Source organism: Pseudoalteromonas sp. NH0006-46 (assembly GCF_057547735.1).
Window position 1 is genome coordinate 230,687 of record NZ_BAAJML010000004.1, and the last position, 54,011, is coordinate 284,697.

At 41.9% G+C, this 54,011-nt stretch carries 73 protein-coding genes and 1 pseudogene (2 of these 74 running past the window's edge); 19 read left to right on the forward strand and 55 right to left on the reverse strand.

The window, feature by feature from the left end; all coding sequences use genetic code 11:
• The 38 genes from AC27I2_RS10685 to AC27I2_RS10870 form a co-directional block, all read right to left on the reverse strand.
• Nucleotides 1-404, reverse strand: the beginning of a protein-coding gene (locus tag AC27I2_RS10685) for a phage tail tip fiber protein (RefSeq protein ID WP_487204272.1). Its footprint begins 3,523 nt before the window's first position; the window shows 404 of its 3,927 coding nt (coding positions 1-404); its start codon is at nt 402-404; the stop codon falls past the left edge of the window.
• Nucleotides 404-2,014, reverse strand: coding sequence for a hypothetical protein (locus tag AC27I2_RS10690; protein WP_487204273.1), 1,611 nt, complete (start codon nt 2,012-2,014; stop codon nt 404-406). The genes AC27I2_RS10685 and AC27I2_RS10690 overlap by 1 nt, the downstream gene beginning before the upstream one ends.
• A 43-nt stretch (nt 2,015-2,057) precedes the next feature.
• Nucleotides 2,058-2,384 carry a hypothetical protein gene (locus AC27I2_RS10695; protein ID WP_487204274.1) on the reverse strand — a complete coding sequence of 109 codons (327 nt, stop codon included), beginning with the start codon at nt 2,382-2,384 and terminating at the stop codon, nt 2,058-2,060.
• A 9-nt stretch (nt 2,385-2,393) separates the two neighbouring features.
• Nucleotides 2,394-3,032 carry a hypothetical protein gene (locus tag AC27I2_RS10700; protein WP_487204275.1) on the reverse strand — a complete coding sequence of 213 codons (639 nt, stop codon included), beginning with the start codon at nt 3,030-3,032 and terminating at the stop codon, nt 2,394-2,396.
• The gene (locus AC27I2_RS10705; RefSeq protein ID WP_487204276.1) at nt 3,022-5,958 is read right to left on the reverse strand and encodes a hypothetical protein; all 2,937 of its coding nucleotides are present in this window, start codon (nt 5,956-5,958) and stop codon (nt 3,022-3,024) included. Before AC27I2_RS10705 ends, AC27I2_RS10700 begins: the two co-directional genes overlap by 11 nt.
• A 1-nt stretch (nt 5,959) precedes the next feature.
• On the reverse strand, nt 5,960-6,613 hold the full coding sequence (locus AC27I2_RS10710; protein ID WP_487204277.1) for a phage adaptor protein: 654 nt from the start codon (nt 6,611-6,613) through the stop codon (nt 5,960-5,962).
• A complete protein-coding gene (locus tag AC27I2_RS10715) occupies nt 6,613-7,173 on the reverse strand; it encodes a hypothetical protein (protein WP_487204278.1) in 561 nt (186 codons plus the stop codon). Before AC27I2_RS10715 ends, AC27I2_RS10710 begins: the two co-directional genes overlap by 1 nt.
• Before the next feature lie 2 nt (nt 7,174-7,175).
• The gene (locus AC27I2_RS10720) at nt 7,176-7,631 is read right to left on the reverse strand and encodes a hypothetical protein (RefSeq protein ID WP_487204279.1); all 456 of its coding nucleotides are present in this window, start codon (nt 7,629-7,631) and stop codon (nt 7,176-7,178) included.
• Nucleotides 7,632-7,695: 64 nt separating this feature from the next.
• Nucleotides 7,696-8,076, reverse strand: coding sequence for a hypothetical protein (locus tag AC27I2_RS10725; protein WP_487204280.1), 381 nt, complete (start codon nt 8,074-8,076; stop codon nt 7,696-7,698).
• A 60-nt stretch (nt 8,077-8,136) separates the two neighbouring features.
• Nucleotides 8,137-9,351, reverse strand: coding sequence for a N4-gp56 family major capsid protein (locus AC27I2_RS10730; RefSeq protein WP_487204281.1), 1,215 nt, complete (start codon nt 9,349-9,351; stop codon nt 8,137-8,139).
• A gap of 9 nt (nt 9,352-9,360) precedes the next feature.
• On the reverse strand, nt 9,361-10,374 hold the full coding sequence (locus tag AC27I2_RS10735; protein ID WP_487204282.1) for a hypothetical protein: 1,014 nt from the start codon (nt 10,372-10,374) through the stop codon (nt 9,361-9,363).
• Nucleotides 10,375-10,695: 321 nt separating this feature from the next.
• The gene (locus AC27I2_RS10740; RefSeq protein WP_487204283.1) at nt 10,696-11,088 is read right to left on the reverse strand and encodes a RyR domain-containing protein; all 393 of its coding nucleotides are present in this window, start codon (nt 11,086-11,088) and stop codon (nt 10,696-10,698) included.
• Nucleotides 11,081-11,383, reverse strand: a complete 303-nt coding sequence (locus tag AC27I2_RS10745; RefSeq protein ID WP_487204284.1) for a hypothetical protein — start codon at nt 11,381-11,383, stop codon at nt 11,081-11,083. Before AC27I2_RS10745 ends, AC27I2_RS10740 begins: the two co-directional genes overlap by 8 nt.
• Nucleotides 11,373-11,627 (reverse strand): hypothetical protein, encoded by a 255-nt coding sequence (locus AC27I2_RS10750; protein WP_487204285.1) that lies wholly within the window; start codon nt 11,625-11,627, stop codon nt 11,373-11,375. Before AC27I2_RS10750 ends, AC27I2_RS10745 begins: the two co-directional genes overlap by 11 nt.
• 11 nt (nt 11,628-11,638) lie before the next feature.
• The gene (locus AC27I2_RS10755; protein WP_487204286.1) at nt 11,639-13,213 is read right to left on the reverse strand and encodes an SGNH/GDSL hydrolase family protein; all 1,575 of its coding nucleotides are present in this window, start codon (nt 13,211-13,213) and stop codon (nt 11,639-11,641) included.
• 115 nt (nt 13,214-13,328) lie between these two features.
• Complete coding sequence (locus AC27I2_RS10760) at nt 13,329-15,425, reverse strand: portal protein (RefSeq protein ID WP_487204287.1); 2,097 nt, start codon at nt 15,423-15,425, stop codon at nt 13,329-13,331.
• Between the two features lie 3 nt (nt 15,426-15,428).
• Nucleotides 15,429-17,162: a terminase large subunit gene (locus AC27I2_RS10765; RefSeq protein WP_487204288.1), complete on the reverse strand. Its 1,734-nt coding sequence runs from the start codon at nt 17,160-17,162 to the stop codon at nt 15,429-15,431.
• Nucleotides 17,162-17,836 (reverse strand): hypothetical protein, encoded by a 675-nt coding sequence (locus AC27I2_RS10770; RefSeq protein ID WP_487204289.1) that lies wholly within the window; start codon nt 17,834-17,836, stop codon nt 17,162-17,164. Before AC27I2_RS10770 ends, AC27I2_RS10765 begins: the two co-directional genes overlap by 1 nt.
• The gene (locus AC27I2_RS10775) at nt 17,836-18,177 is read right to left on the reverse strand and encodes a phage holin family protein (protein ID WP_487204290.1); all 342 of its coding nucleotides are present in this window, start codon (nt 18,175-18,177) and stop codon (nt 17,836-17,838) included. The genes AC27I2_RS10770 and AC27I2_RS10775 overlap by 1 nt, the downstream gene beginning before the upstream one ends.
• Nucleotides 18,177-18,668, reverse strand: a complete 492-nt coding sequence (locus tag AC27I2_RS10780) for a hypothetical protein (RefSeq protein WP_487204291.1) — start codon at nt 18,666-18,668, stop codon at nt 18,177-18,179. The genes AC27I2_RS10775 and AC27I2_RS10780 overlap by 1 nt, the downstream gene beginning before the upstream one ends.
• Entirely contained in the window at nt 18,665-19,093 is a 429-nt protein-coding gene (locus tag AC27I2_RS10785; RefSeq protein WP_487204292.1) for a DUF5675 family protein, read from the reverse strand. The genes AC27I2_RS10780 and AC27I2_RS10785 overlap by 4 nt, the downstream gene beginning before the upstream one ends.
• 126 nt (nt 19,094-19,219) lie before the next feature.
• A complete protein-coding gene (locus AC27I2_RS10790; RefSeq protein ID WP_487204293.1) occupies nt 19,220-20,110 on the reverse strand; it encodes a hypothetical protein in 891 nt (296 codons plus the stop codon).
• Nucleotides 20,097-20,471, reverse strand: a complete 375-nt coding sequence (locus AC27I2_RS10795) for a LexA family protein (RefSeq protein WP_487204294.1) — start codon at nt 20,469-20,471, stop codon at nt 20,097-20,099. Before AC27I2_RS10795 ends, AC27I2_RS10790 begins: the two co-directional genes overlap by 14 nt.
• Nucleotides 20,472-20,875: 404 nt before the next feature.
• Nucleotides 20,876-21,160 (reverse strand): hypothetical protein, encoded by a 285-nt coding sequence (locus tag AC27I2_RS10800; RefSeq protein ID WP_487204295.1) that lies wholly within the window; start codon nt 21,158-21,160, stop codon nt 20,876-20,878.
• A gap of 1 nt (nt 21,161) precedes the next feature.
• Nucleotides 21,162-21,506: a hypothetical protein gene (locus tag AC27I2_RS10805; RefSeq protein ID WP_487204296.1), complete on the reverse strand. Its 345-nt coding sequence runs from the start codon at nt 21,504-21,506 to the stop codon at nt 21,162-21,164.
• 27 nt (nt 21,507-21,533) lie between these two features.
• Entirely contained in the window at nt 21,534-21,764 is a 231-nt protein-coding gene (locus tag AC27I2_RS10810) for a hypothetical protein (protein WP_487204297.1), read from the reverse strand.
• On the reverse strand, nt 21,761-22,321 hold the full coding sequence (locus tag AC27I2_RS10815) for a hypothetical protein (RefSeq protein WP_487204298.1): 561 nt from the start codon (nt 22,319-22,321) through the stop codon (nt 21,761-21,763). Before AC27I2_RS10815 ends, AC27I2_RS10810 begins: the two co-directional genes overlap by 4 nt.
• A 1-nt stretch (nt 22,322) precedes the next feature.
• Nucleotides 22,323-22,517 carry a hypothetical protein gene (locus AC27I2_RS10820; RefSeq protein WP_487204299.1) on the reverse strand — a complete coding sequence of 65 codons (195 nt, stop codon included), beginning with the start codon at nt 22,515-22,517 and terminating at the stop codon, nt 22,323-22,325.
• Nucleotides 22,514-22,894, reverse strand: a complete 381-nt coding sequence (locus AC27I2_RS10825) for a RusA family crossover junction endodeoxyribonuclease (protein WP_487204300.1) — start codon at nt 22,892-22,894, stop codon at nt 22,514-22,516. The genes AC27I2_RS10820 and AC27I2_RS10825 overlap by 4 nt, the downstream gene beginning before the upstream one ends.
• Nucleotides 22,891-23,193, reverse strand: a complete 303-nt coding sequence (locus tag AC27I2_RS10830) for a DUF1364 domain-containing protein (RefSeq protein WP_487204301.1) — start codon at nt 23,191-23,193, stop codon at nt 22,891-22,893. The genes AC27I2_RS10825 and AC27I2_RS10830 overlap by 4 nt, the downstream gene beginning before the upstream one ends.
• On the reverse strand, nt 23,180-23,632 hold the full coding sequence (locus AC27I2_RS10835) for a recombination protein NinB (RefSeq protein WP_487204302.1): 453 nt from the start codon (nt 23,630-23,632) through the stop codon (nt 23,180-23,182). Before AC27I2_RS10835 ends, AC27I2_RS10830 begins: the two co-directional genes overlap by 14 nt.
• Nucleotides 23,632-23,943 carry a hypothetical protein gene (locus AC27I2_RS10840; protein ID WP_487204303.1) on the reverse strand — a complete coding sequence of 104 codons (312 nt, stop codon included), beginning with the start codon at nt 23,941-23,943 and terminating at the stop codon, nt 23,632-23,634. The genes AC27I2_RS10835 and AC27I2_RS10840 overlap by 1 nt, the downstream gene beginning before the upstream one ends.
• A gap of 9 nt (nt 23,944-23,952) precedes the next feature.
• On the reverse strand, nt 23,953-24,384 hold the full coding sequence (locus AC27I2_RS10845; protein ID WP_487204304.1) for a hypothetical protein: 432 nt from the start codon (nt 24,382-24,384) through the stop codon (nt 23,953-23,955).
• A gap of 3 nt (nt 24,385-24,387) precedes the next feature.
• A complete protein-coding gene (locus AC27I2_RS10850; protein WP_256845180.1) occupies nt 24,388-24,957 on the reverse strand; it encodes a hypothetical protein in 570 nt (189 codons plus the stop codon).
• Nucleotides 24,957-25,859, reverse strand: a complete 903-nt coding sequence (locus tag AC27I2_RS10855) for a replication protein (RefSeq protein WP_487204305.1) — start codon at nt 25,857-25,859, stop codon at nt 24,957-24,959. Before AC27I2_RS10855 ends, AC27I2_RS10850 begins: the two co-directional genes overlap by 1 nt.
• Nucleotides 25,860-25,920: 61 nt before the next feature.
• Nucleotides 25,921-26,139 carry a TraR/DksA C4-type zinc finger protein gene (locus tag AC27I2_RS10860; protein ID WP_487204306.1) on the reverse strand — a complete coding sequence of 73 codons (219 nt, stop codon included), beginning with the start codon at nt 26,137-26,139 and terminating at the stop codon, nt 25,921-25,923.
• On the reverse strand, nt 26,139-26,669 hold the full coding sequence (locus tag AC27I2_RS10865) for a phage regulatory CII family protein (RefSeq protein ID WP_487204307.1): 531 nt from the start codon (nt 26,667-26,669) through the stop codon (nt 26,139-26,141). The genes AC27I2_RS10860 and AC27I2_RS10865 overlap by 1 nt, the downstream gene beginning before the upstream one ends.
• A gap of 11 nt (nt 26,670-26,680) precedes the next feature.
• Entirely contained in the window at nt 26,681-26,887 is a 207-nt protein-coding gene (locus tag AC27I2_RS10870; protein WP_487204308.1) for a Cro/CI family transcriptional regulator, read from the reverse strand.
• 113 nt (nt 26,888-27,000) lie between these two features.
• On the opposite strand from AC27I2_RS10870, the gene AC27I2_RS10875 reads away from it, so the two are divergent.
• The 17 genes and pseudogenes from AC27I2_RS10875 (at nt 27,001) to AC27I2_RS10955 (ending at nt 36,138) form a co-directional block, all read left to right on the forward strand.
• Nucleotides 27,001-27,645, forward strand: coding sequence for a LexA family protein (locus AC27I2_RS10875; protein WP_487204309.1), 645 nt, complete (start codon nt 27,001-27,003; stop codon nt 27,643-27,645).
• A 9-nt stretch (nt 27,646-27,654) separates the two neighbouring features.
• Nucleotides 27,655-27,963 (forward strand): putative periplasmic lipoprotein, encoded by a 309-nt coding sequence (locus AC27I2_RS10880; protein WP_487204310.1) that lies wholly within the window; start codon nt 27,655-27,657, stop codon nt 27,961-27,963.
• A gap of 148 nt (nt 27,964-28,111) precedes the next feature.
• Nucleotides 28,112-28,405, forward strand: a complete 294-nt coding sequence (locus AC27I2_RS10885; RefSeq protein ID WP_487204311.1) for a hypothetical protein — start codon at nt 28,112-28,114, stop codon at nt 28,403-28,405.
• 4 nt (nt 28,406-28,409) lie between these two features.
• On the forward strand, nt 28,410-29,348 hold the full coding sequence (locus tag AC27I2_RS10890) for a Rad52/Rad22 family DNA repair protein (RefSeq protein ID WP_487204312.1): 939 nt from the start codon (nt 28,410-28,412) through the stop codon (nt 29,346-29,348).
• Nucleotides 29,349-29,350: 2 nt separating this feature from the next.
• Nucleotides 29,351-30,577, forward strand: a complete 1,227-nt coding sequence (locus AC27I2_RS10895; RefSeq protein ID WP_487204313.1) for a hypothetical protein — start codon at nt 29,351-29,353, stop codon at nt 30,575-30,577.
• A gap of 57 nt (nt 30,578-30,634) precedes the next feature.
• Nucleotides 30,635-30,874 (forward strand): hypothetical protein, encoded by a 240-nt coding sequence (locus tag AC27I2_RS10900; protein WP_487204314.1) that lies wholly within the window; start codon nt 30,635-30,637, stop codon nt 30,872-30,874.
• 11 nt (nt 30,875-30,885) lie between these two features.
• Complete coding sequence (locus AC27I2_RS10905) at nt 30,886-31,644, forward strand: hypothetical protein (RefSeq protein ID WP_487204315.1); 759 nt, start codon at nt 30,886-30,888, stop codon at nt 31,642-31,644.
• A 2-nt stretch (nt 31,645-31,646) separates the two neighbouring features.
• Entirely contained in the window at nt 31,647-31,787 is a 141-nt protein-coding gene (locus tag AC27I2_RS10910) for a hypothetical protein (RefSeq protein ID WP_487204316.1), read from the forward strand.
• A gap of 8 nt (nt 31,788-31,795) precedes the next feature.
• Nucleotides 31,796-32,698: pseudogene (gene rdgC / locus AC27I2_RS10915) on the forward strand (recombination-associated protein RdgC); the annotation flags it as partial.
• Nucleotides 32,684-32,947 carry a DNA translocase FtsK gene (locus AC27I2_RS10920; protein WP_487204343.1) on the forward strand — a complete coding sequence of 88 codons (264 nt, stop codon included), beginning with the start codon at nt 32,684-32,686 and terminating at the stop codon, nt 32,945-32,947. The pseudogene rdgC and the gene AC27I2_RS10920, both read left to right, overlap by 15 nt.
• Before the next feature lie 10 nt (nt 32,948-32,957).
• Nucleotides 32,958-33,578 carry a single-stranded DNA-binding protein gene (gene ssb, locus AC27I2_RS10925; RefSeq protein ID WP_487204317.1) on the forward strand — a complete coding sequence of 207 codons (621 nt, stop codon included), beginning with the start codon at nt 32,958-32,960 and terminating at the stop codon, nt 33,576-33,578.
• 20 nt (nt 33,579-33,598) lie between these two features.
• Entirely contained in the window at nt 33,599-34,396 is a 798-nt protein-coding gene (locus AC27I2_RS10930) for an MT-A70 family methyltransferase (RefSeq protein ID WP_487204318.1), read from the forward strand.
• Nucleotides 34,396-34,635: a hypothetical protein gene (locus AC27I2_RS10935; RefSeq protein WP_273606841.1), complete on the forward strand. Its 240-nt coding sequence runs from the start codon at nt 34,396-34,398 to the stop codon at nt 34,633-34,635. The genes AC27I2_RS10930 and AC27I2_RS10935 overlap by 1 nt, the downstream gene beginning before the upstream one ends.
• The gene (locus AC27I2_RS10940) at nt 34,632-35,048 is read left to right on the forward strand and encodes a hypothetical protein (RefSeq protein ID WP_487204319.1); all 417 of its coding nucleotides are present in this window, start codon (nt 34,632-34,634) and stop codon (nt 35,046-35,048) included. Before AC27I2_RS10935 ends, AC27I2_RS10940 begins: the two co-directional genes overlap by 4 nt.
• Nucleotides 35,049-35,055: 7 nt before the next feature.
• Nucleotides 35,056-35,640 (forward strand): hypothetical protein, encoded by a 585-nt coding sequence (locus AC27I2_RS10945; protein WP_487204320.1) that lies wholly within the window; start codon nt 35,056-35,058, stop codon nt 35,638-35,640.
• A gap of 7 nt (nt 35,641-35,647) precedes the next feature.
• Nucleotides 35,648-35,938 (forward strand): hypothetical protein, encoded by a 291-nt coding sequence (locus AC27I2_RS10950; RefSeq protein WP_487204321.1) that lies wholly within the window; start codon nt 35,648-35,650, stop codon nt 35,936-35,938.
• Nucleotides 35,935-36,138, forward strand: a complete 204-nt coding sequence (locus AC27I2_RS10955; protein WP_138578838.1) for a helix-turn-helix transcriptional regulator — start codon at nt 35,935-35,937, stop codon at nt 36,136-36,138. Before AC27I2_RS10950 ends, AC27I2_RS10955 begins: the two co-directional genes overlap by 4 nt.
• Here the strand turns inward: AC27I2_RS10955 and AC27I2_RS10960 are convergent.
• The 11 genes from AC27I2_RS10960 to AC27I2_RS11010 all read right to left on the reverse strand — a co-directional run bounded on the left by AC27I2_RS10960 (nt 36,119) and on the right by AC27I2_RS11010 (nt 47,305).
• A complete protein-coding gene (locus AC27I2_RS10960; protein WP_273606837.1) occupies nt 36,119-37,318 on the reverse strand; it encodes a tyrosine-type recombinase/integrase in 1,200 nt (399 codons plus the stop codon). The two genes, AC27I2_RS10955 and AC27I2_RS10960, sit on opposite strands and share 20 nt — an antisense overlap.
• 395 nt (nt 37,319-37,713) lie before the next feature.
• Complete coding sequence (locus AC27I2_RS10965; RefSeq protein WP_487204322.1) at nt 37,714-38,421, reverse strand: RluA family pseudouridine synthase; 708 nt, start codon at nt 38,419-38,421, stop codon at nt 37,714-37,716.
• Nucleotides 38,422-38,426: 5 nt separating this feature from the next.
• Nucleotides 38,427-40,328 (reverse strand): MFS transporter, encoded by a 1,902-nt coding sequence (locus AC27I2_RS10970; RefSeq protein WP_487204323.1) that lies wholly within the window; start codon nt 40,326-40,328, stop codon nt 38,427-38,429.
• Nucleotides 40,329-40,668: 340 nt separating this feature from the next.
• Nucleotides 40,669-41,277, reverse strand: a complete 609-nt coding sequence (gene recR / locus AC27I2_RS10975; protein ID WP_487204324.1) for a recombination mediator RecR — start codon at nt 41,275-41,277, stop codon at nt 40,669-40,671.
• 6 nt (nt 41,278-41,283) lie between these two features.
• Nucleotides 41,284-41,610: a YbaB/EbfC family nucleoid-associated protein gene (locus tag AC27I2_RS10980; RefSeq protein ID WP_006792396.1), complete on the reverse strand. Its 327-nt coding sequence runs from the start codon at nt 41,608-41,610 to the stop codon at nt 41,284-41,286.
• Nucleotides 41,611-41,669: 59 nt separating this feature from the next.
• Entirely contained in the window at nt 41,670-44,198 is a 2,529-nt protein-coding gene (gene dnaX / locus AC27I2_RS10985; protein WP_487204325.1) for a DNA polymerase III subunit gamma/tau, read from the reverse strand.
• A 3-nt stretch (nt 44,199-44,201) separates the two neighbouring features.
• On the reverse strand, nt 44,202-44,747 hold the full coding sequence (apt, locus tag AC27I2_RS10990) for an adenine phosphoribosyltransferase (RefSeq protein ID WP_058404298.1): 546 nt from the start codon (nt 44,745-44,747) through the stop codon (nt 44,202-44,204).
• 168 nt (nt 44,748-44,915) lie between these two features.
• On the reverse strand, nt 44,916-45,038 hold the full coding sequence (locus tag AC27I2_RS10995; RefSeq protein WP_008132255.1) for a hypothetical protein: 123 nt from the start codon (nt 45,036-45,038) through the stop codon (nt 44,916-44,918).
• Nucleotides 45,039-45,109: 71 nt separating this feature from the next.
• Nucleotides 45,110-45,862, reverse strand: coding sequence for an HvfC family RiPP maturation protein (locus AC27I2_RS11000; protein ID WP_487204326.1), 753 nt, complete (start codon nt 45,860-45,862; stop codon nt 45,110-45,112).
• 33 nt (nt 45,863-45,895) lie between these two features.
• Nucleotides 45,896-46,753: an HvfB family MNIO-type RiPP peptide maturase gene (locus tag AC27I2_RS11005; RefSeq protein ID WP_487204327.1), complete on the reverse strand. Its 858-nt coding sequence runs from the start codon at nt 46,751-46,753 to the stop codon at nt 45,896-45,898.
• 66 nt (nt 46,754-46,819) lie between these two features.
• Nucleotides 46,820-47,305, reverse strand: coding sequence for an HvfA family oxazolone/thioamide-modified RiPP metallophore (locus tag AC27I2_RS11010; RefSeq protein ID WP_487204328.1), 486 nt, complete (start codon nt 47,303-47,305; stop codon nt 46,820-46,822).
• Between the two features lie 232 nt (nt 47,306-47,537).
• On the opposite strand from AC27I2_RS11010, the gene AC27I2_RS11015 reads away from it, so the two are divergent.
• Together AC27I2_RS11015 and AC27I2_RS11020 are read left to right on the forward strand one after the other, a co-directional pair.
• Entirely contained in the window at nt 47,538-48,518 is a 981-nt protein-coding gene (locus AC27I2_RS11015) for a tRNA-dihydrouridine synthase (protein ID WP_276754394.1), read from the forward strand.
• Nucleotides 48,519-48,579: 61 nt separating this feature from the next.
• On the forward strand, nt 48,580-48,921 hold the full coding sequence (locus tag AC27I2_RS11020) for a TraR/DksA C4-type zinc finger protein (protein ID WP_487204329.1): 342 nt from the start codon (nt 48,580-48,582) through the stop codon (nt 48,919-48,921).
• A gap of 302 nt (nt 48,922-49,223) precedes the next feature.
• Here the strand turns inward: AC27I2_RS11020 and AC27I2_RS11025 are convergent, their stop codons facing one another.
• The 6 genes from AC27I2_RS11025 to AC27I2_RS11050 all read right to left on the reverse strand — a co-directional run.
• Nucleotides 49,224-50,270: a hypothetical protein gene (locus AC27I2_RS11025; RefSeq protein WP_487204330.1), complete on the reverse strand. Its 1,047-nt coding sequence runs from the start codon at nt 50,268-50,270 to the stop codon at nt 49,224-49,226.
• Nucleotides 50,271-50,331: 61 nt separating this feature from the next.
• Nucleotides 50,332-51,591: a tetratricopeptide repeat protein gene (locus tag AC27I2_RS11030; RefSeq protein WP_006792386.1), complete on the reverse strand. Its 1,260-nt coding sequence runs from the start codon at nt 51,589-51,591 to the stop codon at nt 50,332-50,334.
• Nucleotides 51,592-51,602: 11 nt separating this feature from the next.
• On the reverse strand, nt 51,603-52,214 hold the full coding sequence (locus AC27I2_RS11035; protein WP_010557583.1) for an energy transducer TonB: 612 nt from the start codon (nt 52,212-52,214) through the stop codon (nt 51,603-51,605).
• Complete coding sequence (locus AC27I2_RS11040; RefSeq protein ID WP_006792384.1) at nt 52,214-52,618, reverse strand: ExbD/TolR family protein; 405 nt, start codon at nt 52,616-52,618, stop codon at nt 52,214-52,216. Before AC27I2_RS11040 ends, AC27I2_RS11035 begins: the two co-directional genes overlap by 1 nt.
• A gap of 14 nt (nt 52,619-52,632) precedes the next feature.
• On the reverse strand, nt 52,633-53,157 hold the full coding sequence (locus tag AC27I2_RS11045; RefSeq protein ID WP_004588135.1) for a MotA/TolQ/ExbB proton channel family protein: 525 nt from the start codon (nt 53,155-53,157) through the stop codon (nt 52,633-52,635).
• Nucleotides 53,157-54,011 carry the 3' portion of a MotA/TolQ/ExbB proton channel family protein gene (locus AC27I2_RS11050; protein WP_006792382.1) on the reverse strand. 510 nt of this gene lie beyond the right edge of the window, so 855 of the gene's 1,365 nt are visible here — the last part of the coding sequence; its start codon lies off the right edge, out of view; its stop codon occupies nt 53,157-53,159. Before AC27I2_RS11050 ends, AC27I2_RS11045 begins: the two co-directional genes overlap by 1 nt.

Genomic DNA, 54,011 nt, shown 5'->3' on the forward strand with positions numbered 1-54,011 from the left:
AATACGTCCGCAACTTCTGTCGCTATTAGCGTGGCACTGTTAAATGAGTCTGTTTCGCTGCGCCATATTTCAGCGTAAGCATGGCCTCTATAGGTGGGGTGATCCCAGCTAACGGCTATAAATGTAAAGCCACCTGTGGCCGATAGGTTGACAGGCGCGTGCGGTCTTTCCACGCCACCGGTAGTAATTGGCAAGCCGCCGTCATTCGTTCCACCGCTCGCGTTATTAATGAGCGCCTTGCGTTTCATATCGTCTAGATCAACAAGGTCGCTAATTAATAAAGCCCGATTATTGCCGCGTTGCCCTGTGAGTATTTCTATATTTTCTGTTATTGCGCTACTGGTGGGGTCTTGTCGGCCTTTTCTTACTATGCCAGGGAACGTGCCTTTTTTTAATTTTGCCATTAAGCCGCAACCTCTCGCATTGTCGTTGCAATTGAAACGCTGTGTATTACTCCCTGCCCGTAAACCTCAAATTTCCATGAGTCACCCCGCGTTGGCGGTAGCCGAAAAGCGTTGTTAGGTATCTGCCCCGGTTCTAAATGCAAAATCTCTACTTCACCGGCGTATATACGAACCCCAGAAAGCTCAACATTGACACCTTTTATCAAGCCACATGCAAAGCTTAGGTCACTTGCTGAAAAGCTTTTAGATTGCCATTCGTAGCTCATATAGGATGGACTAGACTCCCACTTACTCAAGTTAGCCCCTTGGCAAATATACAAAGTGTCATCAACAAGGCTGTTAAATCCACAATTTGCAGTCGCAGTAAAGTGCCTAAAATCACCGGTGTTTGGGTCGAATATAAACGCCTTGTCTAAATTGGCACCGTAAAATGCTAAATAGCGGCCTTCTTGGTGATACGCTTCGATTGTTTCTGGCTCGTACTCTTGCCATTGCTCACGCGTTATTACTTGGTTGGTTAGCATGGTTAACCCGCCACTGGTCAAGCCTATTAAACCGTCAGGGCTCGCGTATATCAACGTGCCATTTACGATCACCGCTGAGCGCGCACTTGTGCATGATTGATTAGACTCTAGTTTTTGGCCTGCCATCGCATCGGGGCTAATCCCACTGAATAAGTAAGGGTAGCCTTTTGTTAATACTGCTAACGTATTGCCAAGCGCAGAAACGGTTACAATTTCGTGCTCAGTTGTTAGCTGGTAACCACTAGGCCAAGCATACGGCAAGTACGCCTCACTAAAACAAACCGTACTATCTAAAAATCCCGCAAGTATGCCGTTCGCCATTGATGTTAAACCAATCATGTTTTCGTTTGGCATTTCATAATCGTATGTATCAAGCGATGAACCTAGCTCGTCCGTTGGAATATTATCTACAAACTGATTTTGTGATATTGGTATCTCTGCCACAAATAAGTAATCAGCTATGCCGCCGCCGGTTGCTGTGCGGTAAATTCTGCGGTGGGTGATATTTGAGGTATTGATGTTCGGTGGCGAAAAAGACAGCGTTACATATGTGCCTTCTTCATCGGGATACTCTATATCAATACGTTGTGATGCTTCACCTGGTGGCCCTTCTTCACCCTGCTCAGTGACAAAAGTGTGCGTGTAATAACGTGTTTCGTCATCATTGGGATCTATTTCATCAGTGGCCGCATCGGTAACAATTGCGATTATTGGAACTTCTGGTGCTTGAACACCAAGCCGATAAGCATTAGCAGGCATATTTGAGCCGCTAAAAATGGCATTGTTCGTGACTTTTGGGTAACCGTCACCGGTAAAGTAAACGCGTTGCCATGGGTCGTCAGCTATAGGGCTCGCTACTGCGTTAACCACTTTATCCCATGCAAACCAATGCTCGTTTAAATGCTGGTAAATGGTTTTTGCGTTTGGCAGTACAGATATTCCGGTTAGCGCGGGACGCTTTAGCGGGGAAAGGTTGCCATTATCAAAATGACAACCATACGCTTTAGAAGCTGATTCATTGGGGAGTAAACGAGGATCGACTTTAGGCCGTTCACCGGCAAAAGTTTTAACGGATATTGCAGGCATAGGATTCGCTTATTTTTTAATTTGAGTTATATGGAGAGGTTAATTAAACGTTTATTACTTTGCTTTCCCACTTGTGAGCACGTTTGCAATGATTATCGCCATCAAACGGCTTTGCTAGCATATCAATCACACGCATTTGATAGTAATAGCGCTTATCGTGGGATAGCCTAAAACTGCGTGCTGAGATTGACTCTAGCCTAGTGCCATGGCAAATGCTGCAAATGGCTATATCTATGCTATAGAGGCTGTTAAAGGCCCAAGTGCTACCGAATAGCGCAAACACTGATAAAACGATAAATGGACCAATAAATAAAAGGCCACATAAAATGTAGCCTATTAACGTTCTAACTGTTTTTAATGCCGTTGACATACCTGCCCCCTATTCAAATAACGCCTTGCGCGCCATGATGAAGTTTAAACCAAACTGTTTAAATTCCGCCTCATCCTCTAAAAGCAATACCTTTACGCCGCTTGACGTTTCAGCATTAAATTTAATTGGGAAAAATTGATCGACTTCATCAAACTCAGTAGCAAGCTCTAAAGCACTTTTGAGCGCAGATAATCCGTTTTGATTAGCCTCATTTAACGTTACACATACACCTTTATGCTCTATTCCCTTGAGCTTGGTTATGTGGTGGCTATATGGCGCAAGTACGTCCTCAACGTTTTTTACGGCTGGCTGTTCGGGCTCTACTGGTAATGGCTTTGGCTCATGCTCTATTAGTTCGCCTTCTTCATTTTCAACTGGTTCAGGTAGGTTTGCGTTGTATTGCTCAGCTTCATACTTATCAACCAAGTAAGTGTAATAGCTTTGCGCCCAATCCCACTGTTCACCCAAGCTTGTTAGTTCAGCGAATTTATTGATCACCTCCACCGGTTTATTGAGCGCAATTAAACGCTCAATATCTTGTGTGGTTTTAGTATCAGGCCGTGGAAGTAGCTGCGGTAAACCTTGCTCATTCAAAGCGGGTTCTTGGTTTTCGTCTAGGACGATAAAATCTAAAAGATTATTTGTCATTTTTAATCCACCCTAATGGTTCGGCGGTTCGAGCTGTGCCATATAGAACCGTGTTACCGTTATCATCTATTCGTGTACCTTGACCATCAGTAATGTGTATCTTTCCATCATCACCCCAATCCGTACCATTATTTTTAAGCTCGGTGTAGGCATAGTTTATAAACGCCTGTCCGTTATTTTCCGAGTCATATCGCAATGCTTTAAACCCGCTAACCGTGGTATCGCCATCAATAACAACAGGGTCATGTGTAGGCCCGTAAGCCGCTCTCGTAGCGCCTATTAAGGAATTTCTATCAAGCGTGAAGATATTGACATTCATAACCTGAACACCACCATTGCTGTACGAGGATACTCCTGAAACTGCCCCTATAAGAGACTCTTTTAGTAAGGCTCCGCGGCCCAGCGCATAGGCATCTGAGCTAACAATCAACTCATGTATCCCAGCATACCCATTTGGTATTTCTTTGTTATCCGAGAGGACTGTAGCTTTAGCTCTTGCGGTGAATTGATATATAGAAACCCCACCATCAGAAAACACTGATTGGTGGGCAACGCTGTTTTGTGTTGTGTTTAAATTGAAAGCAGACTCGGTGTTTAGCCAACTACCATCGTTACTTGGACTATAAATGCAAACATCCTCAGAGCTATTGATAACTTTTCTTGTTATTTCAAAGCGACCACCCAACCCATTAGGTATGTTAGGATTCCAAGTACCAAGCCAACCGTTAGCAAGATCTTCATTCTGTAGAATATCTACGGGATGCCCTATGACTTCACTATGTTGGTAATTTCCGGCCGCTCGAATATTAAGTTTTTTATGAACTATAAAAAAATTGCTAGTTTGATCGCCGCTTGAGTAAATTCTAAAACTAACCGTTCCATAATATTTTAGGAGCACTCGATTGCTATAAACAATTCGAACTTCACAAAAAACAAATTCACCGGTTGAGTGAAGGATACTGACGAAATCTCCGACCTTAAAAGTATCTAGAACCGAGTTAACTTCCGAGGTTATCCATAATTCCTTATTGTTCGGCAGGTTATCATGGTGGTAAAGCCCCCAGCCGTCCTCTTTGCCCTGACTAGTGCATTGGTAAGGTATGCTGTAGAGCAAAGACTCCAACCCTCTATAAAGACCTCCTTTAATTTCTAAGTCAACCTTAGCAACATCCTCTTTAGTCAAGCCCCAAGCGGAATAGCGCATATCGCGGCACACGCCGCCTTGTCCTCCTGCATAAATAGCATCGTATAAACGGCCATCAGTTCGTCCGCTAGAAACATTGGCGATATTGCCGAATGGTTTGTTAGATAAGTGCCCTCCATCACTTTCTTTGATAAAGCAATCTTCTACGGAAGAAACTAGATTAGGGTACGCATCCCAACGAAGCCCACCAAAAGACTCTTGTCCTGGTCTAACAAAGAGGCCTGCTCCCATAGGGTTAAAGCTTGGATGATACGCCCCTTTATTTAATCTATTTACGGTGCCACAAACGAGGAAGTACGAATAACCATCAGCGCTCACATCATTTCTTCTAGAAGTAAACAAACCGAGCTTTGGATTTAGATTGTACTCACTAGCCGTATTTGAGTAATAGTTACTACCGTCACCTGTTTCGGGCGGACTATCTAGAATACCTTGCGGAGCGCTCCTTTGATTGGTTCCGACAGGCTGTTGTCTTAACGTTAAATTGGCATCTTTATTGGCGTCGACGGCATCCCAATCACCATTGCCAATACCTAAGAAACTCCTACCTCTAAGGCTGACCTGATAGAAATAACCTGTATCGTCATCAAAGAAAATATTATTTTCGGGGTCACTTGCAATGGCTATGCGTTGACTTTCCGTAGCCGTTAACCAGTTAACACCGCGACCTCGACTACTATAATCACCAATGTACCATGAGAAATAGGTGCTTGGTTTTTCTGTTTCTAGAGAAGTAGTTACACCGTTAATGCTTGTCGCTTGGGATTGAATCAAACCTTTAGAATAAACAAAGGGGTCATCGTTATTAATCTCACGCAGGAAAGACTCAAAGCCCCACATATCAACACGATTGGTTACCACTTTATTTGTCTCGGTCTCACTTGCAAAAGCTATTCCTGCCGAGGCATGAGAAGTAGACACGCCGGATTCCGTATCATATGTTCGAGTACCATCCTCGGCAGGTGGTAGTTTTATTCTTGAGTAATTCTCATCACCTAACGATGTTAGATTAGTGGTGCAACCTGTAATAATTACTATCGGGAAATCCGTTATACTGGAGCCCTCTTTATTATTAGAAGTTCCGATTTGCAAGGTGTTTACTATTCCTTGGTGCGTGTATAATCCATCATTAACGGCCTCGTATAATGCGCCATCAGTTCTATGCTTACCAAAATGTACAAAGCCACTTGCAGCAAATTTTTCGTTATTAGCAGCTCTATTAGCCTCAAAATCAACTTTGCGCATGGCCCATGGATACGGATTTATAGCATCTAGCTCAGCGAGCTTATTATCATGATCACGCACCATTTGTGACGGAGTTTTTAGCGACTGCTTCAAACCGTGACTGTCGGTTAATTCTTCGGTTTCGTTATCTGAGTTGAGCCAAGTGCGCAATTCATCTAAAAATAATTGCTTTTGGTTGAATTGAACAGATATCTGTCCGGCTATACGTGTGAGTATCGTGCCGGAAGTGTTGCGCAAAATTGCGTATGCTTTATCTGTGTCTGTGCTGCCCTCAAAGCCACGGTCTAATGTAATGCTTCTGTCGCTATTAACTGCGATTACTTCGTACCAGGTCTTTGCATCTAGTGTGAAAGCATCACCAATAGCGATAGCAATTACATCACTTTGCCAGTTTGTGCCAACACCAACGATTGATTGGCTGCCGCCAACTACGTTTACTTTACCTACGCGATACCACGCGCCTGCGCTTGCTGCCATGTTACTGCCCCTTCTCTTGCGCCATCATTGCAACGTCTGCTTGGCTTTTCTCGCCTAACTGACTTTTAAATGCGTTCATGTGCATTTGGCTCTTGTTTGGATTGGCCGCATATTCCGCGTCTTTCATGTACGAGCGGTATAAAATCCATTCAATAATTGCGTTAACGTAAATATCATCGAGCGCGATAACTTCGCCCGACTCATTATCTGCCATACTAATAGCCGGCGGCGCTTTCGAATAAACCAGCGTAAGCTTTACGTTTTCTATAACACCCGGGTAAACATAAAACGTTTTAGGGTTGCGCTCGTCATAAATATAAAGCTCAACTTCATTTGCCTCTTTACCTGCGTACCATGTGTCGTAGTTATCATCTAGCACTTGTCGGTTATATGGTCCGCGTATTGCTTTGCCTGATTCATTTCGCGTAACATCAATAAGCTTTAACGCATCAATAGGTAATAACTGCTTAGTACCTTCTACACACGTAAAATCATCGGTATCAACGGTAAAAGAGTCTGGTCGGCGCAATACAATTGCACGCTGCGCGTCATTAAGGTAGTTGAGCAATTCTTCTTTGGTCCAACGTGTAAAGTTAGGATCATTCAGCAGCTTGTTTACGCGCATTAATATTTCATTTGAGGAAACGATAGCCATTAGTAAAATACTCTTGGTTGTGAGGGTCTTTGCTCGTCCAGCGCGTTAACGGCAACTTGAAAAGCATCGCGGTAGCCATCTGTAAAACGGCGCTTGTAATAATCAGACTTTGCTAAATCAGTCCATTCGGTATTCGGCATCATTAATAAATTTGCCGCCGCTCCATCGGCAAGGGCATCAGCCCAGCGGTTAACAATAGTGTTATCCGCTTCAAAGTCTTTAGGTAGTAAAAATTGCGGGGCGATATGATAAAACACACGTACTTTTGGCGTGGTATTTATCACCGTCACCGTTCCATTTGATGACACGGTGTAATCATTTGAGCTTGTGAGCTCGTATCCATTCACATCTAAAACAAAATCAACGCCAACAAATACATGATCACTATCAATGTTAAGCTCCCCGCTTTGCCCTTGCTCAATTTCTTGAGTGCGAGTTAAAAAGCGAGATTCATAACAAAATTTCTGGTAGGCGCGACCTAGCTGGTCTTTCGCCATCTGATCAAGAACGCCCCCGCAGCGTTCGCGAACCAACGGGATCAAGCTAGATAATTGCGCCATGATTATTCGCCTTGCTCTGTATCTTCGCCAGCAACAGAAGTGCGGAACGCGTCACGTACTTTTTTGCAGTATTCAGGCACAGGCTTTTTAGCGCCTTCAATAACTAAATCGTGCGCTTCGACAAAAGTATCAAGTTGCTTTGAGCTGTACTTACCTAAGTCGATTTCTTCGCCATCAACGGTAATTAACATGCTTGCATCAAGCGCCGCTTGCTTCTCAGCTTCTTCGCGCTCAATGCGCTCTTTTTCGGCTTGTTCCTCAAGGAACTTTTGACGCTCAAGATGGCCTTTAGCTTCCGATTCAAGCGCCCATACTTGAGGAAAATCTAAAAAGCGTTGTACTAGCTCGTTTGGTACTGGCGTTGGCTCTCCTTGCTTAAAGCGCGTGCGGGTATTACAAACGGTATCTTTTTTAAAAGGTTTTTTACCGATGTAAACGATGTTTGTTGTATTGCTCATGGTTTATCCCCAATAAAAAGCCCCGCAATAAGCAGGGCTTGATTTAAACGTGTACCGAAAAGGCTTAGTAACCTTTGTAGCGGTACTCTAATTGAAGTACAACTTCGCCTGTGGCAGAAGAAGATCCCGTATTTTCAATAACTAAATCGCTTGGGCCTTCATCACCAATATAAACAGGCTTAATGAATGCGCCACTATTACCAGCAGATTCAGTGTTGAACTCAGCTAGATCAGTCGTGTCGCCGCCATGACTTACAACTTGAGCTGTTAGCTTAGTGCCAGCGCCTAGCGCTTCATTCACAATGCGTACGCCTGTGATCTGAGTGCCAATAGGTAATGAGTTTGCCACTACTTGAGTCGCCTCAGTAGCTAACGCAGCAAGTGAAATGGTTACCAGGTGTAGCGATAGGTTACCGGCGGCACCTTTATAAAATGTTTCTTTCATAATTTTATCCAATTACTAAAATTTAAAATAAAAAAGCCGGATTGCTCCGGCTAAAAGGGCTTATTGTAGAGATACAGCGGTATCAATTACCATTGTGCCGTAATCGTTTACGCGACCTGATTTGTCAGAAAAGCGCACTTTCTTACAACCATTCATCCACACGATAGCGGTTTCGTTTGCGTTACCGTGGTCGGTTTTCTCAGTAGTCATAGAGAAGTGCGAGCCTGAATCAGACTTACCGTAAGCATTCGCAAGCGCTTGGCCACCAAGTAAGATAGCGCGGTCAATGGTAGTGCCGGCTGTTACTTGTTTTGTTGTTGCTAACTTGTCGTTGTTAGATACCGTTACAGTATCGCCAGCATAGAAACGTACAGGCTTGCGGTATTGACGAACAAGAATGTTGCGCCACATGATAATGTCACCTTTGAATACAGGGTGATTAAAGCCTTGGCCGCGTTTAATAGCACGTGATTGAAGCTCTTGTAACTTCTTATCAGTCGCAGAAGCCCACAGGTCACGCCATTGGCGCGGAGTAACAAACAGCAAGAAGAACGGCGACTCGTTAGCCATTTGGTCAGCTTCAAAGCTAATGTGCTTCATTGGGTTGGCTTGCTCTTCCAAAATAAGCGCTAAGTCGTCCAGCTTTTCAAGCGTCATAATATCCGCAGCATCAATCGCTTCAAAGCTTGTCGCATCACCACCAAACTGGTGACGGTCATACGTTGGCGCCATTACATCGTTAACCATGATTTCTTTAAATTCTTCATGATCTTCAAGTGGGATAATAATATCGTCTGGCGCAAAAGAACCACGCGCACCGGCTAGGTGGTACATAGCAACTTCATCTTTAAGATCGTTGTAGTAGTTACCTAACAGCGTTTTAGCAGTGCTAAGCAGGTTGTGCTTAGTACGCTTTTGCGACATTTTACCGCCGCTATCAACCATCTTACGGCCTTGGTCAATGCGCAATTCAAATACTGTTTTGCTCAAGCTCTCGCCTCGGCCTTCCAGTTTTTTATCGCCCATTGTTGGTAAACCGCTTAGGTTGTGGAATAAATCCATTTCAACCGAATCACCGGCTTGACTTTGCAAGTCGTTGATCATAACCACCGGCGCGCCCTTTTCAGTTTGCTTTTTGCCGTGGGCCATATCTGCTTTAGCCGCTTTAGGTGCTGCGCCTGTTAGCATGTTCACGAACGTATTTTGACGGCGTGTATGTGTAAACAAGGCAGCGCCAAACGCTTTAGCCGCTTGTGCTTTTGTAATTGTGCTCATTTTAATTTCCTAAAGAAAATCTGACGCGCTCTCAAGCATCGCTTCAATTTGCGCCTCGGTCATACTGTCCATTTCTGCTGTGATAGTCGCAGCATCTTTGTCCAGTAAGCTTGCGTTGGCGCTCAGATCGCTGGCTTGTGTGCCTACGTCAGTGGGTGTGTTTGGGATTGGTGCAGAGTTTGCGTTGCTTGGCTTAGGCTTGTGCTGTTCACCAAAGGCGCTTTGCACGCGCTTTTCAACTTCTTTAAATCGCTCTGCTACAGATTTATTTGCAAACGATGGGTCTTTTGCGAGCTTGTCATCAATAACCTTTGCCATATCCCACTTATCAACGTCATTTTCCATCCACTGCTTTAAGTGCTGTGAATTTGCAAACGCGTCTTGCACTTCATTTTGTGGTGCCGGTTGTTGTGGTTCTGGCTGGTTTTTGCTGCCGTATTGCTGAATTTGGTTAGCAAGTTCACTAACTAATTCACCAAGCTCAGGGTATTCGTCCTTTATGCGCTCCATTAGCTCAGGATCTTTAAGCATTTCACCTGGTAGCTTGCGTGGATCTATTCCAGCCTCTTTTAACTGGCTGCTGTGTAGCTCTGCCACACGCTTAGATTCTGCAAACTGGCTTTCAAGTTCTGCTTTTTCTCTGGCTAGTCTTTCGCGTTCGGCTTCGGCTGCTGCTGCGCGCTCTCGCGTTTGCACAAGTACGTCATACGGTAAACTGTGTTGACCGTTCTTGCTGCTTACGTCCGTTGCTTTTACGTAATACTCGCCATCGATTTCAACAAAACCTTCTGGTGCTTCACCTTCTTTGGTTGACGACTCCACTTCTACGTCTGTTTTATCCGGTGTTTCGCTTACTTCCTGCTTTGGCTCTGCCGCTGGTGTTTCTTGTTTGATTTCTACTACAGGCTCTTTTTCGCCATCTTCGCTACCAAATAGTGTTTCACCTTCAATATCAAGACCGGCTAGTGCTGCCTCGATTTCTTCGTCAGTGCCATTTGCTAATATCTCGTCTAGTTTGTCCACTTTATTACCCCATCGACCATTTAACGTATGGTTACGAAAATTAAAATTTAGGCGTATCGCTGCCCTTGCGAGTTGTGCATCGCACAAAAAAGCCGCCTTGATTTCTCAAAGCGGCTTCATTTCTGCGTAGTACGTGTTTTCTTTATCTGTATGGTTTGCGGAGCTTTACATGGAAACCTCCCCAGCTAAGTGCTGTTAACTTTCGGCCATTTGACTTGTAAGATGCAGGCCGTACCACATCGTGTATTTTTTTATCTGCTTTAGCCGGCTCAAACGCTGGCATTATGTATTTTAAAAACCAGTGCTTGAGTAGGTTCATGCTTACCCCGCGTGAATGGCTTGTTTAACTACGCTATGGAATAGCGCATCTTTGACTTGCTGTTTCTCTGGCAAGTGATGAAATGGCTTTAAGTGTTCATGCGTTTTGCTTTTGATTGAGCGTTTAGGCCCATACTTCCAGCCGGCAACAATCATTTTTGCCACCCATGCGTCATGCCATGCTTTAGCGTCAGCATCGATGTTGATAATTAAAAACGCCACATGCTCAATAACACCGTCTTTTTCTGGTTGCTCTAGCTCATGCCAGTGCTTTAATGGTTCGCGAATTACCGATGTGTAAGCCTGGTTAACTTCGTGGCACATTCTTGCAATAGCTTTTATTTGCTCCATATGCTCTGCTGGTATGTGGTCTAGGCTCTCTAGTTCTTTACTCACTTTCAACCACCTCAATACCAAGTACAGCTACCGTTGAGCCTTTAACAGTGGCCTTAATACCTGCCGCTGTTGAGTTTGTTTCATAGCGCCAGCCTTTATGGTAAATAGCTAAGCCACCGTCATTAGAAGTTGGCTCGCCGTCCGTTTCATGGATAAACACATCAACTTCGCTTTTGTTTTGAATTTTAAGCACTGTGCCTACTGGTAGCTGCGGTAAGTTTGGCTGTTCGTTAAGTAGCGCTAAAACATCGTTTGTTGTTTTAGGCTGAATTGTAATGTTTGGTCTAAACGGCATTTTGCTCGTCCTCTTTTGATTTTAAACTGGTTAGCTTATTACTTAATTCAATTGCATCGTTATATTTACCAACAACAACCACACCACCAAGCTTAGCAATGCTGATATTAAGCTTCTTATTATCACTTGTTAGCTGCTCGTTTAATTCTGCAATACCATTGTATTTGCTAACAATAACAACACCGCCAACCGATACAGCGACAGCAATTGCAGCAAGTAACGCTGCCTTGTTTAGTGAAAGCATAAACCCCTCTTTTAAATTGTGTTTATTCTCAGACCACCCATAACTGAGTCATTATTTGTATTTTCTTCACTGGCAACAATCAGTGCTTCGCCATAACTGTTCGTAACAAAGCTTGATGTTATTAGATTGCTTTCTGGCGGGGTAGCTTGGCAGTTAAGAATAAATGGCTCGTTATCTTCATTAGTGAATTGTATGTTTGTGTCTCTTGTTGTCGATGAGTCGTTCTCGCCACCGGCATTAAAGGATATTTCATACCATTTATTTGGCTCTAAACCCTCAATAACAACGCACAACATGCCCGCACCAATATCAACGCTAAGTGATGATTGTAATAATGCATTATTTAGCAAACTGGCAGTATCGTTAGTTGGGTCTGATACGTTACCTGCACCGTCTCTAAGTGTGCCGTTGACATAAGAATAAAGCTTAATACCATCTAATACCGCACCATTCACATCAATGATACTGTCTAAATAAACCGGTTCGGTTCCCGCTGTGGGTGGTCTATTTCTAGCAACCCAGTTTATATTTGCTGAGCTTGCTGAAATCTCGGTATTTCTACCAAAGCCTGCAACAAAGTCTAAGCTACCAGTCGCATTAGGATATGTAACATTAAAGTTTCTTTGAGGTAGTGGGGCTAATGGTTGGCCACTTGCTATACTTAATATGCTATCAACAGCATATTTTATAACCATTAACTTACCCATATCGCTAGAGTGTACTCGGTCGGTTTCTTGATAAGGGTCAACCCACTCGCCGTAATGGTTACGTGTTAAATTATACATGTCGATGATAGGCCAGTCGTTAGCATCTAATAACTCAGGCGTTCTTGCTTTCATAATTGGTACAATCCAATCACGAGTGTAAGTATATGAACCTAGCTCATGGGTCTTTTGTTCTTCTGGTGTTGGCTTTAACGTATTTGAGTTGTAATCTCTAAAGGTAAGCGCGGCTTGCATTATCTTTAACCCTCGGGTCTCGGCGGAATCATAAATATAATTCAAGCTAGTAATTGATTCTTCTTGCCGTTCGCCCCCTTGTTCTAAAAACCTCGAACCTGGATCAATATCCCCACCGCCAATATGAAGGTAGATTCTTGTTTTATCTTCATTGGCATATTTATCAAATAAAGCATCGCACCTATTAGCTAAGTCTAAAGAACTTTCGCCGCTCACAGCTTCATTGATAATCTCAACGTCTTTGTTGTACTTATTTTTTATGTACGCCGTTATAAAGCTAACGGTTGACGTACTTGTTGAGTGGTTAGTTATTGACGCACCAACCATAACAATCTTGTCAACTTCAAAAATCTCAGTTGGGGAACCACCTTCCAATAATTCAACAACCCCATAACCATCAAAAGCCATAAAGTTGTTTTCATTGTCACCTTTTACAAAGTTATCGCCATGAATTAATACACCTTGGCCAACCGCGCCAACGGCACCTAAATTAAGTTCAATTTCACTGCCACTTAAAGAACTGGTGCCCGCGAACAACTCATTTCGGTCTAAATCTGTTACACGCACAAACATTTCACTAAGGGCCGCTGGCACCTGTTTCATATTAAATTTAACTATATTTGCCATTTCTAACCCCAAGTAAACTGTTTACGCCAAACATACTGGCCGGCTGGTATTTTTATTCTGTAGTTAATAAGGAACCCCGATTGCTCCAAAACTGGTGACATTAAACCGCTCATAATTACACCTGTATCGCGTCTAGCTGCTGTTGAATGTTTGCTTGTACGTTTGATTTCATTGCAGCTATTTCGGCATTACTTCTGCGCACTTCACTTAAAATCTTTTCAGTTTCAGCTATCAACTTGTCGTCTTTAACTTCTTCTGTTTCAGTTTTCTTTTGAAGCTCGATAATTTTAGCTCTAAGCTGCTCTCGTTCGAGCGTTAGCTTTTCGAGCTTGCCTTGAATCTCTTGCATTTGCAGCTGCTCCATAGCCTGTGCTTTTTCAGCTTGGGCCTGTGCTTGTGCAAGTTCTTCTTCGCTCATATCTTCTTGAGGTTTAGGAATATTTAACGCCTGGCGTAGAGTTGCTAAAAATTCCTCTTTGTTTGGTAGGTCCATTAGTTCAACAAACATAGGCATAGTTGCTGCTTGTGCTTCTGGCGGTATCTGTGCCATTACATTGCTTAATAGCGTTGCTTGTTGCTGGCGATACGTTGGCGTAGCTTTAACTGGCGCTAAAGCTATATGCCCCTTCCAGCGTGCTACATCGTTATCACGCTTGCCTTGCTCATTAGGCTGGTTAAGCATAATCTGCTTGCGCTTGGCCTTGTCGTTACGATTAATAGTTACCTGCACGTTGTTTTGAGGTTTTAACGATTCGATAATGTAAGCAAGTAGTAAGTCACCCACTCTGTTACGTGAGAAATGAAAGTTATCGTTTAATTCAGCAAGTGTTGTTGTGCCTTGCTCAACCAAGTTAGATATTGCGACACCGCTTGTTGCGTTACTATCTTGGCCTAGCATTGAGTTATAAACACCGGCTGTATCTTGGATTAACTTCATATCGTTTTGCATGAGGTTAAATTGCTGCGCTGCTATGCCTACATCGTTTTGAATGCTTAACGCGTCAGAGGCTTTTAGCTTGTTTTTACGCTCGGGGTTTAGTGGTATATAACCGTCCGGCTTTTCAACTTCCTCTTTTAATCGTGAGTTGCTTAGCTGTGTAGCATCTTCATCAGCAACAATTCTGCGTGCTTTTAAAAGGTAATTAAGGCGTATAACACGCGCATTAATACCGTCTTGCGCTGGCACCATGCGACTAATAAGACCGTAAGGCTCGCCACTTGCATCTTTTTGGTAGCCAATGAAAGGCACTAAGTTATACATGCCGCCTGGCGCTTCACTGGGCCTATCGATAATACGATGAGGGCCAACAAACCACGCTTCACGAACATTAGGGAAAGAAGCGTACTCAAGCTGTACTTTGCCGCTTTGCACTGCCGCTTGGTGTATTGGATTTGTTTTATCGTATTCAATAATGCGCCCATCACTCATTTTAATAACGTGTGCACGCTTCCATACTTTGTAGTAAACAACTTGAAGCAAAACACGATTGCGAGTTTGGTCTAGCCATTCGCTCATGCCACGGTTCCAGCTTTGGCTATCATGCCATGCTGCGTGTAACGCATGATCATCCATGTGTTCTTTATCAACTGTATTGTAAAAATCTTCCCACAAGTTGACTGAGTTTTTTAAAATTTCTTTGTGATCAGGAAAGGTTGCAAGCGCTTCGTCTAGGTCCATCCATTTTTTACGTAGCATCCAGCGCGCATCGCTGCGATCTGCTTCTTGTGCGTTCCAATCCCACCAAACTTCGCGGCGGTGAATAAATTTAACACGGTAAGGCGCAGCAAAAGGAATAGGATTTTTAGTCACTTCAACCCAGCCAATACCAGCTTTTAATTGGCTAGCATACGCATCTGAACAAGCACGATCAGCATGTGCTAAACGCCACGCATCCTTAAACTTTTCATTTAGTCCGCTTGCTAGTTCATCGCCGTTTTCATCATCGGCAACAATCATTAAATCAGAGCGTGAGCGTGCTTCTAAGCCAAGTACGCCATCAATAGTAGGGCCAATCATATTGTGTACTATTTCTGGCTGGCCGCGATCTCGTAAAACCTTTCTGATTTCTTCACTTAATTGGTCGCCATCATAATAAGCACACGCTTTAGTTGCAGGCGTGCGCCAATCTGGTTGACTGTCTATGTCACCTAGTAGCGTTAACAGCTTATCTAGCGTAAAGCCGTCTTTATTTGATTTTACGTGATCAGCCATCTGTTATCTTGCCATCCAATGATTAGGGTTGTGTGGGGCGGGTGTATTATCTTTAATTAGTCGCTTAGGCATTCTGACTCGCATTTCTTGTGCAATTGCATAGCTCATTACTTGATCATCAAAGCCGCCTGGTTGTGCGCCCATTCGACCTTTTTTGTCGTAAACAAACGTATTGAGTTCGTTAACTGTACCGCGCCAAACAATGCCGTCTTTATCGTGAGTAAGCAGTTCATCAAGGCCACTCGTTAAAATTGGCTTTGATTGTGCGCTGGTGTGCCAACCGACTTTTTTTGTTTCTTCGTCCGTATCTTCACGATCAATGTGTTCTTCCGTGTAAATCCGGCTAGTTGGGTAAATATCAACTAACTCTTGAAGTGTTGCATGACCGTGATTGTTTCGCTCAACGCCGATATAGGCCTTGTTATACATAAGTCCGACATGCTTATTTATGTGTGCAAACCGCTTAGGGTCTATATGACCGAACCAATGTGCTACTTGTCGCCCGTCCGACTTGGCAACAACGTCTAATGAGCTGCGATCTCCATGCTCAAGTCCTTCTGCAACATCACTGCCGATCGCATAATCTTCGTTTTCGTCTGGCAATTCCCAAACAAGTAAATAACCAAGTGTTGATTGAGCCAGCTTATCGCCACCTTTAGCGCTTAAATCAACTTTACCGTTCATTTTTTTACGCTTGCCGGTGTATGGCTCAAGATCATAAACAAGTAATGGCTTAACGCATCGCCCTTCGGCACGCATTAAATCATCACTATCAAATACTTTACGGCCTGATGTTAAGAATGCTTCCATCGGTGTAGATGGATATTCTTGCTTCATTTTGCCTTTTTGGTTGCGTTCCTTGCCTATATACCAGCTAATTTGCTCGTCTGTGAGCTTAACGCCGTTTGCTTCCTCAACGGCTTTGAAGTATTTGGCCTTTTCCTTTGATAGTTTTAAACCACCTGGCGGCACTGCTGCTACGTACTTGGGATCTTCAAACCAAGGATAAAAATGAAATTTGAAGTCTTGATAGCCTAAATCAATGCCGGATGCTAATAGCTCCATTGCATCGACTGACATATCAAAGAAATTGCCGCTTGCGCCTTCTGCTGTTGACTCTATAAAAATATAAGAGCCTTCATGTACCGCATTCAGTGAGCCCGATTGAACCTCGTCTGCTCGTAATGGGTAGTTAGCGCATATTTTGCCGTATTCAGATACATGCAAAACTTGCAGTGTTCCCGAACGGAAAGAAACAGCAACTCGTATCCATGAGTCATTGTTAAACTTAATGCCAGTGCCGGTTTTACTCTTTACTGAGCGCTTACCTGTTTTTAACCAACTTGGTAACCGCTCATAGGGATACAATATCTTTGAGGAAAATATTGCGCCGGCTTCTTCTTTACCTTGAGCTATTACCCCGCACTGCCTATTGTCGTTAAACATGGCATGATCAAGGATAAAAACCTGTATTGCTGTACTGAACCCCAATTGACGCGCTTTTAAGATGATGTTTAAAAACCACATCGTCATAAACAACACGGTTTGCGCTATGCGGCAACGAAACAAAACCTCACGGCCTTTCTCGTCCGCAATGATGTATAAGTTGTTTATTCGCCACCACCAACAATCAAGGTATGGCTCGCAACGCTCTAAAAGCTCAACTTCGTCTAGTTCAAAGCGTTCTTCTGGTGTTAACCACGTGCTTTTAGGGTATTTAGCTAGCTTTGGCTGCATTACTGACTAACTACGGTATCTAAACCGCCTGTGCGTTTATCAATGAAATCATCAAGCTTGCTAGTGCCGCCAGCTTCTTTGCGTGCTTTAGCTGCTTCATGTTCTGCTATTTCTGCTTGATGCTTACCGCGCTTAGTGGCATTAACAAGCGCTTGTGTTTGTTGCTTAATGCGTGTTGTTTCAGCAATCAACTTGCCGCGTGCTAGTGAATCTGTTTCAAGGCTTGATAGCGTTTTAGTTATCGACTCAGCACGTATAATGTTTCTATCAAGCGATACTTCTGCTTTAAACAGCGACTCGTAAAGCCGTGTTCTTGCCTCATTATCCGTGTCGGGATCGTCTAATAGCTTTTGAATACCTTGAATCGCATCCATAACCATGTGAATGCGAGCCCGACAAAGATCAAGTTCATCTTCAAGCGTTGTAGCTTCAACAAGTTCGTTAACGTCACCTTTAAAATACTTTGAATAACCGCCGTGTCTAAAGTTTGGCGCTCTTGTGAGCTTTTGGCCTTCATCCTTTACAACTTTACGCGGCGCTGCTCTTGATGTTCTTATATGCTTTCGCGCAGTGCTGTAGTTTAATTTGTTGTTGTCGCAGAAATCGCGCAGTGAAATCTTGGTTTCGCTATGCTGCTTTTGAAATAGCGCGTTTAAATCTGACCATTTTGACACTACTTATCACCGCTGCCGCCCTTCAAGCCAATGCGATTTTGAAAGTATCGCTCTAGCAAAAAGATAGACCTTCCGCCCATATGACCAGATATACCTGCCGTAGCTGCCGTGATAGTCACTGACATACCCATTTCTTGACAAATAAGCACTGTGATAATTCCAGCAAACCCACTAATCGCCCACTCGCCTATGAGCTCAACAACGCTAAACGGTGTCTTTTCGCTTTTTCTGCGGTTGATATAGTTCACAGTTCCACCCCAAATCGCGAGCAAAATAAACCACACATAACCAAGTCCTAGATCAATTAAGTGCTTTAGTATTGGTCCTGACTCTGGCGGCATTACGCTTTCCCTAATTTTGTTTTTATGATGCGCTCAATAAGTGGCGTTACGTTTTTCATTGCTCTTTCACCAAATAGGAATGCGAGCACTAAAAAGTTAATAATCCATAGCGCACTCTCTTGTGTGTCTGTTAATCCAGTCCAAGCACCACTAAACACCTTGAAGTTAATGTATAGAGTCGAATAGCCCCATACAGGACGCTGGCAACCACGCAAAAACAGCATAATTGGACCAAGTAAAGGAATAGTTTTTAAGTCTTTTGCTGTTCCTTCCAACTCTGCGATGCGTCTATTAAACTCGGCCTGTGCTTCGTTGCTTAACTCTTGCGCTTTTAGCGCTCTTTCATCCACGGCTGTTTGAATGCGAAAATCTAGCTCTGCTCTCTCTTGCTCACTCATGCTTGGCGGGTAGTAATCTTTAACAGCTTCAACAACTGACGAGCCAAAGCCGCCACTAAAGAAGTCTATTGCTTTTGTGAATAGGTTACTCATGCGTTTACTATCTCCAGCTTTGCCGGTTTACCATCAAGCAGCGTCATTAACTCATTGAATGCGCCGCCACTATTTAAAACAGCCCAATCACCACCCACAACGCCAAGCGATTTACCTGGCGCAATACAGCCGGCCAATTCAGTTGCTTTGTTCGCGATGTGAATAAGAATATGTGTTCGTTGTGATGGTCCATAGATAGTTACGCCCAAGCTTCGTTGCTGTAGCGCGTAGCACGTTCCATGTGTAGGACTTTCGTGAGGTTCTAGGTCGTAGGTTCCACAAGGCACACAAGAAACAGACTGTTTGTTGTTACTCCACTCGCGCTCGACTGTAAAGCAGACAAACTCGCCTTTTCCATCATATAGCTCACCAAAAGTGCCAAATATACCTACTGGAGTTGGAAAGCGTTTAAGTGTAAGTTTCATAGTTGGCCTTTTGTTTCGCGCATAAAAAAGCCCGACCATAAGATCGGGCAAAGCAAGTAGCATAGAGCAAAAAAAATCCGCTCAGTCATAAACTAAGCGGATTTCTTCAATATGGGAAATACTATATCAGGTTTGGGGGGTTTGCAAGGTATTAACTTCTGCCTGATACTCAGCACTGTCTTTTATTGTCTGTAACAGCTTGCCTTGTATAGAAAACAACCTCTCCTCTGACTCAGTAAAATTGTCAACGCCTGGAAAATCAATTAATTTTAAGAATGCGTCAGTTATAGATTCAATCTCCTTGTCTAGTTCTTTGATATACCGAATTTTAAATAAGCCATTAATTTCAAAACCAAATTTCAGCTGGAGTTCATAAGTGACATCATCTTTAAATACATGAACCTCGCCAAATTCTTCATTAACGTTACTAGTCCTATATACCTCACTAGAAATGTAATCCATAAAGCAACAAAAGTAAAAATGGTAAAACGCTTCTATTTGCTGCATTGTTTCTTCATTGATAATTAAAGCTGGGTTTTTAGTGCTGCTGTTTTTGAACAGGAACCCGTAACATGTAACTGAATCAATATTTTTAAATAAAGGTTGTTCTACAACCAATAATTTCCGACAATATTTATCGAATTCTTCATGTGTTTTATAAAAAAAGTTTACCGAGTTGTTTGCCTCAGTAATCAAGTTACCTTTCGCTTTTTGTTTAGATGAGTGAAATCTCGCGACCATCACTCCAAAAACTATGCTTAGAGATAATAGAGATATCGGAAACGAAAAGTATTCGATAAAAGCAGTTATCCCTGGCTGAGTAAAATGAAAATCATACATTCCTTTTTCATAGAGTTGCCATGAAAATAAACCTATAAAAAGTAAGCAGGCAGCAACAGGAAACAGTATAGCGAGCCTAAAAGAATAGTTTTTATGCAGCCCAATTGATTCATCAATAGCAAAGAATTGTTTGTGCCTTGGTTTTATTTCATCTTTAGCAATGTTAAATTTTTTCATTCAGACGTCCTCGGTGCATACGCGCGGAGCTCGATACTACCCCTTCTAAAGTGAATTGGTCACCGTCTTTAAGCTTGTACGGTTCGTATTCATCGCTCGCAGATAATAATTGATTATTTCTAAGGTCTGCGATTTTACATACAAACTGACCGTTTAATACAGCCACAATTACATCACCTGACTTTACATCTAAACTTCTATCAATTAAAAGCACATCACCATCGAATATGCCAACACCTTCCATTGAGCGACCGCTAGCAACGCCATAGAAAGTAGCATCTTTATTTTTTTCTAGCAGTCCACCTAAGCCATTCGGCAGATCTTTAAAGTTAATAGCCTTGCTAACATTACTTTCCATCATTATTGCAACTCACCTCCATAAGCTTTTTAAGTGCCTTTTGCTTAAATGGCATTAAGAATACTTAAATCTCACTTGTTCCTATTTAAAAGTATTAGGTGGAGCTAAGCAATATAAAAAAGAACATTGAGTCGATAAACAGGACAAATCGTTATACTTTTCCTTCAATTGTTCCGCTAAAACAGAACATCAATTGAATATCAATAACTTACAGCTTCATTTGTTCCGCCATTTGTTCCGCGTTGTTCACCCTAAATTTATCAATAAACAATAAAAAACGCCCTTAATTAGATTAAGAGCGCTATTGTGTTCCGCCAATGTTCCGTTGCGTTCTTTAATGTTCTACTAAATACTTATCAATGAGCACTGGATATTTAATTATTATCGCTGTCATTATCTTATTTGGCTTAATCATCATTGGCTTCGCTCTCTGTATATTCTTTATATGCCTTGATTAGCTCGTCAATTTTAACTTTAAGCACATCGCCATCGCCTTCACTATCAATAACAGCGCTCATTAAAGCACAATTCATTTCAACATACACGGCCTCTCTAGCGCTTTTGCGGGTTTGCATATACGCTCTACAGAAGGCATCAAACTTAGCGCTTATCCTGGGCAGTGCTTGCATAGCATTGTATTCAGTTAGTATTGGAGCGATACCGTATTCATCTACAGGGTTTTGGCCTTCCATGCTACCGACCTCCCATAATATTGCCGTTCTTTGTAGTCGCATCGCCCTGGACACTTCCACACATAATGTTGCCGTTCTTGGTTTCCACATCACCTGCAACGTCATGGCATGAAATATTGCCGTTTTTAGTGGTTGCTGTGCCGGCTGTTCCGTTTACTGTTATATCAGCATCATCGGTCATTATGCTTTCAACGTTGCCTTCAATGACAATGTTTATAGCTCTTTCTTCGATAGTGTCTAAATCTTTTATATCGACACCACCAATAGTAATTTTGTTATTGCTTATGCACACACTGCCACGGCCTGAATGCGTAATTGTTTTGCCGTTTATTGTTATCTTGTTCATGCTTATCTCGCTCTTGCTTAAATGTGGTTACCTATGTGCGGTGTTTATATTCATGCTTTCTACAATCCATGTATCAACACCAAATATGCTGCGCTTAACAAACGTAACAGTGCTTTGTTCTAAGTAAGTGGTTTTACCTTTATCGCTTTTTGTGGGCTCAAATACGTTATGAAGCATTATTTGTATGCTGTTATACCTGAATGTTTCGGGGTCCGGTAGTCGCGTTGTTGCGTTTGCAAGCTCTGCTGCTGTTATCACGCTACGTCCCCCATCTTTTGATGAATATTTTTAAATATGTCGCTTTCCCATCCAGCTATAAGCCTTAGCAGCTCCTTTGTGATTTCATCGTGCGAACTGGTATAGCTTTTATGTCCGATACCGATAATTTTACATCGACTGCGATTAGATATTGGCTTTCGTCCTCGCCCATGGCAGTGATTGCATATCTCGGCATCTAAGTTAGTGGCCTTTTGCCCTGGTGCTAAACCACTGCCGTCACATTCACCACATACCGGCTGAACAAACTCATGCACTGCAGCCATAACCAAGCCGTTTAATGTCTCTGGCTTTATTTTGTATTGGCGTATTTTTACAAACAACGTTGCGTGCATAGTAAGCGAGCGCACTACTCGGTTAAGTCTTGTTTCTTCGCCTACAAAACGGAAATAGGCCCAATTTGTTTGGCACTGTGGCAAACCAGCCAAAGCATGTGCAGCTGTTCGCCAATCAATAACGTCTTGGCCACTACCACCAAACGTACCAGTGAGATTAAGCGTTTTAGTTGTAAGCTTTGCAAGTAGCTTTATAGGTTGCATATTATCTCACTCCCATACGTTTAAATATAGCGGTAACTTCGCTGTGAGCCTTAAAATCTGCGGGTTTAGCAAGTAATCCTTCGAGCGCCAAACACGGCCAAGATAAATCAAATGTTTCAACTGCCCCCTGCTTTAGCATCCACCCATATACATGCTGCTCTTTAGTCATTTTTAGTTTTAGTGACTTATCATTCACGGCTCTATTTCCTCAATGCTTAGCGTTACCTTGCCGCCTTTAACTATTCCGCAATGGATCATGCGATAGTCTTTTATTTGCGTATCATCTAAGTAAACGCCAGCTTTCTGTAGCGAATCGAATAAAGACTTGCACAAGTTATCAATATCTCGCCTGCGCTTATCCGGCACATATACATTGACAACCAGCTTTAAATCACCTTTTAACTTTTTATTCGCCTTTTGCTCGCGCACTAACCAAAACACATGCTCAGCAAACGCCTTACCTTTTTCGCTTACTCTCGTTACAACGCGGCTTTTGTTTGCTGTTACTCGCTTCACTGATGATTGCCAGTAGTGATTAACTGTTGGTGGGTATGGCAAAGTTAAATTAATCATTTAGCCACCTGTATTAATTCTTGCTCTAGTAATAGCTTTTGCGTTCTAACCATGCCCTCATACGCATAAATGCGGTTGTATCGCGGGTCGCCTATTGATGTTCTGTTGTCAATTACATCGTGACACGCTGAACATGCGTAAGTTGCGTGAATATCATCACACTTCTGGCCCATGCCCGAGCCTTTGCCAACATGAGCAAGTACAACTGTTTCTGGATTTCGGTTGCATACACCTGGTATGCGCACTTGGCATTGCTGGCCGCGTGCGCTATTTCTTATTTTTTTACTAATGAGCGACATTGTTTGACTCTCCATACATAGCCAAGTGATAAAGATCGTCCGGCTGTGGCAGTAAAAGCTCTAAATACTCAGCGCAGTATTGCTCTAACCAATTTAGATACTCGCAAAACTCTTTTGTGTTTAGCTTGCGGGTCCGCTTGCGCACGATTATTGGTTCCTCGTTGCCAGCTTGAATAACCTTCACCCCAAACTTCCTACGCACAAATACTTCGTGTACGTCCTCTGAACTATTTTCTTGCCCGTAGTGCTCGCGAAAATAATCAGCAATTATCTGGTTCCACAGCCAAAGCAAACGGTTTTGAGCTAAAGAGCGCTTAGCTTTGTGCTCTTTAAACTCGACAACAACGTTTTTGCCCTGCTTTAAAAGCGCCCTTACCGCTTGCCCAATTTGAGGCATGTAGTATTGGGCGTTAGTAGTGGTTACTACTTTCTTTGCCATTACGCGGCCTTATCTGCTTTTTTAGCTGGCTCGGCCTTTGCATCTTGAGCCTCCACCGCTTCTTTTTGCGCTTGAACTAAAATGTGAGCACCGATTGATATAAGCGCGTCACGTACTTGGCGGTCTAAGCAATTTTTCTCAGCTAATACAGCGGCGGACTTAGTTAAGCTGGCAAATGCTGCGTCATGGTTTACCGCTGCGCCGTCCTGAATTGCCTTTGATGCCTGCGCCTTTGAATTTGAGATAAAGCCATCACAAAAAACTTCGCCGGCTGGTGATAACTGAGTGAGTGTGCTTTTTTTGGTAGTCATAATTAGCTCCTAAGCTGTTTTTCTTGCGTTTTGGTATGTTTTTTCTAGCTGCTCGTTAAGCGAGTAACCTTGATTTGCCGGCACCTTCTTTGATGTGAAATTGCCGGGGCTTGCTTTAACGTCTTGCATACGATTAGCCGCTTGCCTGTTTTGGCTATGCGCCTTATTACGGTTAGCATGTTTGTTTTTAGCGGCCTCTTTTTGGTCCTTGATATACTGCGGTACGCTATCAATGCCGTGCTCTTTGGCCGCTCTTGCCATTGCGCGGTTAGCCTCTGCTGTTGCAAAGCCCATTTGCTTGGGTGTCGGCGTTTTAATTCCTTTCAGCGCTGCGGCTTTTGCTGCTTTTGCTGCGACTAACGCGTTTTGGTAATCACCCCCTAAAATTTCTTTTAGTGCGCGAATAAACTCTTTTTGATCTTGCTCGTATGATTTAGCCATGGCTTAACCTACGTACTTCAAGTAAGCCGGCGGCTCGTTAAACTCGATTTTGAGCGGTATAGGTTCTAGCTCGCCCTTGCCGTATTTATCAGCAAGATTTGTGTAGCGGTCTTTTGCCATTTTTTGCCATGCGTTATCCGCCAGTGTTGCGCGTGCTGCGGCTATTTGCTGGTTAAGCCAATAAACCAAGGGCTCAGACCATTCTTTATCTTTGCCGTAGTTTTTAATGCGCTGCTCGTTAATTTCTTGCATACAGCGTTCAAGCGTTGGCATACCGCGTGCCTGCAGGCATAAAATTTTGAACTCAATTGGATTAGGCGCGTGTCGTTCGGAGGCTGATCGTATGCGTGCTGCTTCAAGTGCCATGCGAACATGCTTTGCAATAATCCCCATTCCGTAAAGTTGGCTTGCATACTCGTTGGCAAATAACGTTAAGTTACCGCGCCAATTGAAATCGCTGTTTGGGTAGTAAGCTTTAAGCGCTGGCAATACTTCGCCGCCAATGATTTTTACAAGCACGCTATTGGCTTGTGGCTTGCTGTCATTGCTGAGTGTTGATAATTGATTATTCATTACAACACCTCGTCATCGTGCGGGGTTGGGATATGCGCAAGTGAGTCTTGCAAGTAAGCAAGCTGATCGCCTACGTTGTTTGATTGGCGTTGCGTCATACCTGAATACTGGCTCTGGTTTGCGTTAGCTATCCAAGAATATTTAAAGCCCTGCCAGTTTCTCGTTATGCACTCAGATAAACATTCATCAACGCTCAGTCCATTTTGAAAAGCGATTTGAAATTGCTTGCCAAAGTTGTTGATCACGGTTTGACTAATGCTCGCTTTTTTTGCTTTACGCATAGCGACCCAATCATCAAATATTTGCTGGTTTGGCAATGCAGGCCATGTAGAAAAATCTAAAGTCTCAAGCAAACTTTTTTTGTTTATTTTTTTTGTTCTTTCTTTTGTAATAGTTTCTTTCTTTTGTGTTACCCGTTTTTGGGTAAGTTTTTCCCCGTTTTCGGGTAAGTCGTTACCCGTTTTCGGGTAAGTTTTTACCCGTTTTTGGGTAAGTTTCTTTTTACCCGTTTTCGGGTAAGTTTTACCCCACTCAGAAACAATCGGATTTACGCCAATGTTTCTACCCTCAACACGTAAAACGCCTTTTTCTATCAGCGTACTTTTAATCTCGCTAATATGTGATTGTGAAATTCCAGTGAGCTCACTTAATTGAACGTTGTTGATCCAATCTGTTTTTTTGTGCCAGCGAAACGTCTTACCAATGATGGCATTTATTATTTGGAACTCTCGTCCGCTCAACTTCACCGGAGGATTAGCTAGCGTGTCAGTTAGTCTATGCGCGATTCTGTCATAGCCATCTTCAATATCGGCTTTCACAAAATCACCTGGTAATTGTTCATAGTGTTTCACCTCGTTGCATTGCGTTTCGGGAAACTTGTAAATCTCTGCTAAATTAGCCATAATATTCCTCGTTAATACTGAACCCGCTTTTGCCGACCAAGCATTTGAAGCGGGTTTTGTTTTATCTGCGGGTTGCGTAGTTTCTGCTATGCAACTCGCGCATTTCTGCGCAACCAATACACAAATTGGTTTTTATCGCCTTCTTACGTGCTTCGTTAATTTCATTACCGCATTCAATGCAATCGTCTGTAGGCTCAACGTCTTGTTGCTTTAAGTTTGCTATTAATCGCGATTCGGTATGCTCAATTTCTAATTGAGCTGCGTCTGCGTGACCTGCCATTATGAAGCCACCTTTAAGCTTGCTTTAGTTGTTGGTGGGTTTGTGGATGGGCCTGGGCGAACCATTTGCTCAAGCTCTGCTGTAATATGCAAAACAGCGACTATGGTTTCTAATGCACGCTTTTGAATACCATCAAATTCAGTTTGCGTGATAATCCCGTCCGCTCTGGCAAGTCTTACTGATTTGGCAAAATCACCGGCCGTTTCTTGCAAGTGCAAAACCTGATCAGCCAATTCATCGTCAGATAAGCCCACATCCGGTAAATCAATCACTGTTTTACCTTCGCTATAAGCCCAGGCATTTAAAATGCGGCTATCCTCAGTGATATGCTGAATGGCAATAGCCTCTTGCAGTGTTAATACATGCGAATCAATGTTCGTATTAAGCTTGTTGCTAAGTGTGGTTGGTGACTTAGCCATGGCGCGCGCTATATCGGATACATTAAAGTCGCTCGCAATACTGGCGGCGGCTTCAAGTGGGCAGCGAGCGCTTGGCTTTCCGTTTCTCGTACTTTTTTTAGATAAGAACATTTATAGTTTCCTTACGCTGCGGTTTGAGGTTGATTACCTTCATAAACAGAAGGATCAACTTTTAGTGCTCCACCTGTGATCAGTTGAAGCTGGTAAGCACGACCCATTGGTACAAAGCCATCATTTGACCAGTGCGTAATAGCACCGCGAGTTAAGCCTAGGGCTTTAGCTAACGCGGCTTTAGTTTTGTAATAATCAATAGCGGTTTGAGTTTTCATGCGCGCTCCTTTGTTTGTTATTTTTGTATAATAGATTATACGAAAGATTTGTTCAACACAAAGAAACGGATTTTAAATATAATGTATAGATTACTAAACACCATCGAGGCTTTATGAGCTTTTCAGAACGATTAATTTCAAGAATGAGTCACTTAGGCTTAAAAGGCAGTGACTTAGCAAGACAGTTAGGCACAGGTCGCGCCTCTGTTAGTCATTGGCGCACAGGCCAAGCGGTTCCTTCTAGTGAAAATCTTTTAAGGTTATCCAAGGCGCTAAGATGCAATGCTCGGTGGCTAGCATCAGGAGTTGGCAGTGTCGATGGTAATATTGAGTTAGAGCTTGGCCCCGATTTGCGTGGTAAAGCTCCGTTGCTTTCGTGGGTTCAAGCAGGCAAATGGAGAGAGATAGATTTGGAAAGCCTGCGACAAGAGTCGGAAGTAACATTCTACCAACACACAGCCAATGTAAGTGATGATTCATTTGCGCTGCGCGTTAAAGGTGACAGCATGACAAGCGGTCACGGTGGGAAGTCGATCCCCGAAGGTTCAGTAATAATTGTTGATCCAAACATCGCCGCCGAGCATGGTAAAGTAGTTGTTGCCAGGCTAGATGATTGCGATGAAGCAACACTTAAACAATTAGTTATTGATGGAGGAAGTAAATTTTTAAAACCATTTAACAATAGCTATCCTACTATCTCTATAAACGGCAATTGCACCATTATTGGCGTTGTAAAACAGGTTATTCAGGATTTTTAAGGATCTGCGATGAAAAAGACAACATTCTTAGCGCTTACTTGTTTGGCTATTACTGGTTGCGCTTCACACAAAGCGGTAGGCACTATTAAAGAAGTCAGCGCAAACAATGTAGAACACTGTGATTATATAGCCAATGTTACTGGCACTTCTGGCTGGGGCGGGCTCGCCGCTTCGTCCGGCATTGAAAACGCCAAGGAGCAGGCAAAACAACAAGCAATTAATTCAGGTGCTACACATATTGTATGGCTAAATATCAATGGCGGTTACTCCCCTAGCGTATCCGCAAACGCGTATAAGTGTGAAATAAATAAACCGTAGATAGCAGTACATAACACCCCTCCGCGCCTATCAAGGCGCTTTTTTTTGCCTTTTTTGTATAATTTATTAAACAATAGTATTGACCGCTTTGTATAAATGGTTATACTTATCGTCATTGTATAACGAATTAAACAAAAACGGTGTTTATATGAATAATAATTCTCAAACATTCCCAGCACTTTCGCTTGAGGCGAAAACGCTTATAGCGGCGCTTTCTGTAGAGTCATTTTGTTTTAGAAATCGCTCACACGTAAACGTAGTTACATGTGCTACGGACCCGTCAATAAGCATATTTGTTTACGTTGACGGTAAAGCGGAAAAATCATGCACCGTTCTTTTAACTGATCACGATGCGATAGAGCAACTTAGAAAAGTCCTCAATGAAGTACGCCGCTTTAAACGCATTGGCACGTTCAACTTACCAACTCGACTAGCGAGCTAGACCAATGAGCAACACTAAAACAGCAGCAGAGATCCAACGCTTATTAGCCGATCCATTTGAAGCGCACGATGTTGAATGGCGTGTGCAGCAAAGTGGCGTATCTGGTAAGAGCAATCCATGGGTAATGGTTATTCCTTACATCACTAACCGCGCTATTCAGCAGCGTTTAGACGATGTAGTCGGCATTGATGGATGGAAAAACGAATTTAAAGAAGCCGCCAGCGGCAAAGGTTACTTGTGCGGTTTAAGCATTCGCTTTGGCGATGGCTGGGTAACTAAATGGGATGGTTCAGAGTATTCGCAAATTGAAGCGTTAAAAGGTGCTTTATCTGGCGCAATGAAGCGTACAGCGGTGCAATTTGGCATTGGTCGCTACCTTTACTCACTTGATACCGAATTTGCAACATGCGTACCGGTTGAAAACCGATTCAAAGCGAACGGTGAGTTTATCAATATACCGCTTAATAAGAGCAATAAAAACGGCCCTAAGATGAGCGCTGAATGGTTCCCGCCTGAATTGCCTGATTGGGCGCTACCAAAAGCTAAGTTTGATAAATACCTAGATGCTATCGAGCAAGCAACCAGCTTATCAACACTGCGCGAGCATTTTGAGCAGGCTTATAAATTTGCAGTTGTCGTTAACCGCATTGATATACGCGATAAAGCGATTGAAATAAAAGATCGCAAAAAAGCAGAGCTTGAAGCTAAAGAGCAAGAAAGCAGCTTGAACGCTAATAAAAAGTTTCACGCCTGGCTAAACACTAACATCAAAGACCGCATCACTACAGCGGAAAACGAGTCAGTTTTAACAATGAACCACAAACACTTATTGCAAGAGCTAAAGGGTCATTGCAGAGCAAACAAGGTAGATAGCAGTAACTTTGTGGCTCAAGTCAACCAAGCGCATACAGAGGCGCTAAACAACCTAAGAAACGGAGTATAACCATGACTATCAATAAAGTTGAAAAAGAAGCGAACGGCGAATTAGTTGAGTTAGTTGAATCAACTCAGATCTTACCGTTTGTTTTTTCTGAAAACGTAACAGAAACCACGCTTAAAGATTTACGTAAGCAGTACCCACGTAAATTAAAGCTTGATATGCGCAATGATGATGACTTTAAAGAAGCGCGCAAAATCAGAACTGAGCGTAACAAAATTACAACAGCGATAGACGATAAGCGCAAGGCTTATTGCGCCGAAGTTAAAGTTTATTCCGACAAGCTGATCGGTGACATTGATAAAATTTACAACCCTTACATTGAAGCGTTTGAAACAGAAGATAAGCGCCGCAAAGAAGAAGCCGCACGCAAAGCTAAAGAGCGTGAAGCATTCTTAAACAAGCAGCGCCAAGAAATAGCGCAAATGCACGACTTTACTGAGCAATGTAAAAATCAAAGCTCACAATTCATTGCTGACACAATCGAAGCTGTAGACCTGGTAGATACTGAATCGTTCGACAAAGAGCTTATTCACGAAGCTATCGACACTAAGAAAAATATCCTTGAAGCGCTTAACAATATGTATCAAGCGGCTAAAGCAGCCGAAGCAGTTGAAGCAGAGCGCGAGCAATTACGCATTCAGCAAGAAGCAATTGCACAACAAGAGCGATTACAAAAGCAAGCGCAAGAGATTGGCGAACGCATTAACAACCTTCGCAATGATCCAATGAATTACTTTGATAAGTCTAGCGCAGCGGTAGCCGAGCGCATTGAGAAGTTAGAGCAGTTCACGCCTACCGCAGATAAGTTCGGTGATCGCTTAGATGAAGTTATCCAAGTGTTAGCTCAAGTTATCCAGCAGCTAAAAATGATGCACCAACAAAAACTACAGCTTGAGTCTGTAGCCGTTACTACAGATCCAGAGCCGCAAGTTCAAGTAAGCCAAGAGCCGGTTGAGCAAGGCCCAACGCTTGAGCAGCAAGAGCGTGACGCATTAGCAGAAGCCAACAAGCCGGTAAAAGATGAAGTCGAGCCTTTACTTGGTAATAACTTTAAATCGCCAGTGTTTGAAAGCACTAGCGCGCCTACAGGTTACACGCCGCTGGATATATGGCCGAGCACTCAGGACCGCGCCGACAATGACGAGCTAGACCGTATTTGTGACCAGCTAGACGTAGCTGAAAGCTATATCGAAGTGTTAGAGCAGCGCCTAAACAAAGCGCTAGCAGCATAAGTTTCCAACTCCAACCGAGTGAGCGCCTACGGGCGCAAGCTCTTTACAGAGGTTCACATGACAAATTTACGAGTACCGCAGCTAAGAATGGTTGAACACTTACGCTGTGATGATCTTTGCTTCGGTTTGGCGGTGGTTAAGGCCACAAAGTTTAAAGGCGAGGAAGGCTGGACGTTACCGGGGTGTAAGTTTACTCGCAACCGTATTGAAGCGTTCAACGTTTGCAAAAAAATGCACGCAATTATCGAAACAAATGGCGGATTACCAAAGCCACCAAAGCGCAATCAGGCAGCATAAAGGACAGAAAAATGACAGATAAAAAAGAAAATACATTCGAGCCAACAATCGACCCAAGCAGCACTACAGTTCAGGAAATGTTTGGCCGCATTCTAAATGAAAAAATCCAAGCTGGCGCGCTTGAAATAGCAATTAGCAAAAAGGTCGATTCGCTTATCGAAGATACTGCAGACAATGTTTTTCGTAGCTACAGCGATTTAGGTAAGGCACTGAAAGAAAAAATGACCAAGGCAATTATGCCGCAAATTGAAAGTTTAGACGACTTGCCAACTTATCACGACTTTGTTTTAAACCGCTTAAAAGCTGCGGCGCAAGGATTCTACGACTCACGCTTAACCGAGGTGCTAGATAAAGAGCTTGCAGAAATATTAGCCGAAGTGCCAGAAAAAATAACGCTTTCTTACATTGTTAATTCTCTGATTGAAGAAGCGCAAGAGGATAACGAGCCAGAAGGTAAGATAACGTTAATTATAGAAGAACATTCATATTCCAATCGTGGCCTTTGGCTATCAGTCTACTTAGATGAAGAAGCAGGCAAAGACAAGCATGACTGTGCCTTTGACTTGCACCTAAGTAAAGACAAGGAAACGGGCAAATACGAAATGTTGAGCATTAAAGTCGATAATAAAAAGCCTGGCGAGTCATTGGCTATGGGCCGCTTATATAGCATGGAAAAAATACTTTTCAATGTGTACGCAATGAAAGGTCAGATAGAGCTAGACCAAGGGCTTGATGCTGACGACTACGAAACAAGCTGGGATCACTACTAAACATGCACGATTACATGGCAATCAAAGGTAACAGCTCAAGCGCTATTGCAAAGCAGCAGCGCCGAGAATTTTTAAAGATGGTAGCGGTTAACAGCGTTCGCGTTTTAGTGGTTGCCATCATCGTTTTATTAACAACTAAGTAGGCATTGATATGTTTTTCACAAATTTAATAATTTACAAATTCAAGCAAGGCTCTGAATTTAACAGCGGAGATTTTAACAAAGCGCTAGAGCAAGACACCTTTCGTCATTGCGGACAGCAAGAGTTGTCAACGTTTGGGTGGACTAAAGCGCTTGGCAAGCATGGCGAGTCACTAGCGCATTTTTCTAACCGTAGAATTTTAGTTTGCGCCAAGCGTGAAGAAAAGATCCTACCAGCTTCCGTTGTTAACGAAATGGTGGCTGAAAAAGTAGAGCAAATTGAGCTTGAAGAAAATCGCCAAGTAAGAAAAAAAGAGCGTGACGAATTAAAAGAAGATGTATTGCACACGCTATTGCCACAGGCGTTTACTAAATCAAACTTGCAATACGCTTTCATTGATATGGATAGCGGCCTACTAGTGGTTAACAGTGCAAGCTTTAATAAAGCAGAAGAACTTGCCGCCCTACTACGTAAATCACTTGGCACATTGCCAATCACCCCAGCGTTTGCTAGCCACGATCTAGATGTATTTTTAACAGATTGGCTAACTAACTTTAGCACTCCCGCAGGTTTTTCTATTGGCTGTGACGCAGAAATGCAAAACGCAGATGATAGCGGCTCAAGTGTGAAGCTTAAAGGCCATGAGCTTGATGGTGATGAAGTTAAAACACACTTAGAGCAAGGTAAGCGAGTTACCAAGCTGGCGCTTAATTGGAGCGATAGAATTAAGTTTAACCTTCAAAATGATGGCGCTATTAAGCAAGTTAATTACTCAGACACCATCAAAGAAGAAAATGCCGACATACCTAATGAAGATATGCCCATCAAACTTGATGCTGACTTTTGTTTGGTCGCTGGGGAAATCGTCCAGCTAGTTACCGAGCTTGTTGATAGCGGTTTGAATAGTAGCGATCAAGACGATGGCAACGAGTCGCTACTTACCGAGCACAACGCCAAGCATAAAGACAGTAACGGCAATGACTGTTTTTACAACGATGCTGTTGATTTTGTTAAAGAGACTCAGCGCGCATCTGTAGCAGCCATTCAACGTAAATTGAGAATAGGTTACAACCGCGCAGCAAGAATAGTTGAGCAGCTTGAAGCTGACGGCATTGTAACCGCGCCAGGTCATAACGGCGCTAGAGCAGTTTTAATTAAATAAGGGGTCAATCATGGCTAGAGGCGTAAACAAAGTAATTTTAGTGGGCAACTTAGGCGAAGATCCTGATGTGCGTTACATGCCTAACGGCAATCCAGTAGCAAAAATTAGCCTTGCGACTAGCGAAAGCTACAAAGATAAAAACACAGGCCAAATGGTAGAAAAAACCGAATGGCACCGCGTTATTTTCTTCGGGAAATTAGCAGAAATTGCTGGTGAATACTGCCGCAAAGGCTCACAAATTTACGTTGAGGGTAAACTGCAAACTCGCAAGTGGACCGACCAACAAGGCCAAGAAAAATACACCACAGAGATTGTTGTTGATGGCTTTACAGGCCAAATGCAAATGCTTGGCCAAAAACTGCAAGGCCAAGCTAACAACACGCAAGGTGCGCAGCAGCAAGGTGGTTACGGTCAAAACAACCAAGGCCAGCAAAATAACCAGGGTAATAATAATTACGGCAATAGTAATAATAATTACCAGGGCAACAACCAAGGCCAGAACAGCCAGCAACAAGGTGGTTTTGCTCCAAAGCAGAAGCAAGGCGTTAGTAATAGTCAATACATGAGCGGTGGCGCATCTAACCCTATGGGGCCAGGTGATGACTTTGATGATGACGATATTCCGTTCTAAATGACAACAAGGGGAGTCCTATGTTTGAACAATTTGAAGGCAAAAAATTTAACCTTATTTATGCTGATCCAGCTTGGCAGTTTAGCAACAAAAAAACTGGCGGCAGCATGAAAAGTGGCGCAGCACACCACTACAAGTCAACCATGAGCGTAGACGAACTAAAAGCTATGCCTATTGATGATATTGCAGCGGACGATTGCATATTGGTTATGTGGTACGTGGGCTCAATGCCACAAGAAGCCCTAGACGTTGTGAAAGCATGGGGTTTCACACTTAAAAATATGAATGGTTTTGTTTGGAACAAGCTAACCATAAACAACAACCCGCTGTTCGGCATGGGATTTTGGACCCGCGCCGGTAGCGAGTCGGCCATTATCGCAGTCAAGGGTAAACCGAAAGTAGCAAGCCGCTCAGTGCGCGCAGTAGGTAACTATGACACCGAAAGCCTAGACGAAATACTAGGCCGAGGCGTGTTTTCTGGCGCCTACCCTATCGGCCAACACAGCGAAAAGCCAAATGAGTTTAGAGAGGCGTGTGTTGAATTGGCCGGTGATGTGCCACGCATCGAGCTATTTTCACGCAAGCGTGTTAAAGGCTGGGCTGTTTGGGGCAATGAAGTGGGCAAATTAAATAAAAAATCAAAAGCGCAGCCGGTTAAAAGAGCGTATGGCGCAAAAGTGCAAATCGTTTGTGAGTGCGGGTGCGGTCAAAGTAAAGAAGTCAGAAAAGCGGACGCTGATCGTGGGTGGGGTAAATACTTCAGTAAATCGTGTAAAGCAAAGCATGAAGCAGAATTAAAGAAGGCAAAAGCAGCCTAATGAAACCACGCACTAAACGCAGAGCGCATACCTGGTATGCGCTAAATCAAGAGTCAGGAGCAATTAATATGAGCGGCAAAATTGTTTACCAGTGCGCTGTAAATGGTGTTGTTGGTAAGGCGGGGAAAGCAATAGCACTTTGCGGAAAGCATAAGTTAAAAGGCGGTTGTGGCGCACATGGCAATACCAAGTGTGAACATAAAGTTAGAGTAGAGAAAGATGCAAAGGTGAAAACATGAACAACGCAAAAATAAAAGCCTTAGCGTTACAGCATGGCTTTAAATTAAAAGAGCAAAAAGGCGGTGAAATGGATTTAAACGAATACGTTTATTCATTCGCCTGGGCTCTACTTCAAAACGGTAAACCTAATGTGTCGCACAAAGGTTACTTAGCCGACCTATTAAAAGATGCGGCAAGTTGCATACCCGAACGTTGTGCAGGTTACCGCGTAGAGATTTACGCAAATGATGTGTGTGCAAATAACCCGCGCCTAAAGTGGCACTTCTACAACGGCGTTAATTCAGACACGTTCGAGTGCGAAGTACCCGACACACGCGAAGATTTAAACAAGCGCTTTAACAACGCCAAAGGCTGTATGAAGTCGGCATGTTATAGAGCTATGAACCCTGATTATGCCAAAAAGTTAGCGTAGGTGATTTATGTGTGACTGTAATATTCCAAGTGCATTCAGTGAAAAAATGCGCAAAGCAATAAAACCTCACAATTGCTGTGAGTGTTTGGATAAAATAAATATTGGTGAAAATTATCAGTATTGTAGCGGGATATGGGATGGCGAGCCAGATAGTTATAAAACCTGTATCTCATGCTTGAAATTAAGAGAAAACTACGAATCTGAAACAGGTGAATGTGCGGCGTTCGGGCATCTAAGAGAAAGCATAAGCAATGCTTTTTATCTCAATTACGGCGTTAAAGAGTTTATCAACGATTATCCCGAATATAGCGACGAACTTAAAAAACTATTTTCGATAAAAAATCAAAACACTGAAATCGACAAGAAAAGCTCTAAATATTGGGCTGTCCACGGTGGAAGTGACACTTGGTTTGCTGCAAAAAGCAAAGATGATGCAAATGAATTAGTGTCAATGTTTAACAGCATAGCTAAAGAATATGGAAACCCTGAGTCATCAAGAATTGTTGCAGTAGAAGAAAGTGAGCTAGCAAGTTACCACATGGAGCTTTCCACTAGGCTTACCGTTGGCGATGCTGAATATTTAAACCCATAGGTGATTTATGAGCAATTACAAATGCCGAAAATGCAATGCAAAGCTAAGAGCAAATGAGGCTTACGAATATCGCGGCGCTTTTTCCTGTGAAAAACACTTTGATGAAGTAATTGAAATGCGCGACTTCGAGCGCAACCAAATAATCAAAGAAGAACACAACAAAACCAAAGCATTTAAAGGCCTAGATCTAACTGATAGCACTATAGGAAAAGCAAACAAGGCGCTATTGAAACCACGCATTGAAATCGCAAGCAAAGAAAGCTCGCGTTTGAAAAATTATGAAAGAGGTGATTTATGAGTTTACCAACAAGCAGATACTTAGCAACAAAAGACGTAGCCGCACTATTTGGCGTAAGACCAAATACTATTTTGGAATGGGAAAAAGAGGGTAAATTCCCGCCGGCTACAATTGTTGGAAAGCCTAAGCGCTGGGATGCTCAAGTAGTTGATCAACATTGCGAAGCGCTTAGGGATCAAGCTAACCGCCTTTCAGCATGAGAACCCAGCGGTTAATCCACTCCGTTAAGCCTTCGAGCATTGGCGATTTATTGTATATCGCCAATACGCCTTTCATCTTATGCCCTAGCAACTTCTCAGTGAATTGCAATGGGCATCCCGCATCCGTTAAGTGCGTTGATATAGTCCGCCTAAAGTCGTGCATCCTAAACGGTCCAACACCTTCAATCGCTTCATAACACGATTTAGATATTTGGCTCACGCTTGAGCTGCTAGCAGGATGATCGCCGCCACGGTTAGGAAACATATAGCTATACGATGGCGATTGCGATTTTATATATTTTAAGTCCTCAATTAACTCGCTTGGTATTGGCCGAACGATAGAATGCAAAGCGCCCTTTGTATTTTCTCTTTGAGTTGTAAAAAGTTGGTTATCTAAATCAAAATCATCTTTTTTAGCTTTGCATAACTCACTTATACGACAACCAAACACCATGGCGCAGCGCAGTATCACTTTGTTTCTATCCGTCATGTTTATTTCATCTAAATTGGACCAAATTAACTGGCACTCTTTTAGTGTTAAATAATGCTCCCGGGAATCATAATCCGTTGCAAAATCGCTTGGCCTTAACGCTTCAAATTGCGTGTTGCTAATAAAGCCCTGGCGAATGCAAAACCTAAACACAGATCTGATCTCTATAATGGCATTAAAAGCAAAGCCTTTGCCTCTGCCCTTTTCGATAGATACATCACCCATCGACTTAAAAAACGCGGTAAAGTGCGTTTTATCCATTAGTGAAATATATTGATTACCCCACGTATCATTTATACATGACACCATACGGCTCTTTATGCCTGCAGGATTATCGCGCTTTTTTAGGCAATAATTTATATACCAATAATCAATGCAATCTCTGATCGTAGGATTTTCTATTACCTCCGACTCAACCGCGTTGACGGCCTCCATATTCCGAGGATCTAAGTTTTGATTTACCAGTGCCATTTGCGCCGCACATTCATTACGTGCTTGTGCAAGTGTCATTGCTGGATAGGTTCCTAATTTATATCGAACCTGCTTACCATTAATTCGATAGCGTATTTGAAATGAGATCTTGCCCTTTGGTGAGATCCTTAACGATAGGTTATCGCCGTCCGTTATTTCAGGCTTACCGGCATACTCTTTACCGTTCAAGCTCTTTAGTTTGGCTGCTGTAATGTTCATTGACTCTCCGACTCTGAGTACCAAATGTGACCAAAAATAGAGTCACAAATAAAATGGTACACAAGTTAGGACACAAAAGTCACCAATAACAGCATTAAAAGTCAGTGCATAACCGTAGATAGGAGTGTTAGCTATACATTTAAGTTATTGTTTTAGATGAAATAAAGGGGGTAAAAGAGGGATAAAAATAAATAGCGGTAGATGACTAGAGGCAATGAATCATTAAGTTTAATAATTGTTTTACTTCTGTTTGAAAGCCTAATGTTTCTTTTTGTGCTGCAGTCATTTATATATCTCCAATTAGCAAAGTGTCTGCGTTATGCACTTAATATGGGGGGAGCTAATAGAACTTCAAGGGAAAAAATTAAAAAATAAAATTGTAATGTTAATTCACACTAAAATGGGCTTGGGCAGTGTATATGGATTGCTTGATTTGTAGTGGGATGTTCAAAAAACAGATCGCTTGCATGCAACTGTAGACGTTTTGATAGCTTTTCACTTTGTGCATTCTTATACAGGTCGCACCCTAAAATAGGGTGGCCTATAAAATGACTATGTATGCGTAGCTGATGGGTACGCCCAGTTATAGGGGTAAAATGTACATACGTTCTATTGGGGTTAGCAAGGCGCTCTATAACCTTAAACTCGGTAACCGCTGGCTTTCCCTCTAATTTGCAAATTTTTACGCGCGGAAATAATTGTTTATCTTTAGCTATAGGGGCATCAATTTGCCCTTCACCAGCGCTAATACATCCCTCTAGCATTGCCACATAATGCTTTTCTACATTACGTAGTTGAAACTGTTTATTTAAGCGCTTTGACGCCAAATCGTTAAGACTTACAAGCATTATTCCCGAGGTACCAAAGTCTAACCTATGTACTAATTTAGCGTTTAAAAAGGCTGGCGTTACGCCTTTTTGCCCATTCACTAAGCGATAATGTACTGAATCCCAGTTTTCTGAATTTTTCCCTGATAAACTCAGCAACCCACTGGGCTTATTAATAACTAAAATATCGTCATCTTGATACAAAATACTAAACGTATCTATACATTTTGGCGCTATAAAATTGTCGATAATAAGGGTTGATTGGCTACTATTCATGCCTATTAATCGTTATTTTTAGAATGAAGTTGTTTTAAATCAAGTACACGTTCGCGCAGGTTATCAGCTGTTACTTTATTTGCTGAAACAGGCTCGCCAACTGACACCGATACTAACGACCACTTCAAGCGGGGTAATTGCCACTTAGTTTTACGGCTAAACATACTGCCCCATAACCCACCTAAATGCACAGGCACAACAGCAACAGGTGTTCGCTCAATTATTCGCTCTATGCCTCTTCTAAACATATCAATGCCGCCATCATCGGTTAGTTTACCCTCTGGAAAAATACCCACAAGCTCGCCGCGTTCAAGTGCCTCTGCAACATCGTCAAACGCCTTTTTAAAAGCTTCAGGGTTTGCTTTTTCGCTATCAATAGGTATTGCTTTAGCCATTTTAAATAACCAGTGCAACGCAGGAGAATAATAAATGGGCGCAAAAACCATAAAACGAATTGGTCTTGGTGACGCTGCTAAAATAAACATCCAATCAACAAAACTGACATGGTTTGCAACAATAACCGCTGCACCTTCCTCTGGTATATTTATTTCGCCTCTGGTTTTCACGCGATACATGCAAATAGCTAAAATATAGATAATAAAACGCAGGAAAAACTCAGGTACTTTGGTATAAATATACACTGAAATCAGTAAGTTCAACCCTGCAAGTAAAAGCAGTAGCTCCGAAATACTCCACTGTAAAATAGACAATGTCACAATACTTAAAATGGCACTGCACACCATAAACAGCGCGTTAAGTACATTATTAGCTGCAATAACCCGAGACCGACAGGCCTCTTCTGTTCTTTGCTGTATCAATGCATATAAGGGAACAGTGTAAAAGCCTGATGCTATTCCAATGCCTGCCATCCAAACAAAGTGCCAGCGCATATCGCCGGTATTTAATACTTGTTTTAAAGTTAATAATTCATCGCTTTGAATGCCATAACTTATAATGTCGGGCTCTTGGCTAAGTAAGTATAAAAATAGAGTAATTAAAATGGCGCCGAAAGGCACAATGCCTAATTCTATTCGCGAACGCGACAGCTTTTCACATAATAAAGAACCTACAGCGATACTTAACGAAAACACTACCAGCGCACTCGTAACCACCAATTCATTCCCACCCATAACGTGCTTAACATAGTTTGGCAATGTGGTTAACACTATGGCGCCAATTAGCCAAAACCAGCTTATTCCTAATACTGATTTACCCACAGACTCTGTTTGTGAATTAAGGGCTGAAAACACATTTTTTGTAGAAGCATATATATTGTAAGTAAACGCTAAATTAGGTTCATTGGCTGCACTCATAGGAATAAAGCGGCTACTTACATACCCCATTACAGCGAGCACAAGTACAGCAATACTAATAATTGCAGGGCCTACGTTTTGCGTAATGTAATAAGTGCCAAAAATTGTCCCTAGTAAAATAGCAACAAAGGTGCCCGATTCAACTAAGCCATTCGCTTTTGTTAACTCCTCTGGTCCAACGTGCTGAGGTAAAATAGAGTATTTTAAGGGGCCAAAGAACGTACTTTGAAACCCCATAAAAAATATGGTTGTGAGCATAAGCCATATGGACTGGGTATAAATTGATAGTGCACCCACAACCATAATCGGTATTTCGCACAGTTTTACACACCTGATTAATTTTGATTTCTCTGTTTTTTCAGCAAGCTGCCCTGCCATACCCGAAAATATAAAAAACGGTAAAATAAATAGCCCGGCAGCAATGTTAGAATAGAGCGCGCCATCGGCAAGCGTGGCGGCTTGAAAAACTAATAAAATAAGGACCGATTGTTTATATACATTGTCGTTAACGGCAGAGAAAAACTGAGTAATAAACAGAGGTAAAAACCGTTTACTATTGAGTAAACCGCTTTGATTTTTTGAATGTGTCTTCATCGTGATCCTTACTTTTTAACCTTAAGCCTAAGTATACTTTTTTTAAGTAAAGCTTTAATTACTTAACCGTAAAAGTAATACCAATTCGCTTAATTAAGTGATCTATTTTTAGGCTGGAAAAACGTGTTGATAGCGAGGTAAAAAATCGCTATTTAGTTGTTCTAAATGAGAATTCTTTAACGCCGGTAGCGACACGTTTAGCCCCGCAACTTGATTAGGTATTATTGCGGATTGGTATAACCGCATACTATTTCAACCAGCTTACCTTAAAAACCAAAAAGCCTACATAAATTAATTACGTAGGCTTTTAAATATTATTTCAAACAGTTGCTTAGGCGAGCTAGTCTTGCGTGACCACGCGGCGACCACTAAAAGCATGCATTAGGGTTCTACCATCAACTAAGTCAAGTTCACCACCAACCGGAATACCGTGCGCTATCCGCGAGGCGCCCACATTGTTTTTGTGACAAAGCTGGGCAATATAATGCGCAGTGGTCTCACCCTCAACACTAGGATTAGTTGCTAGTATTACTTCGTTGATGCCGCCTTGAGAAAGTTTTTGCTCTAAAACATCCAAGCCTATTTCTTTAGGGCCAATGCCATCAATCGGTGATAAATGCCCCATAAGCACAAAATATAAACCTAAGTACTGCCCGGTTTGCTCTATGGCAAGCACATCAGTAGGAGACTCAACGACACACAAAATACCGCTGTCTTGGCGTTTTGTGCTTAAACAAATATCACATTGTGGTTGCTCACAAAAGGTACGGCAAGACTGGCAGTGACCTATGGCTGTCATCGCTTTTGTTAATGCGTTACCCAATTGCGCACCGCCTTTACGATCACGTTCAAGCAAGTGAAATGCAATGCGTTGTGCAGACTTAGGACCAATACCTGGCTGGCAACGTAATGCTTCAATAAGCTGGTTTAAACTATCTGAAAGTTGCATTATTATTTAGAACGGCATTTTCATACCTGGTGGTAATTGCATACCGCCAGTTACTTTGCTCATACGCTCTTGTGTTTCTTCAGCCACACGGCGCACAGCATCATTACACGCTGCTGCAAGTAAGTCTTCAATCATGTCTTTATCGTCTTCCATTAGGCTTTCATCAAGCTCAACGCGACGAACATTGTGGTTACCAAGCATAGTTACTTTAACTAAGCCTGCACCCGCTTCACCAACAACTTCCATTGTTGCAATTTCGTCTTGGGCTTTTTGCATGCGCTCTTGCATTTGCTGCGCTTGCTTCATCATGTTACCCATTCCACCTTTAAACATAATTTTCTCTCTTTCTTTTAATCTTTAATTGTCATGAAGATAAGGGCGATTGTATAGAATTACAATGCCTGAATACTGTTTTCGTCAATTTCGGCACTAAATAGTTGTTGAAATTGTACTATATTTTCGTCGCTAGTGATCACATCAATTGCTTGCTGATGACGCCCTGCATCTATTTTTTGCTGAATTAAGTAAGGCGAATCGATAACTCCTTGAGCAAAGTTTATACTCAGCGATACATTGTGATCGTAAATACTCGATAGTGCGGCATCAAGTTTTTGACGAAGCATGGGAGTATCGAGATGTTTTTGCGACTCATCAACATCTATATGTAAATTACTTCCCTGCTTTGTAAAAATTGAATGCAGCGCAAATTGGCGCATTCGTCCGCCCAGCCCCATGCGTTTTATTAAATAAGCCCACTCATCTTGCTGATGAGCAAACTTTATTTCACTTATAGGACTTTGAAAATCGTCGGGGACTGGAATACTTTCCTCTTGCGGAGCTGGAGTTGGCACACTTTGAGGATTAATTTGTTCCAATAATTCAGGCGCTAAATTTTCAGTGATTGTTTGATGCTTAGCTTTAAAATCAACTTTCTGTGCGTTTGTAGCGACTACACTTGGGCGTTGTACTTGGCTCCCGCTAACAGGGAGCTCAGGCTTTTTTTCATGCTCGCCTATATTGTAGTTATCCCACGGCGGTGGGTTAGCAGATCCCGTTGGAGGCGCAGGGATTTGTTGTTCTGTATTATCAAAATGGCTTTGTCTATCTTTATTAGTGGCTTCGCTTTGCTGTGCAATTGGCGAACTAACCGGCCTATTACTTTGCTCCCTAGTGTCAATTTCTGGTTTTTTGGGAACTGGCGGCTGGGCTATGTTATGTCCCGATAACCGCCCTGAACCTGATATATTTCTGTCACGTAAGATTCGCGCAATGGCTGATTGTGCCTGAGACTCTTTATCATGCAGTGAAGATGAATCGGTAGATGATTGTTCGCTTTGCGATTCAACCTGTTGCGATGCGCTTTGAGGTGATTCGTTTACCTGCTGATCACTGTGAATGTGAGGATTAAAGCCTTGGTCTAGCGCGCTGCTCATTACGTCATCAAATTGTGCAGATAATGTTTGCTCCACATCACTGTGCTGCATGTAAGCTTCATTTTCGCTGTTACGCTGTGCTTGATCGTCGCTTAATTGCTCTTTAGGCGTGTTTTGGCTCGCTTCAGTTTGAGCCTTTTCAGTTTTAACCTGTACATGCTCTACTTGCTCAGAATCAACAGGCCTGTCGATGACACTCGGTGTCACTTCCGCTTGCTGATCGATAGTTACAAGCGATTTTTCGGCTGATTGCTGAATATTACTTGTGTCACTGTGTTCAGCAGGGTTATTGCTGTTTTCAGGTTTTTTTTTACTTAAAATATCACGCAGTGCATTAGCTCGGCTTTCAGTATCACTTACCGATGATTGAGGCGTATTTATCACGCTCTGCTGAGTGTCGTTTCCTGCAGGTTGAAATGCAAGCAACCTCAGTAAAATCATTTCAAAACCTAAACGTGGCTCAGGGGCCCATTGTAAATCTTTTTTACCATTTAACAGTAACTGGTAATAAACCTGAACTTGCTTTGCACTGGTGTGCTCTGCGACGTGTTTTATGTAATCAGCATTGGTTTCATCAAGCCCAGCGGCTTGAGGCACTAATTGGGTAAGCTGAATTAAATGCGTTAATGAAATTAAATCATCAAGTAACGCTATATAATTTGGATTTTTGCTCGCCACATTGGCTATTTCGCTCATCATCGCAGCGCCATCTTGGCTCAGCAATGCCGCTAATAAACTTTGGCTGTAGTGTGTATCCATTAAACCAAGCATTGCTTGAACCGCTTGGTTATTAATATCACCATTCGTTTGTGCTATAGCTTGATCGGTTAAGCTAAGTGCATCGCGCATACTGCCATCAGCAGCTTTGGCAATAATGCTAAGTGCATCGTTATCAAAGCTGAGTTGCTCTTGCGTTAATACGTGTTGGAGCTGTGTTTTAATTTCACTTTGCGACAAAGCGTTTAAATTAAACTGTAGACATCGCGATAAAATAGTGACGGGTAACTTTTGGGGATCGGTTGTTGCAAGTAAAAACTTCACATGCTCTGGCGGTTCTTCGAGCGTTTTTAAAAGTGCATTAAAACTATGCTTTGAAAGCATGTGAACTTCATCTATTAGGTATACTTTGTAACGCCCGCGCGTAGGTGCGTATTGAACATTATCAAGTATTTCACGCGTATCTTCTACTTTAGTACGAGAGGCAGCATCAATTTCTAGTAAGTCAATGTAGCGCCCTGCTTCAATATCTGTACAGCTGCTACATTGCCCACAAGGAGATGCCGAAATACCTTCGTCGCAATTTAAGCTTTTTGCAAAAATACGCGCAATAGTTGTTTTACCAACACCTCGGGTTCCAGTGAATAAATACGCGTGATGCAGTCTATTTTGTGTAAGCGCGTTTACAAGCGCTTGTTTAACATGAGACTGCCCAACCAATTCATGAAAGGTTTGTGGACGCCATTTTCTCGCTAGAACCTGATAACTCATCGATTATTCGCCTTCGAATTCAACCAACTTTAAGATTTTGATACCCATTTTCTCAATGCGTTGTTCGCCACCTAATTCAGGTAGTGATACAACAAATGCAGCATCAGTCGCTTCACCACCTAGTTTATTAACTAGTTTAGCGGTCGCTTCAATTGTTCCGCCTGTTGCTAAAAGATCATCAACAAGAAGCACTTTGTCACCGGGTACAATTGCATCAACATGAAGTTCTAGCGTGTCTTCACCGTATTCTAACAGGTAATCTTGGCGAATAACTTCACGCGGTAATTTGCCAGGCTTACGCACAGGAATAAAAGGAATACCTAAAGCATAGGATAAAGGCGCTCCAAAAATAAAGCCACGAGATTCTGTGCCAATAATTTTTGTAAAACCTTGGTCTTTATATTCGGTTATGAACGCATCAATAGTGGCTTTAAACGCTTCAGGATTTGCCATTAATGTAGTTACATCGCGAAACATAATGCCCGCTTTTGGATAATCAGCAATTGTAGTAATGCTGTTTTTAATAATTGCTGGTGTTACTTGAGTCATAAGTTTTACTGCTCAATGGTTGATATTACAAAGCAGGTGATTATAACCTTAAGTGAACTTTAATTGCGAGTTTGCTGTGACTTTAACAAAAAATTGAAGGATTATAGAGGATAGAGGAGCAAAGCATTAAGGCTGATGCTGACAACAGCCCTAAGCTATAAATACGTTTTAGGTTAAGCTAGTGATCCAACCTAAAATTGCATTTAAACAACCAATACCTGCAAATACCGCTAGAAAAGCAATAAAGTAAGTAGCGTTAAACGGATCTTTAAAGTCTTTATCATCTGACATGGTACAACCTTTTATTAAGCACGATAAATAAGGCTGCCATAATAGACGATGTAAAAACATCAATAAAGGCCTTAATCTTGATTTTTTGTCACGATTACACCACGTTCAATCAGCGCATTGATTGTTACAAGTGCCCCTTGTGTTATTTGCTCTTCGTTAAACTGAGGTGCCTGATTAATGACCTTTTGGCACAGGTTATCAAATGTAATGCCTTCAACGCTTTCAATGATAGAGAGTAATAAAGCCGTCATTGCATTGGTAGCTAAAAATTGTACTTCGTCTTCTTCATCTCTATAAACAACAAAATAGTTAGGTACAACCGATGGCGCTTTTGGCCGGACTTGAGCGCTAATAGTTTGCACTGGAAATTGGTAACTCAAATTTCTCGCTAAACTTGATAAAAATAATGGACTTTTAGTTAAAGCTGTTTGTTGTAGTTTTTTCTCGTTAGGGTCTTCGTTTGCTATTGAGACGTCAAGCTCTATCCATTCATAATGCGCAAGCTCTAACATAAAGGCAGGATCATAGTTTTTCATTTTATAATTACCGGATAAGTAATGAATAAACTCCCCTGCAATATCTAAAAAATAGGGTGATTGACAATCATATTCACTGAAAAACTGCCTGACCAGCTTTTTCCACTGTTTGTCACTGTAGAGGGTTTTTAAGACCGGATATCCAGAAGAAATGAATCCTTCAATATTATTAAAGAACAGGTCGCGATATATAGCCATACGTCTATCTTCAATATCAGTTGGCTTTTTATTTTTTTTTGGCTCACGAATGTGCGCCATAAATTCATTTTGTACATCTGTAAAGCTCATAGCTGAATACCCACTGCTTAATTAAAATTCGCTTTAAGCATGTTGTTTTGAACGCCCGTAATTCAAATGCTTTTGTTGTAATTGATAAATAATATCAAGCTCTTTAGTTAATACATGCATTGAAGGAATATTAAAGTCACGCTCGAGGAGAGTCGCAAATACACCATGAACGCTATACGCTTTATCGAGCAGCTCCCATACGGGATCAATCACATCAGCACCATGGGTATCGACAATTAAGTCATCAGCCTCATTATAATGCCCCGCGACATGCCCGTAAGCTATTCGCTTTGTAGGTAAGCCGGCTAAAAAAGTATTTGCGTCATAACCATGATTTATCGAGTTAACATATATATTATTTACATCAAGCAACAATTTGCAATCTGCTTGCTCTAAAATTTCATTAGTAAATTCAAGTTCAGTTAACTCTTGGCCTGGCGCACCGTAATAAGATACATTTTCCATCGCAATAGGTCGTTCAAGCATGTCTTGTACTTGCTTAATTCGGGGCACAACGTGCGCAATTGCCTCTTCGGTAAAAGGAATAGGCATTAGGTCATACATATGGCCTTGTCCAGAACAATAACTCAAATGCTCACTAAACATTTTAATATTGTGCTGATCAAAAAAAACTTTTAACGATTTAATAAACTCAATATCAAGCGGCTCTGGCGAACCAATTGACAAAGACAAGCCATGACACACAAAATTATTAGCATCGGTTAATGTTTTAAACTGCTTTTTAAATCGGCCGCCCAGTTTTAGCCAGTTTTCAGGTGCAACTTCCAGAAAATCAATTTGCTTTGGAACGTGTTCTAATAACTCATCTAGCATTTCACGGCGCAAACCTAGGCCAACCATTCCAAATTCCGAACTGTGCATTTGTGTCATAACTGCCTCTACTATTAACAAAAAAGGGCCATTGGCCCTTTAGCATAACTTAATTAAATTAAGAAATTAACGGCCACCACATTTACCTTCGCCGCACTTGCCTTCTTTTTTACCTTTTGCGTCGCCGCCACATTTGCCTTCGCCGCACTTACCTTCTTTTTTACCTTTTGCATCGCCACCACATTTACCTTCGCCGCACTTGCCTTCTTTTTTACCTTTTGCGTCACCGCCACATTTACCTTCGCCGCACTTGCCTTCTTTTTTACCTTTTGCGTCGCCGCCACATTTACCTTCGCCGCACTTGCCTTCTTTTTTACCTTTTGCGTCGCCGCCACATTTACCTTCGCCACACTTGCCTTCTTTTTTACCTTTTGCGTCGCCGCCACATTTACCTTCGCCGCACTTACCTTCAGCTGCATCTAATTGATAACCTGAAACAAGTTGCTGAAATTCAAACGGGTTTGCTTGTACATCGGCAGATACAAAACTCGCAGAACCCACGACTACTGCACCTAACGTTAATGCGATTGTATTATTTTTTACTGTATTCATTATATTTGCTCTCTATACTCAATGTGTAAATCATCGCAATGTAAATATCGTTTTAAATTGCATATATGCTTAAGTAGACCTGTGAAGAAATAAAAACTTTCATTTTTATTTTATTTAATCGAAAAAATTTGCCCCTGCGTTCTCACTTTAACTATGAGTAACAATTACAGATTTATCAATATACAATTTACAGTTAAACTAGCTACCTTGTTTTTAATAATATAATCGTTTTATGAAACTTGTTTTAGCGCCTATGGAAGGTGTTGTAGATTTTAAAATGCGCCAATTGTTAACTGACCTCGGTGGGTTTGATTTATGCGTGACCGAATTTGTAAGAGTGGTTCAAGCACGCTTACCTGAAAAAGTATTTTATCGATACTGCCCAGAACTAAATAATAATGGCTATACCCGAGCAGGCACCCCGGTGCGTATACAATTGCTTGGCCAAGAGGCGAATCCATTAGCTGAAAACGCAGTCAGGGCGATTGATTTGGGTTCTCATGGTGTTGACCTTAATTTTGGATGTCCTGCGAAAACAGTTAACCGCAGCCGCGGTGGTGCCGTTTTGCTTAAAGATCCCGAGCATATGTATACCATAATTAAAGCCGTTAGAGATGCGGTAGATTCAAAACATGAAGTGAGTGCAAAGATACGTTTAGGATTTGATGACGACAGTAACAGCCAAGAAATTATTGATGCGGTTGTAAGTGCTGGTGCTAATAGCGTTGCGATTCATGCCAGAACAAAACGCGATGGATACAACCCGCCAGCATATTGGGAAAAGATACCGCCTATAATAAAAGGAAAAAATATTGCTGTTGTTGCAAATGGTGAAATATGGCAAGTTGAAGACGCAATGCTATGCCAAAAAAGAAGCGGTTGCAGTGACTTAATGCTTGGCAGGGGCGCACTATCTCACCCTGATTTAGCAAAAAAAATAAAAGCGCATGTCAACAATGAGCACTATGAGGGTTTAGAGTGGGAGCATGTTCTCTATCACTTAATACACTCAGCTATTCATCATGATCCAGCTAAAGATGAAAAATATTTTGCATCTAGAACTAAACAATGGCTAGGTTATTTAAAGCGTCAATACCCACAGGCAATAACATTGTTTGATGAAATTCGTAGGTTAAAAACCAAAGAAGACGTATCTGCAGTTTTAAAAAAATATGCAAAAGCACCACAACTTGATTCAAATCATGACAGTTAATTAAAAGCAATTAGATAATAACAGTATAACGAGCCGTTAATGTAAAAGGGTTATGCTGATAATGAACCACCAAAAGCGCTTATATGATGAACTAACACAAGTTAAATCAAACATACTTGTTATGCTTTCTAAATCGTCTCATCCTGCCCACCAAGGTTTAATCACAACATTAAGACATACAGCAAATAATGAATGGTTAGACCTTGCTGCAAAGAAGCTCGGTCCTGAGTATGCTAACTTAATTAACCGTATGACGATGTTAGAGGCCGCAGTGAGTCAAATTGACATAGGTCAGTACGGCTACTGTTGTGATTGTGAAGAAAAAATAGCAACGGCGTTGCTTCAAGAAGACCCAGCAACACAACGTTGCACAACGTGCGACATTAAAAGGACATCGAACTAATTTTTGAAAGTCATAAGCTATAACCCTCTTTAGTGGGTGCCTGTTGAGCTTTTGAGGTTAAAATTTGTTTAAACGGGGTACGAAATTTATTGGCCTATAGGCAAAGTAAAACCTCTGTACCCTACTCATGCCACTTAACGAATTGAACTTAAGGCAACTAATAATAAGCTGCCCTAGGACGGGCTAAAAAAAAGAAGCAACCCATGTTTAAAATATAGGCTGCGTAACTACCTATTAAATGATAGGTATCTTTACCCAAGGCTTTGCCTTACCAAAAGTCTCGGCAGATAAAAAATCCTAGATTAATGACAAACCTGTCCACAAAAACTAAACGATTGACCTGGATAAAGAATAATATCTTCAACTAAGTATTGCGCGGTCTGTTCTGGCACTTTAAGACGCTTTGATAAATTAACTTTAGCCTGAGCAATCGTCCATGCGTGGTAATGAATACCTATATCTGTTTCCATCATTGCAAGCATGAGCAACTTATCCTTATTAGACAATTTTGCTTTGCTAGCCATAGCGGGCAAATCTAAGTAATGTGCTTGCCAGTCAAGTCCATTAATCAATGGCTCTTCAGATAAATACTGCACAACAAACGATTTAATATGATTTTGTGCAAATTTGGCATTAATAACTGCACTTTCCAGAACTTTAAGTTTTTCGTTAATAATAACAACCCACTCTAAAGGTGAATTAACTGCACTACCATAATAATTGAGTTTACTCTGATACCACTCTGAACCATTAGAAAGCCCTCTTAAACCAACACTTCCTCGAGGCTTATAGTTGGCCAAATAGTTAGAAAAGGCCCTGATGTGGCTTTTAATTGCCCCTTGTGTAGCCTTGTTTTCAATAGCTTGCGCTACATATTCCTGTAGTAAAGCATACTCTAACTTATTTAGTTTTAAATTACTTTGCTTAGCAATTTCTAACTTAGCTTGGGTAAATTTAAGCCACTTTATAGTCTGCTCAACAGTGCTAGCGGAGTGTTTAAATAAGCTCATATTATTTAAAACATTTACTTGGGCTGGCCAAGGAAAAAACCGCTCAGGAAACCGCTCTGCAATAACCAAATAATTAACTTGAGTAATTTGATTAGGTGTTAACTTCATTGTCATCAATTGCTGATAAATAGCATGACGTTTATCAAGATATTCGTTCGAATAAACGATATTTTCATCTGTAAATTTTTTATTATTTGTTCCCTCTTCTAGTACCAACGCAGTATTTAAAGACTTTAAGGCGCTTCGTGCCTCATCAAAAGAACTAAAACTATCACTCTTATCAGTACAGCCAATCAGAAGCGCACACAATAAAAATGATACAAAAAACGTTTTATACATAGTAATCCTAATAAAAAAAGCCCCAGAGGGGCTTTTTAAAAGTTGCTAATGTTAGCTAATATTAAATTTTAACACCGTTGCGAGCGGCTTTATCTTTAATGTAGGTAGACCAACCTTTTGCAAACTTACGTGTGCGTGGGTCATCCATAGCTTTCACAATAGCAGCATAAGCTTGCTTATACTTGCCTTGGTAATAATACGCTTCAGCTAAATCTGAATAAATAGTACCTTTTTTGTCAGAGCCAAGCTCTAACGCCTTGTTCAAGCGAACAACGGCAGCACTAAACTTCTCAGATTGTAAAAGTAATGAACCTGCTTTGCGGTAAAGCTCAGCGTCGTCATCAAATTTAGCAGCTTCTTCATAATACTTAGCAGCTTTCTCTATATCTTTAGAGCGATGATAGTTACTTGCAACCGCGTTGACATTTTGCTTAGTACGTTTAACTTTTTCTTCTTTAATTGCCTTTTCAAGCGTTACAGCCGCTTTGTAAGGAATTTCATTTAAAGAATAAAAGTTAGCAAGTACTTTATATTCAACTTCGTTTTCAAAGTAACCGTTTTTGAAAGCCACTTCCATTGTTGCAAGGCCTTTTTGATATTCTTCGGTTTGTAGGTAGTATTTACCTAAACCAACCCAAGCTTTTTTATCATCAGGCCAAACTTTAACAATTTCTTCACCCACTTTAACCATATTTGCATAATCTTTAGTTTCAAAGTATGCACCAAGTTTAAGCTGGTAAGGGCCTTTGTTAGGCTCTTTTTGAAGCGCTATTGCTTTGTTAGCAGGCTCAAAAACATCACTGAATTGCTCTAACTGAAAGTTAGCTTGCGCAATACGAGTATATACAGTTGGATCTTCCTCACCTGTGAAGTCCATCCATGCTGTGTATGCTTTTTTTGCTTCTTTGTATTTTTCAGTACCCGCGTACAAATCACCTAATAACTTAAGTGTTTGTTCGTGGTCTGCAAAGTTCAAAATATCAGGCGCTACTGCTAGCTTGCTGTATTTGATTGCATCAGCGTAGTTTTCTTTCTGCGCGTACATGCTACCTAAGTAACGATTTACAGTCGCTTTATCAAACTCATCTGAAGGGTCAATCTCTCTCAGCAATACAATCGCTTCGTCAACTTTTTCTTCGTTATACAAGTCAAACGCTTTAATTACTTTTTTACCAGTACGCTCGCCCATGATCTTAGTTTTTGCTTTCTTACGCTCTTCAATTTTCGCGTAATCTGGCGCCGCTAATACAGATGAACTTAAAGTTGCACCTGACACAGACATAAGAATTGCAAGAGCAGTTACTTTAGATAAATTTCTCATTACTCGCCTCCTTAGCCTTGGTTAAGTTTAAAGTCTAGTTGAACTTGTAAACCAACTTGTTTTTGTGGCTTACCGTCAATGATTTTCGGACGGTATTTCCACTTACGAAGTGCACGTTTAGCTTCACGGTCAAAGATACGTTTAGGCTCTGCGTCGATTACATCAACATCAATAACCCCACCTAACTCATCAATTGTGAACGAAAGTTGTACCCAACCTTCTTTACCATCACGCGCTGCTTGCGTTGGATATTTTGGTTCAATACGAACGATAGGTGTCGCATCACCATCTCGTCCAAATGCACCCGGACCACTTAGTCCACCAGCAGAACTTCCTACGTCGATGCTTGGCATGTTAAATGACATTGCACCTGGGTTAGGATTAGTATCCGGCTGTGGCGGCTGCGGTTTAGGCGGCTGCTTTGGCGGTGGCGGAGGCGGAGGCGGTACACGCTTCCTCTCCTGCACCTTAGATTCAGGCGGATTCGTCATTATTTCGACTATGATCTGCTCTTTTTGTTCCGTATTACGGTCAGCCCCACCAGAGATGAGGTAAGCCATGAAGTAGAACAAGCCGAAAGTAACTGCCCCACCTGCAATCAGTGAAAACAGAAAACGAATCATTACTGATCTCCAGCTATTGAAATTCTTAGGTTATCGCCCGTCGCTTTAATCTGGTCCATAACTTTAACCACTGTGCCATGTTTTGCTTCTTTATCAGCTTGCAAAATTACAACGTCAGTAGGTTGTTCTGCTAATAAGCTTTCAATCTTCGCTGAAACACGTTCAACGTCAACTTGCTGCTTATCAATCCAGATTGCGCCATCACTACGTATAGCAATAAAAATGTTAGCATTTTTTTGCTTCGTAGCTTGGGCAGCTTTAGGTTTATTGACCTCGATACCAGCCTCTTTAACGAACGATGTAGTTACGATAAAGAAAATAAGCATGATAAATACGATGTCAAGCATTGGTGTCATATCTACCGCTGCTTCTTCTTCTTCACGAAAACGTTGTTTACGTGCCATATTTAATTCTCTCTCTAGTGATGAGGCATGCTATCTACAAGTTTGGCTTTCACCATTCTCGCTCTTGCCTCAAGGCGTGAGCTAAAGAAAACTCCAGATAGTGCCGCAACCATTCCAGCCATTGTTGGGATTGTTGCCATTGAAATACCTGATGCCATTAAACGTGCATTACCAGTACCTTGAGTTGCCATGGTTTCAAAAACCGCGATCATACCCGTTACAGTTCCAAGTAAGCCTATTAAAGGACAAACAGCTACTAATGTTTTAATCAACAACATACGCTGATCTAATTTTTCAGACGCTTCAGAAATCCATGCTTCACGGATTCTGTGTGCGTACCAAGACGTAGTGTCTTGGCGGGCATCCCACTTAGCAACAATATCCTTCGTTAAACGAGGAAACTCTGCAAGTAAGAACCAATAGCGCTCAATCATTAAAACCCACATCAGAAAGAGTGCTATCGCGACCACGTATAAAACCTGGCCGCCTGTGCCAACAAAATCCCTGATAGATTCCCATATCTCCATCAGGACTAGCATTAGGCTTTCTCCTTCTCCGCGTGAGTAGCGATGATACCAGCGCTTTGCTCATCAAGGATATGTAATACCGACTTACTACGACCTGCAACAATAGAGTGAAGTAGGATAAGTGGTAGAGCTGCAATTAGACCTAGCGCTGTAGTTACAAGTGCTAGAGAGATGTTACCAGCCATGATCTTCGGATCGCCTGTACCGAACAATGTGATTGTTTGGAACGTTAAAATCATACCGATTACTGTACCTAGTAGACCTAGTAATGGTGCGATAGCAGCAAGGATCTTGATGATGTTAATACCAGCTTCAACACGTGGAGTTTCACGTAGAATCGCTTCATCAAGTTTAAGTTCAAGGTTTTCAACATCTTGAGACTTGTTGTCATGATACACTTTAAGAATACGACCCAGTGGGTTGTTTGTATTCGGTGTAGACAAGTTCTTAAGTTGTGATTTGATCTTAGAAGTAGTAAGCGCTAAGTCAATGAAACGGACTAAGAAGATTAATAGGCCTACAGCAAGTAATACAGTGATGATGTAACCAACTTCAGCACCTTGCTCGTAGTATTCCATTAACGTTTTTTTCTGCGTATTAATACGTAAGATAGCACCGCGTGTAGGGTCAATGTAAACGCCCGCGTAGCTGTCAGAAGACGTTGCTTCTAGGTTTGAAATGCCATCTAAAATGTAGCTATCAGGTTGTTTACCTAAAGGCTGGATAGACTTTGTTTCTGGTGAATAGATTAAGTAACCTTCGTCAGCAACTAAGTTAAAGTTACCAATACGAGTGATTTTCTTAACCGCAGTGTTTCCGTCAAGACCAGCAACTTCAGATTCAAAAGTAGAAACTTTTGCTGACTC

Excerpts from the sequence above, each read along its gene's own strand:
- AC27I2_RS10690 (WP_487204273.1), bottom strand. The coding sequence starts at position 2,014 with ATGCCTGCAATATCCGTTAAAACTTTTGCCGGTGAACGGCCTAAAGTC.
- AC27I2_RS10695 (WP_487204274.1), bottom strand. The coding sequence starts at position 2,384 with ATGTCAACGGCATTAAAAACAGTTAGAACGTTAATAGGCTACATTTTA.
- AC27I2_RS10700 (WP_487204275.1), bottom strand. The coding sequence starts at position 3,032 with ATGACAAATAATCTTTTAGATTTTATCGTCCTAGACGAAAACCAAGAA.
- AC27I2_RS10705 (WP_487204276.1), bottom strand. The coding sequence starts at position 5,958 with ATGGCAGCAAGCGCAGGCGCGTGGTATCGCGTAGGTAAAGTAAACGTA.
- AC27I2_RS10710 (WP_487204277.1), bottom strand. The coding sequence starts at position 6,613 with ATGGCTATCGTTTCCTCAAATGAAATATTAATGCGCGTAAACAAGCTG.
- AC27I2_RS10715 (WP_487204278.1), bottom strand. The coding sequence starts at position 7,173 with ATGGCGCAATTATCTAGCTTGATCCCGTTGGTTCGCGAACGCTGCGGG.
- AC27I2_RS10720 (WP_487204279.1), bottom strand. The coding sequence starts at position 7,631 with ATGAGCAATACAACAAACATCGTTTACATCGGTAAAAAACCTTTTAAA.
- AC27I2_RS10725 (WP_487204280.1), bottom strand. The coding sequence starts at position 8,076 with ATGAAAGAAACATTTTATAAAGGTGCCGCCGGTAACCTATCGCTACAC.
- AC27I2_RS10730 (WP_487204281.1), bottom strand. The coding sequence starts at position 9,351 with ATGAGCACAATTACAAAAGCACAAGCGGCTAAAGCGTTTGGCGCTGCC.
- AC27I2_RS10745 (WP_487204284.1), bottom strand. The coding sequence starts at position 11,383 with ATGCCGTTTAGACCAAACATTACAATTCAGCCTAAAACAACAAACGAT.
- AC27I2_RS10750 (WP_487204285.1), bottom strand. The coding sequence starts at position 11,627 with ATGCTTTCACTAAACAAGGCAGCGTTACTTGCTGCAATTGCTGTCGCT.
- AC27I2_RS10755 (WP_487204286.1), bottom strand. The coding sequence starts at position 13,213 with ATGGCAAATATAGTTAAATTTAATATGAAACAGGTGCCAGCGGCCCTT.
- AC27I2_RS10760 (WP_487204287.1), bottom strand. The coding sequence starts at position 15,425 with ATGGCTGATCACGTAAAATCAAATAAAGACGGCTTTACGCTAGATAAG.
- AC27I2_RS10765 (WP_487204288.1), bottom strand. The coding sequence starts at position 17,162 with ATGCAGCCAAAGCTAGCTAAATACCCTAAAAGCACGTGGTTAACACCA.
- AC27I2_RS10775 (WP_487204290.1), bottom strand. The coding sequence starts at position 18,177 with ATGCCGCCAGAGTCAGGACCAATACTAAAGCACTTAATTGATCTAGGA.
- AC27I2_RS10780 (WP_487204291.1), bottom strand. The coding sequence starts at position 18,668 with ATGAGTAACCTATTCACAAAAGCAATAGACTTCTTTAGTGGCGGCTTT.
- AC27I2_RS10785 (WP_487204292.1), bottom strand. The coding sequence starts at position 19,093 with ATGAAACTTACACTTAAACGCTTTCCAACTCCAGTAGGTATATTTGGC.
- AC27I2_RS10790 (WP_487204293.1), bottom strand. The coding sequence starts at position 20,110 with ATGAAAAAATTTAACATTGCTAAAGATGAAATAAAACCAAGGCACAAA.
- AC27I2_RS10795 (WP_487204294.1), bottom strand. The coding sequence starts at position 20,471 with ATGATGGAAAGTAATGTTAGCAAGGCTATTAACTTTAAAGATCTGCCG.
- AC27I2_RS10800 (WP_487204295.1), bottom strand. The coding sequence starts at position 21,160 with ATGGAAGGCCAAAACCCTGTAGATGAATACGGTATCGCTCCAATACTA.
- AC27I2_RS10805 (WP_487204296.1), bottom strand. The coding sequence starts at position 21,506 with ATGAACAAGATAACAATAAACGGCAAAACAATTACGCATTCAGGCCGT.
- AC27I2_RS10815 (WP_487204298.1), bottom strand. The coding sequence starts at position 22,321 with ATGCAACCTATAAAGCTACTTGCAAAGCTTACAACTAAAACGCTTAAT.
- AC27I2_RS10825 (WP_487204300.1), bottom strand. The coding sequence starts at position 22,894 with ATGATTAATTTAACTTTGCCATACCCACCAACAGTTAATCACTACTGG.
- AC27I2_RS10830 (WP_487204301.1), bottom strand. The coding sequence starts at position 23,193 with ATGTCGCTCATTAGTAAAAAAATAAGAAATAGCGCACGCGGCCAGCAA.
- AC27I2_RS10835 (WP_487204302.1), bottom strand. The coding sequence starts at position 23,632 with ATGGCAAAGAAAGTAGTAACCACTACTAACGCCCAATACTACATGCCT.
- AC27I2_RS10840 (WP_487204303.1), bottom strand. The coding sequence starts at position 23,943 with ATGACTACCAAAAAAAGCACACTCACTCAGTTATCACCAGCCGGCGAA.
- AC27I2_RS10845 (WP_487204304.1), bottom strand. The coding sequence starts at position 24,384 with ATGGCTAAATCATACGAGCAAGATCAAAAAGAGTTTATTCGCGCACTA.
- AC27I2_RS10850 (WP_256845180.1), bottom strand. The coding sequence starts at position 24,957 with ATGAATAATCAATTATCAACACTCAGCAATGACAGCAAGCCACAAGCC.
- AC27I2_RS10855 (WP_487204305.1), bottom strand. The coding sequence starts at position 25,859 with ATGGCTAATTTAGCAGAGATTTACAAGTTTCCCGAAACGCAATGCAAC.
- AC27I2_RS10860 (WP_487204306.1), bottom strand. The coding sequence starts at position 26,139 with ATGGCAGGTCACGCAGACGCAGCTCAATTAGAAATTGAGCATACCGAA.
- AC27I2_RS10865 (WP_487204307.1), bottom strand. The coding sequence starts at position 26,669 with ATGTTCTTATCTAAAAAAAGTACGAGAAACGGAAAGCCAAGCGCTCGC.
- AC27I2_RS10870 (WP_487204308.1), bottom strand. The coding sequence starts at position 26,887 with ATGAAAACTCAAACCGCTATTGATTATTACAAAACTAAAGCCGCGTTA.
- AC27I2_RS10875 (WP_487204309.1), top strand. The coding sequence starts at position 27,001 with ATGAGCTTTTCAGAACGATTAATTTCAAGAATGAGTCACTTAGGCTTA.
- AC27I2_RS10880 (WP_487204310.1), top strand. The coding sequence starts at position 27,655 with ATGAAAAAGACAACATTCTTAGCGCTTACTTGTTTGGCTATTACTGGT.
- AC27I2_RS10885 (WP_487204311.1), top strand. The coding sequence starts at position 28,112 with ATGAATAATAATTCTCAAACATTCCCAGCACTTTCGCTTGAGGCGAAA.
- AC27I2_RS10890 (WP_487204312.1), top strand. The coding sequence starts at position 28,410 with ATGAGCAACACTAAAACAGCAGCAGAGATCCAACGCTTATTAGCCGAT.
- AC27I2_RS10895 (WP_487204313.1), top strand. The coding sequence starts at position 29,351 with ATGACTATCAATAAAGTTGAAAAAGAAGCGAACGGCGAATTAGTTGAG.
- AC27I2_RS10900 (WP_487204314.1), top strand. The coding sequence starts at position 30,635 with ATGACAAATTTACGAGTACCGCAGCTAAGAATGGTTGAACACTTACGC.
- AC27I2_RS10905 (WP_487204315.1), top strand. The coding sequence starts at position 30,886 with ATGACAGATAAAAAAGAAAATACATTCGAGCCAACAATCGACCCAAGC.
- AC27I2_RS10910 (WP_487204316.1), top strand. The coding sequence starts at position 31,647 with ATGCACGATTACATGGCAATCAAAGGTAACAGCTCAAGCGCTATTGCA.
- ssb (WP_487204317.1), top strand. The coding sequence starts at position 32,958 with ATGGCTAGAGGCGTAAACAAAGTAATTTTAGTGGGCAACTTAGGCGAA.
- AC27I2_RS10930 (WP_487204318.1), top strand. The coding sequence starts at position 33,599 with ATGTTTGAACAATTTGAAGGCAAAAAATTTAACCTTATTTATGCTGAT.
- AC27I2_RS10935 (WP_273606841.1), top strand. The coding sequence starts at position 34,396 with ATGAAACCACGCACTAAACGCAGAGCGCATACCTGGTATGCGCTAAAT.
- AC27I2_RS10940 (WP_487204319.1), top strand. The coding sequence starts at position 34,632 with ATGAACAACGCAAAAATAAAAGCCTTAGCGTTACAGCATGGCTTTAAA.
- AC27I2_RS10945 (WP_487204320.1), top strand. The coding sequence starts at position 35,056 with ATGTGTGACTGTAATATTCCAAGTGCATTCAGTGAAAAAATGCGCAAA.
- AC27I2_RS10950 (WP_487204321.1), top strand. The coding sequence starts at position 35,648 with ATGAGCAATTACAAATGCCGAAAATGCAATGCAAAGCTAAGAGCAAAT.
- AC27I2_RS10955 (WP_138578838.1), top strand. The coding sequence starts at position 35,935 with ATGAGTTTACCAACAAGCAGATACTTAGCAACAAAAGACGTAGCCGCA.
- AC27I2_RS10960 (WP_273606837.1), bottom strand. The coding sequence starts at position 37,318 with ATGAACATTACAGCAGCCAAACTAAAGAGCTTGAACGGTAAAGAGTAT.
- AC27I2_RS10965 (WP_487204322.1), bottom strand. The coding sequence starts at position 38,421 with ATGAATAGTAGCCAATCAACCCTTATTATCGACAATTTTATAGCGCCA.
- AC27I2_RS10970 (WP_487204323.1), bottom strand. The coding sequence starts at position 40,328 with ATGAAGACACATTCAAAAAATCAAAGCGGTTTACTCAATAGTAAACGG.
- recR (WP_487204324.1), bottom strand. The coding sequence starts at position 41,277 with ATGCAACTTTCAGATAGTTTAAACCAGCTTATTGAAGCATTACGTTGC.
- AC27I2_RS10980 (WP_006792396.1), bottom strand. The coding sequence starts at position 41,610 with ATGTTTAAAGGTGGAATGGGTAACATGATGAAGCAAGCGCAGCAAATG.
- dnaX (WP_487204325.1), bottom strand. The coding sequence starts at position 44,198 with ATGAGTTATCAGGTTCTAGCGAGAAAATGGCGTCCACAAACCTTTCAT.
- apt (WP_058404298.1), bottom strand. The coding sequence starts at position 44,747 with ATGACTCAAGTAACACCAGCAATTATTAAAAACAGCATTACTACAATT.
- AC27I2_RS10995 (WP_008132255.1), bottom strand. The coding sequence starts at position 45,038 with ATGTCAGATGATAAAGACTTTAAAGATCCGTTTAACGCTACTTACTTT.
- AC27I2_RS11000 (WP_487204326.1), bottom strand. The coding sequence starts at position 45,862 with ATGAGCTTTACAGATGTACAAAATGAATTTATGGCGCACATTCGTGAG.
- AC27I2_RS11005 (WP_487204327.1), bottom strand. The coding sequence starts at position 46,753 with ATGACACAAATGCACAGTTCGGAATTTGGAATGGTTGGCCTAGGTTTG.
- AC27I2_RS11010 (WP_487204328.1), bottom strand. The coding sequence starts at position 47,305 with ATGAATACAGTAAAAAATAATACAATCGCATTAACGTTAGGTGCAGTA.
- AC27I2_RS11015 (WP_276754394.1), top strand. The coding sequence starts at position 47,538 with ATGAAACTTGTTTTAGCGCCTATGGAAGGTGTTGTAGATTTTAAAATG.
- AC27I2_RS11020 (WP_487204329.1), top strand. The coding sequence starts at position 48,580 with ATGAACCACCAAAAGCGCTTATATGATGAACTAACACAAGTTAAATCA.
- AC27I2_RS11025 (WP_487204330.1), bottom strand. The coding sequence starts at position 50,270 with ATGTATAAAACGTTTTTTGTATCATTTTTATTGTGTGCGCTTCTGATT.
- AC27I2_RS11030 (WP_006792386.1), bottom strand. The coding sequence starts at position 51,591 with ATGAGAAATTTATCTAAAGTAACTGCTCTTGCAATTCTTATGTCTGTG.
- AC27I2_RS11035 (WP_010557583.1), bottom strand. The coding sequence starts at position 52,214 with ATGATTCGTTTTCTGTTTTCACTGATTGCAGGTGGGGCAGTTACTTTC.
- AC27I2_RS11040 (WP_006792384.1), bottom strand. The coding sequence starts at position 52,618 with ATGGCACGTAAACAACGTTTTCGTGAAGAAGAAGAAGCAGCGGTAGAT.
- AC27I2_RS11045 (WP_004588135.1), bottom strand. The coding sequence starts at position 53,157 with ATGCTAGTCCTGATGGAGATATGGGAATCTATCAGGGATTTTGTTGGC.